Source organism: Burkholderia sp. Bmkn7 (assembly GCF_041103175.1).
Classification (GTDB): domain Bacteria; phylum Pseudomonadota; class Gammaproteobacteria; order Burkholderiales; family Burkholderiaceae; genus Burkholderia; species Burkholderia cepacia.
In genome coordinates, this window is the sequence record NZ_JBGCUH010000003.1 from 56,260 (window position 1) to 111,993 (window position 55,734).

Consider the following 55,734-nt stretch of genomic DNA (forward strand, 5'->3'; position numbering starts at 1 on the left):
CCGGTGCGCCGGTGCGGCACGTGATGCGTCTCGCAGAATTCGTACAGCAGGTCGCGCCCGTGCACGCACGACGTCGCCTTCAGCGACCCGCGCGGATAGTAGAGCCCCGCATGGATCACTTCGCTGTTGCGCGAGCTCGTACCCGTGCCGATCGCATCGGCGGCCTCGAGCACGAGCGTTTCACGCCCGCGCGCGGCCAGTTCGCGCGCAATCGCAAGACCGACGACGCCCGCGCCGATCACGACACAATCCATCTGCTCCATGACGTTTCGCGCCGCTAGCGCGTCGAGGGGAGAGAAGAGAATTGTACGTCCCGGTTCTCCCGCTTGCCGAAGGTCGCGCACCGCGTCGCGGCGACACGGTGCAGGCCGCACGGCGCGGCGCGCGCATGCCGCCGCCGTGCCCGCGCCGCCGGTTCAGAAGCCGATCGGCCGGCGCTTCGCGGCGCCCTCGTCGGCCCGGATGTCGCGCGGCCCGATCGCGTCGCGCCCGTCGAGCCGGGCGGCGCCGAATGCATGCAGCAGCGCGCGGCGCATCGTGCGCGGCGGTGTCGCGGCCAGCACGTCGAGCGCGTCGTCGCCCAGGGTCTCCGGGAAGCGCCGCCCCCACGCATGCGACGTGCGGATCTCGTCGTAGATCGTCTGCGCGATCCGGCGCGCGCCGGCCGCATCGGGCGGCTCGATCTCGTACACGTTCATCCGGTTGAGCAGCGGCTCCGGGATCGCATGCGCATCGTTCGCGGTCGCGATCCAGATCACGTTGCCCGCATCGATCGGCACTTCCGCGAATTCGTCGATGAACGCGCGCGCGGTGTCGTGCTCGAGCAACGCGTACAGCGCGCCCAGCGGATCGTATTGCGCGTCGCTGCCGGCCTTGTCGATCTCGTCGACCGTGATCACCGGGTTCGCGTAGCTGCCGTTCACGAGCGCATCGAACACCTTGCCGGGCTTCGCGTTCTTCCATTGCGACGACGCCCCCGACAGGATCCAGCCGGCCGTCAGCGAACTCATCGGCACGTAGTGGTACGCGGTGCCGAGCAGCTGCGCGAGCGCCTTCGCGAAATGCGTCTTGCCGATGCCCGGGGGCCCGAGCAGCAGGATCGGCATCAGTTCGAGCCGGTCGTCCGTTTCGAGACACAGCGCGATCTGCTTGCGCACGTCGTCGAGCGGCTCGGCGAAATTGGGCAATGCCTCGCCGAGCGCGTCGAACGACGGCATCCGGTTCGGCTTCACGCAAAAGCGCAGATTGCCCGTCTTGAGCATCTTCTCGTAGGTGGCGCGCAGTGCGTCGCTCGCGCTCTCGTTCAGGTCGCTCAGCGCCGTCTCGACCTGCTCGAGGTCGTACACCGTGCTGAAGGACGCCACCGCCAGTTCCTGTTTCACCATCGCCGTCGTCATACCAACCTCGCTGCCGCTTGCTGTCACACGATCATCAGACCCTTACGATTTCAGTGTAGCGATCCCGTATTCCCGCGCAAGCAAGCAGCCACGCGCGTGTGCTGCTAACACCCGCGCGCGCTGCACGCCAGCGCACCGCGGCGTATGATCGTCGGTTCACCCACCCGCCGCACCGGCCCGGCCGACCGCGCCCGCGCGGCGTGTCGGATCTCGCCCCGAAGGTATGCCGATGTCCGTCCCCACTGCTTTCCCGCGCGTCGATGCCGATGCGACCGGCGCCGTCGACGCGGCGCTCACGTCGCGCCGTGCGATCCGCGCGTTCCTGCCGACGCCCGTGCCGCGCGACACGCTCGAGGCGATCCTCGAAGCCGCGAGCCGCGCGCCGTCGGGCACCAACATCCAGCCGTGGCGCGTGTACGTCGCGACGGGCGCCACGCGCGACGCGCTCGCCGCCGCGCTCACCGCGGCCCACGACGATCCCGCGCGCGACGAGAAATACGTCGCCGAGTACGACTACTACCCGCGCGAATGGGTGTCGCCGTATATCGACCGGCGCCGCAAGGTCGGCTGGGACCTGTACCGCCTGTTGAACATCGGCCGCGACGACAAGGCGCGCATGCATGCGCAGCACGCGCGCAACTTCCGCTTCTTCGATGCGCCGGTCGCGCTGTTCTTCACACTCGACCGCGTGATGACACACGGTGCATGGCTCGACTGCGGGATGTTCCTGCAAGGCGTGATGACGGCCGCGCGCGCACGCGGGCTCGATACCTGCCCGCAGGCCGCGTTCGTGCCGTTTCACCGGATCATCGCCGAACACCTCGGCATTCCCGCCAACGAACAGTTGGTCTGCGGCATGTCGCTCGGCCATGCGGACCCCGACGCGATCGAGAACCGCCTCGTCACCGAGCGCGCGAGCGTCGCGGAGTTCGCGCGTTTTTTCGGTTGAAAACGCATGACGCGGCCCTACCTTTCGAACAGGACCGCATCGTGCGACGAACCTGTCGCGACGCGTCCTGTCACATCACGACCGAAATCGATCGGGCGTAAGATGTGCGTCCGTTCCCCGCTATCGCGCGTTCCCGGAGACGTTTCATGCTGAAACACGGCCTGGCCGTCCTGCTCGCGAGCATCGCGCTCGCCGCCCATGCGCAGAGCCCCGCGCCGGCCTCCGTCGCGTGGGAGATCCAGGTGGTACGCGACGGTCAGACCATCGACACGTTCCAGCAGCGCACCACCGTGGGTCAGACCCGCACCGATACCCATCGCTATCCGTCCGCCGTGCCGGTCGGCTGCGGCAATGCCGCGCGCGTCGTGCCGACCGAGCGCTCGCGCTCGGTGACGGTCGCGCCGCTCACCGTCGATGCCGGCGCGAACACCGTGTCGCTCGCGCTCGACGTGCAGGAAACGCTCGACGACGAAAACGCGACGCGCAGCGATCCGTGCATACCCGCGTCACCGCGGCAAATCGTCGCGAGCCACCCGGGCCTGACGGTCGGCGCCGACGCGTGGACCGACTGGACGCTCGTCGAACAGCGTCCGCACCTCGTGTACCGCGTGCGTGCGCACGTCGCGAAGGATTGAGCGTCATGTCCGCCGACGCTCTCTCCCTGCCGTTCGCCGAACCGCACGCCGCGCCCGACGAAATCACCGCGGTGAGCTGGAACCTGCACAAGGGCCGCTCGCCGCTCGGCTTCACCGCGTGGAACGCGATGCGCAACTGGATGCAGTCGACGCACGCCGACGTGTATTTCCTGCAGGAAGCGATGGCGCGCCGCATGCCGCGCCCGATGCTCGCCCCCGGCTTCGGCGCGCCGATGGACGACGCGGTCGACGACGTGTGGCACTGCCAGGCCACCGAGATCGCGCAGGCGCTCGACTGGCAGATCGCGCTCGGGCCGAACGTGTTCAAGCCGTCGTGGCGGCACGGCAATGCGATCCTGTCGCCGCATCCGCTCGACCTCGGCGGCCGCTGGGACATCTCCGCGCACCGCTTCGAGCGGCGCGGGCTGCTGGTCGCGCGGGCGACGCTCGCGGGCGCGCGACCGGTCACGCTGCTGTGCGCGCACCTCGCGCTCACGCGCGCCGCGCGGCTGCGCCAGATGCACTGGATCGCGCACTGGATCGTGCGCAACGCGGGCGACGGCCCGCTGATGCTGGCCGGCGACTTCAACGACTGGCGCAACGATTCGGTCGCGCTGTTCGGCGAGATCGGGTTGTCCGAAGTCGCGACGCTGCTCGGCGAATCGGGCCGCACGTTCCCCGCGTTCTCGCCGGCGCTCGCGCTCGACAAGATGTTCGTGCGCGGGCTGACGCCGCTCGAATGGCGCGCGCCGTCCGGCGAGGCCGCGTGGCTGTCGGACCACCTGCCGTATATCGCGCGCCTGCGCCTCGATCCGCAATAACGGCTATACGGCCGCGAAACGGCCGCAAAACGCTCGCAACAACGACCGCGGCCGCGAGTCGATCACGCCTGCGGTCGCCCCCGGCGAAAGCGCGGCCGCGCGGCGCGCGCTACATTAACGGCTTGCCCGTTCCTCCCGCGCCCGCCGCCGGGCCGCACCGCCATGACCTACCTGCCGATCCTGCTGCAAATCGCCGTCGTCTATCTCGTCGCCGCGATCACCCCCGGCCCGAATTTCTTCATGATTTCGCAACTGTCGCTCGCGGGGCGGCGCAGCCTCGGCGCCGCGTCGGCGCTCGGCGTCGGCACCGCGTCGGTCGCCTGGGCCTCGCTCGCGATGCTCGGCCTCGCGGCCGTGCTGCACCAGGTCGAATGGCTGTACGAGGCGATCCGGATCGGCGGTGCCGTGTACCTCGTGTATTTCGGCTTCAAGCTGCTGCGCTCGGGCGTGCGCCGCGACGCGGCACCGGCCGATGCGCCCGACGAACGCGCGCCAATGGCCGCGCCGCACGCGCGCGACTACCTGCGCGCGTATCGCAGCGGCCTGTTCACGTGCCTGACGAACCCGAAATCGTGCGCGTTCTGGACCAGCGTGTTCGCCGCGATGCTGCCCGCGCACGTGCCGCTGTGGTTCAACGGCGCGGTGCTGGTGACGATCGGCGTGCTGTCGGCCGGCTGGTATTCGTGTGTCGCGTACCTGTTCGCGAGCCCGCGCGCGCAGCGCGGCTACCGGCGCGTGCGGCGCCCGCTCGACGCGCTGTGCGGCGTGGCGCTCGTCGGCCTCGGCGCGAAACTCGCGGCCGAGCGCTGAAAACTGAAAGCAGATTGAAATAATTCGTTGCGCCAAATCCGCGCAGCCGCGGGGGTCAAGCCCGCGATCCGCGCCAACAGGGTAAAATAACGAGTTCCTCAATCGTCTGTCATCGAGAAGGCGCGTGTCCGACGCGCCGGCCGGCCGATCCTCGATCGGGCCGTCGCACTCGGTTTTTTTGCCCGTTTTTGGGCCCGTTACTCGCGTTCGCTACGCGCGTCCGTTTTCAAAGCCATGAGCAAATACGACACCGCCACCGTCCAATCCGTCCATCACTGGACCGACACGCTGTTCAGCTTCACCTGCACACGTGAGGCGAGCCTGCGCTTCAACAACGGCGAATTCACGATGGTCGGCCTCGAAGTCGACGGCAAGCCGCTCGCGCGCGCCTACTCGATCGTCAGCCCGAACTACGAAGAGCATCTCGAATTCTTCAGCATCAAGGTGCAGAACGGCCCGTTGACGTCGCGCCTGCAGCACCTGAAGGTGGGCGACACGGTGCTGATCGGCAAGAAGCCGACGGGCACGCTGGTTGCCGACAACCTGCTGCCGGGCAAGACGCTGTGGATGCTGTCGACGGGCACGGGCCTCGCGCCGTTCATGTCGATCATCCGCGATCCGGACATCTACGAACGCTTCGACAAGGTGATCCTGACGCACACATGCCGCCTGAAGGGCGAGCTCGCGTACATGGACTACATCAAGCACGACCTGCCGGGCCACGAGTACCTCGGCGACATCATCAAGGAAAAGCTCGTCTACTACCCGACGGTCACGCGCGAAGCGTTCGACAACGAAGGCCGGATCACCGACCTGATCGCGACGGGCAAGCTGTTCACGGATCTCGACGTCCCGCCGTTCTCGCCGGAAAACGACCGCGTGATGCTGTGCGGCAGCACCGCGATGCTGAAGGACACGACCGACCTGCTGAAGCAGGCTGGCCTCGTCGAAGGCAAGAACAGCGCGCCGGGCCACTACGTGATCGAACGCGCATTCGTGGACTGATCGGTCCCCAGATTTGCGCGTCATCAAGAACCGGAGCGAAAGCTCCGGTTTTTTTTCGTCCCTACTTGGCGAATTCGTAACAAATTGGGATCATCCCATCTCAAATAGTTACATTTGGATACGTCATCGTCCGGCGCTCGGGTGTCAGTGTTTTTCCTACAACACGTTCATTCCGATTATTCACATTTACCCTTAAATGTCCGCCCGACATGACCTTTTCGGAAATTTTGAGATATTATTCGCCGCGCGTGGTTGCCGTTCGGATGAGAGTGGAAGGGTCGGATGCAAGTGTTACAAGACGTAACTTTTGTTACCTCGGCAGGGTGCGATTCTCTGGCGGCGACCGTCTTCGAAACGGCAGCCGATCCACGCAGCCAGCCGGTGTCTGAACCGCTTTCTGACAGCAGGGAGAGTCATGGATACGTCGCTTAACGCGCCCTCGGGCGCCCACGCCCCGTTCCCGTCGCAACAGCTCGTGCCGGGCTGCGCCGCGACTCCGCCCATTGCCGACGCCGCGCCGAAACGCGGCGCCTCCGCCGCGCGGATCGCAGCGCTGTCTGCCCAATTGCTCGCCGCCGACGAAGCCGCTCGCCGCCACCTGGCCGGTGAGCTGCATGACGGACTCGGCGCCGAACTGACCGCCGCGCGTTTCGCGCTCGCAAACGTTCAAACGTGGCTGCCGGCCGACGCGCCGGACGGTTGCCTGCGCGCGCTGGAGCTGGCGCAGCAGGCGCTCGACGCCGCAACCGACGCGAATCGCCGGCTGATCGACGAGCGCGACACGCCGGCGCTCGACGCGGGCGTGGTCGGCGCGTTGTCGTCGTGGGTCGACACCCATGCGGCACGCACGGGCCTGCGCACCAGCTTCGTGTGCGCAGCCGATGCGCGCCTGACGCAAGTCGCCGGCGCCGGCGCACTCGCGGTGTTCCGCGTCGCGCAGGAAGCGTTGTCGAACGTCGCGAAGCACGCCCGCGCGACGTCGGTCGACGTGCGGATCGTCACCGACGGCACGCATCTGTCACTGATTATCTCCGACGATGGTACCGGTTTCCCCCGCAGCCGCCGCAGCGGCTACGGTCTCGCCGGCATGCGCGCCCGCTGCGAGGCGTTCGGCGGCAGCTTCGAGACGGCCACGCCGGAAGCCGGCCACGGCACGCGCGTCACCGCGCGCTTCGCCTGGGATTCGCTGCTCGCGGTGCCCGTCACGGCCCGCCGCGCGTCGCTTTCGTGAGGTCGTCATGAGCCTGAACATCCTGCTCGTGGACGATCACGCGATCGTCCGGCAAGGGATCCGCCAGTTGCTGATCGACCGTGGCGTCGCGCGCGACGTCACCGAGGCCGAGAACGGCGGCGACGCCATGGCCGCCGTCGACAAGCAGGAATTCGACGCGATCCTGCTCGACATCTCGCTGCCGGACACGAACGGCATCGAAGTGCTCAAGCGCCTCAAGCGCAAGCTGCCGCGCACGCCGGTGCTGATGTTCTCGATGTACCGCGAGGATCAGTACGCGGTGCGCGCGCTGAAGGCCGGTGCCGCCGGCTACCTGTCGAAGACGGTCAACGCCGCGCAGATGATCGGCGCGATCCAGCAGGTCGCGGCCGGCCGCAAGTACGTGAGCCCCGCGATGGCCGAGGCGCTCGCCGAATACGTGTCGTTCGAGAACGAACCGCTGCCGCACGAGAAGCTGTCCGACCGCGAATACCAGACGCTCTGCATGCTCGCGTCGGGCAAGCGGCTCACCGATATCGCAAACACGCTGTCGCTGTCCGTGAAGACGGTGAGCGTGTACCGGTCGCGGCTGCTCGAGAAGATGCGGCTGTCGAACAATGCGGAACTCACGTTCTACGTGATGAGCAACCAGCTCGTCGACATGGCGCCCACGGCCGGCGCCTGATTTCCCCGCCCGGCCCGACTCACCCGACCCGACCCGGCGACGCGGCGCATGCCGCGCCGCCGCCGAGTGCCGTCCGCCGCCCCGCCTTTGGGCGCGCAAGCGCTTGTTTTATCGGACGATTTCGCGGCACACCGCTGCGCCGCAGCGAGTCTTGCGCGCCAAATCGGCTAAAATTGCGGGTTTTCACTCAGTCAGCGCTATCGCGCCCGCGCGCGCTGGCGATTCATCCGCAATGTCTCTCTTCCGCAAGAAAAACGTCGATCGCATGATCGCCGGCGCGCAGACCGCCGGGCTCAAGAAAGCGCTCGGCGCGATCGACCTCACCTTCCTCGGCATCGGCGCGATCATCGGCACCGGCATCTTCGTGCTGACCGGCACCGGCGCCGTGCAGGCCGGCCCCGCGCTGATGCTGTCGTTCGTGATCGCCGCGATCGCATGCGGCCTCGCGGCGCTGTCGTACGCGGAATTCGCGTCGACGATCCCCGTCGCCGGCTCGATCTACACGTACTCGTACGCGACGCTCGGCGAACTCGTCGCGTGGATCATCGGCTGGGACCTGATGCTCGAATACGGCCTCGCGTCGTCGGCCGTGTCGGTCGGCTGGTCGGGTTACCTGCAGTCGCTGCTGCAGGGCTTCGGGCTGACGCTGCCCACCGTGCTGACGGCCGCGCCCGGCGCGGTGCCGGGTGTCGTCACGTGGTTCAACCTGCCCGCGTTCCTCGTGATGATCGTGATCACCACGCTGCTGTCGATCGGCATCCGCGAGTCGACCCGCATCAACAACATCATGGTGTTCATCAAGGTGTCGGTCGTGCTGCTCGTGATCGCGGTCGGCGTGTTCCATGTGACGCCCGCGAACTGGAAGCCGTTCATGCCGCACGGCTGGAACGGCGTGTTCGGCGCGGCGGCCGTGATGTTCTTCGCGTTCATCGGCTTCGACGCGGTGTCGTCGGCGGCCGAGGAAGTGAAGAATCCGAAACGCGATTTGCCGATCGGCATCATCGCGTCGCTCGCGGTGTGCGCGGTACTGTACGTGACGGTCGCCGCGGTCGCGACCGGCATCGTGCCGTCGGCGCAGTACGCGAACATCTCGCACCCGATCTCGTATGCACTGCAGGTCGCCGGCGAGACGTGGGTGGCGGGCTTCATCGATCTCGGCGCCGTGCTCGGCATGCTGACCGTGATCCTCGTGATGAGCTACGGCCAGACGCGCGTGATCTTCGCGATGTCGCGCGACGGGCTGCTGCCGGCAACGCTGTCGCGCGTGCACCCGCGCTTCGCGACGCCGTTCCTGACGACCTGGCTCGTCGGCCTGTTCTTCGGGCTGATCGCCGCGCTCGTGCCGCTCAACGTGCTCGCCGAGCTGATCAACATCGGCACGCTCGCGGCGTTCTCGATGGTGTCGATCGCGGTGCTCGTGCTGCGCCGCACGCACCCCGACCTGCCACGCGCGTTCCGCTGCCCCGGCGTGCCGGTCGTGCCGATCCTCGCGGTCGCATCGTGCCTGTTCCTGATGCTGAACCTGCAGCCCGTCACGTGGGCCGCGTTCGGCATCTGGCTCGTGATCGGCCTCGTGATCTACTTCCTGTACTCGCGTCACCACTCGAAGCTCGCGCACGGTCACCACGACGCGCATTGAGCGCCGCCGTGCCGCACGCGGCACGGTGCGCATCCACGGGGCCGCCATCCGGCCCCGCCCCCTCCTCTCCTCTCCTCTCCCTCGCCCGTCACGCCGCCGCGTTGCATTTCCCGCAACGATTCGCGCGGCAGTTCCCGTTTTCATCGACCGTTTTCCGAATACCGGTATATTCGATTCGGATCGACAAATTAATCGATGAAAAATGTAATTCAATTGAATTGAATATGAATAGAAGAAAATAATCTCGCAAACGACATTGAACTCCTTCATTCGCCAAACTAGTATTCAGGTCGGCCGGCCGCACACACCCGCCCAGCCTGCGTCAGACGGGGAATTTGCCGCAGCATGAGCGCAACGCGATGCAATCGGCTTCATCGAATCGCATTTCCATCAAACAGAAATTCATTGCGTGTTCACGGACGAATTTTCAGCATCTTTTTAATTAACAACATTTAAAGCCGGATAATCCGGTCGCTGGTATTGAATTGCCTCCGAGGGGAGGCATGTCGCTGCACCTGTCCGAAGTTCAACAAGAACCAGAGAGGTCTGTCATGAGCAATACATTGGTCAACGTCACGGCGAAGGTCGAAATCAGCGCGACCAACCAGACGATTGCGGGGCTCAAGGATTATCAAAGCAAGAACTGGGCGATCGGGCTGAACGGGGATACGCTCGCGCCGGATGGTTTCCTCACGTTCTTCACCGAACGCAACCTGCCGTTCAGCTACTACGTCCGCGCGCGTGGCGTCTCGGTCGGCGAGCCGAGCGCATACCAGGCGAACATCGAGACGCTGACGCAGCACATCGCCGCGATTCGCGCGTCGGAGACGAACCAGGTCCAGGCGACGATCCGCGAGCTCGATCTGTACAAGTCGCGGAACTGGGCGATCGGCCTGAACGGCACGACGCTGCAGCCGGACAATTTCCTGCCGTTCTTCGGCACCCGCTCCGTGCCGTTCGAGTATTACGTGCGCAGCGGCGGCGTCGAGCTTGGCTCGCCGAGCGCGTATGACAACAACATCCGCAACCTGACGCAGTACCTGGGCTCGCTCTGACGCATCGCCCCGCCGGGCGAATGCGTCCGCCCGGCAACCTGCCGACGGCCCGGCACGGGCCGTCCCGCCCGCCTTCCCCGCCGCTGCGCGCCTCCCCCTCCCCGTTTTGCGCCTTTCCCCGTCCCTGCACGCTTGTCGCGGCCGGTTCATAATCGCGCCATCGAACGGCGGCCCGCATCGACGGGTGCGCCCGGCAACAGGAAGAAGATGATGGAAAGCGTCGATCTCGATGTATTGAAATCCAGCGCGCGCTGGCTCGAAGAAGGGCGCCGCGTGCTGCTCGTGACGGTCGTGAAGACCTGGGGCTCGTCGCCCCGCCCCGAAGGCGCGATGCTCGCGGTCCGCGAGGACGGGCTCGTGGTCGGCTCGGTGTCCGGCGGGTGTATCGAGGACGACCTGATCGCCCGCGTGCATGCGAGCGGCATCGCGGCCGACGCGCGCCCGGAAGCGCTCAAGTACGGCGTGACGGCCGAGGAAGCACATCGCTTCGGGCTGCCTTGCGGCGGCACGATCCAGCTCGTGCTCGAGCCGCTCACGCGCGACAGCGGGATAACCGCGCTGTGCGCGGAAGTCGAGGCCGGGCGCCTCGTCACGCGCACGATGACGCTCGCGACGGGCCGCGCATCGCTGTCACCCGCGCAGGCCGCCGACGGGCTCGCGTTCGACGGCGAGCGGCTCGTGACGATCCACGGGCCGCGCTACCGGATGCTCGTGATCGGCGCCGGCCAGTTGTCGCGCTATCTGTGCCAGATCGCGGTCGGGCTCGACTACCAGGTGACGGTATGCGATCCGCGCGAGGAATACACCGATGCGTGGGACGTGCCGGGCACGCGCGTCGTGCACACGATGCCCGACGATACGGTGCTCGAGATGAACCTCGATGCGCGTTCGGCCGTGATTGCACTGACGCACGATCCGAAGCTCGACGATCTCGCGCTGATGGAGGCGCTGAAGACGCCCGCGTTCTACGTGGGCGCGCTCGGCTCGCGGCGCAACAACGCGGCACGGCGCGAGCGGCTGCGCGAATTCGACCTGAGCGAAGCGGAACTGGCCCGGCTGCACGGGCCGGCCGGCATCTACATCGGCAGCCGGACGCCGCCGGAAATCGCGATCTCGATCCTCGCCGAGATCACCGCCGCGAAGAACCATGTGTCGCTGCCGACGATCCTGCAGGTCGAAGGCGCGAAGGCCGCGCGGGAGATCGCGGCGAACAGCGGCGCGGCGTGCGGCCTCTGATCGGCGGGCGGTCGCGCGGGATACGCGGCCGCGACGGGCGAAGCAGACGAAGGCGACGAGACTGACGACAGCGCACGCGCCGGCGCCCGGCCGGCGCCCGCCGGTCAGGTCAGGCCGGCGGCAAGCGCCGCGGCGACCGAACCGACCACCAGCACGACGCCGACCGTGCGGCGCTTGTTCAGCTCGGTCCACAGCAGCACGCCGGTCAGCGACAGCAGGATCAGCGAACCCGCGATCGTGTCCATCAGCAGCACCCAGCCGAGATTCATCCCGACGCCGCGATGCAGGTTGTTCAGCGTCGTCAGGAACGTGTTGCCCGTACGCTTCACCGAGACGTAGCCGTTGCCGACCCAGTATTCGGCCTGCAGGTTCTGGTGCGGGCCGAACAGGCCGAACTGCCAGTGCTCCGGCTGCATCACGCGCTTGTCGCCCCACGCAACGGGCTGCGCGGCCTCCTTGCGCATGCGCCCCGGCTTGCCGTCGAAATTCAGCTCGTGCTGCAGCCACTTCGTCATCGCGGCGGGCGTCTTCGGCACCGGATCCGGCAGCGCGATCTGCATCTCCTCGACCTGCGGCTCGCCTGTCGAAATCTTCAGCGGCGGCGCGCGGTGGTTGAGCAGCACGCCCGTCACACCGAACAGCAGCCCGAGCACCGCGCCCCACAGCCCGACCCAGCCGTGCACCTTGCGCAGCCACTTGATGAAGGTCGCGCGGCGCGAGCGCTGGCGGCGCGCGGCCAGTTCGTCGTCGCTCAGCGGGCGGGCCGCCGCCGGGCGCAGCACGGTGACGCCCGCGCGGGCAGTACCCGTCCTGGGCGGATTGATCGTTTCGGGCGCGTTCACGCGAAAGGTTCCATTCGTTCAAAACAACGGGCGGCGCGCAAAACGTGCGCGCCGCCCGGGCAGCATGAAAATGAGAATGGATATCATTACACAAACAAACCGGCGGCTCAATCCATCCGGGTGCGTCGCGGCACGCCCGGCAAGAGCAAGAAGGCGGACAAAGCGCGTGCGTTGCGCCATGATGCCGGCCGATAACCGAAAAATGCCGCCCGAATGACCTTGCAAGACCAGGACAGCATTTCGTAAGAAGTCGCGCGATGCCGGGCGATTCAGCGCAGCGGCGGCAGCGGAAAGCGCGGTGTGGTTTCGTCCGGCGCGGGCTCGGTGCGGTCGAGCGCGTACAGCCACGCGAGCAGATCCGCGACCGCCTGGTAGAGCTGCGGCGGAATCCGGTCGTCGAGATCGACCTGCATCAGCAGCGACACCATCTCCGGTGCCGTATGCACGTACAAGCCCGCATCGTGCGCACGCGCGACGATCATCTCGGCGAGCACGCCGTAGCCCTTCGCGACCACGCGCGGCGCCGCATCGCCGCCCTTCGGATCGTAGACGAGCGCGGCCGCGCGCTTGCGGGCCGTCATGCTCATGGCAGCGCCTCGTCGTCGGTATCCGGCGCATGCGTCGCCGGACCGCCGGCCGAACCGCGCGCATACGCGGCGGCCGCCGCCTGGGCTGCGAACAGGTCGAAGCCGTCCGGGCCGTCGTCGACCGCGCGGATCGACAATCCTCCCACCCTCAGCCCCGACACCTCGAGCCGCTGCCGCAGCGCGGCCTCGTGCCGCGCGAGGCGGTCGGCGCCCGTCTGGTTCGCGCGCAATCGCGCGACCAGTTGCGTGCCGTTCAGCACCAGTTCCGCGTCGACCGTGCCGAGCGACGGCAACGTCAGCGTCAGGCGCGTGCGCCATGCGATGCCGTCGCCCGGGCCATCGTCGCCGCGCGGCGAGCGGCTGCCCGGATCGTCCGGCTCGATCGTCCAGTCGAGCCGCGCGCCGGGCCACGCCTCGCCCGTCCAGCGGAACTGGTCGGTCGCGAGCGCGTCGAGCTGCTGCCTGACGAGCGGCACGGCGGCCGGATGCACGGTCGCCAGCGTCTGCGCCTGGGAGTCGGACGACGCGGTGGCCGGTTGCGCGGGCGTCCCGCGCACATCAGGGCGTTCGCCGAGCAGATCGAACGTATCGGGCGGCAGCGACGCGCCGTGCCGCGCGCCCGCCGGCAAGCCCTGCGCAGGATCGCGTGCCGGTGCGCCGCCCTGGGCCGGTGTACCCGGCTGCGCCGTCGCCCGTGCGGTCGCGGGCAGCGGCGGCCGCTGCGCGAGCAGTTCGTCGAGCACGTCGGTCGAGCCGTGCTGCGCGGCATCCGGGTCGGCCGGCGCGAGCGCGGCCGCAAGGCGTGCCTGCGGCTCGCGCATCAGCGCCGCGAGCGGGCGCTGGCCGGCCAGCCACTGCGCCAGATGGGATTCGTAGAAAAGGCCGCTTTCGCTCACGGCCTGCGCGAGCGCGGCGCGCAGCGTCGCGACCGGCAGCGCCGCGCCCGCTTCGCGCGCCGCCGCAGCGGAAGATGCCGCGGCGGAGGCCGGCGTCGAAGACGCAGCCGGATCGGAGGCGGCCGGCGCGCGGGCCGGCAAGGCCGTATCGGTCAGCAGCACGGTGGGATCGGCCAGCAGCGGCACGCGCCCGGCAATGGCCGGCGTCGAGTCGCCACCGGCCCGCGAGATTGCGTCGAGCACGCGCCCGACATCGGACAGTGCGGTCTGGGTCGAGGCCGGCGGCGCGGCCGGCGGGCTGCCGGCCGAAGGCGTGGGCGCCGGGCCGGTGCCCGGCGTGCCGACCTGCGAGGTCGCGCCGCCGCCGGCGGGCGCCGATACGGTGCCGGTCAGCAGGCTGTCGAGGCGGCTCGCCAGCAGCGCGGCCGCAACGGAGTCGATACCGGTCATGATCGGAGCCTGCTCACCTCAGCCACATCGTTGCGAATCCGGGAACGGCACGCCGGTGCCGCCCGCGGGAACTGCGCGCCTCCCGCAACGGGTTCGTGCGCCCCGCGCCCGTCTCCCCGCCTCCCGGCTTCCCTGGAAACGGGCCCTACCCGCGCGCGCGGTAGAGATCGGTCAATACCTTGGTCGAGCGCCGCGCCTCGAACAGCGCGGACAGCCGCGCGACGTCCGGGCTCGCGAGGTCGCGGATCGCGGCGTCGTCGGCCAGGATGCGGCGGATCAGGTCGAGCTTGCGGCCGAGATCCGATTCGTCGAGCACGACGCCCGGATCGGCTTCCTTCAGCCCGTCGACGAGCGCCATGAATTCGGCCTGCAACCCCGGCAACGCGCTCCAGTCGGCGCTGCGGGCGGCGCCCAGCATCCGGCCCGACACGGCGGCGAGCGCCTCGTAACGTGCGAAGTATTCGGCCTTGCGATTCATCTCGATGCTTCCACTGCCTGTTGCGCGGCCATCCGCGCGACTTCCGGGGCGATCCCCGTCCATGCTTCCTCGAGCGTCGCGAGCAGCCCGTCGACCTCGACCAGCATCGCGTCGCTCGCCTGCGCGTTCGCTTCCAGCAGACGCCGGCCGATATACGCATACAGCGCGTCCAGCCGTTCCGCGATCTCGCCGCCCGCGTCGCGGTTCAGCGATGCCTTCAGCCCGCTCTCGACGATCCGGATCGCCTTGCCGATCGCATCGCCGCGCGCGGACACATTGCCCTGCTGCAAATGCATGCGCGCCAGCGCAACCGCCTGCCGCGCGCCCTGGTACAGCATCGCGATCAAACGGTGCGGAGAGGCGCCCATCACCCCGGTCTCGACGCCGACACGCGCGTATGCACTGGCTCCAGCGTGTCCTGGGGAAAACATGCGCTTCTCCTTGTTATGCGTTGGCTATACGGGAACCGCCGCCGTGCATCGCACGACGCGGCCTTCACCGGAGTTATCGGAAGGGATTTGAAAAGCTTTAGGCAAGCGTGGCCTGCCGCCGGGGCGCCGAAGGCGCCGGCCCGGAGGCCTTCCCTGAACAACTTTCGCCGGATGGCCGCTCCCGGTTGCCCGTCGCCGGGTACCCGTCCCCGGATGCCCGCCGCATCACACCGACATCTGCATGATGTCGTTGTAAGCGCTCACCAGCTTGTTGCGGACCTGGAGCCCGAACTGGAAGCCGATATTGGCTTTCTGCATGTCGACCATCACGTCGTTCAGCGAGACGTTCGGCGCGCCGACCTCGAACGCCTGCGCCTCGCCGAGCGCGTGCTGCTGGTCGCCGCTGATCTTGTCGAGCGACGCCTTCATCGCGCTCGCGAACGTGCCGGCCGTCGCCGCGCCCGAACCGGCCAGCGCTGCCGTCGGGCTCGCGACGCCGCCGGACGCCTGCGCGGCCATCGACTGCATCTGTTGCAACACCGAACCGATTCCGCTGACGTTCGCAGTCATGCTGTCCCCAAAACTGAGAGAAGAGACCCGGCGCACCGGGCGTTCCGCCGGCGCCGCACCACGCGCACCATGCCGGATCGCGAAAAAGGATAGCAGCGCGCCGCGCGTCAAAGCCGAGAAAGTACGGGGGAAACCCCGCTCTTTTCAGTCGATCGGAACCGGGCCCGGGTCACGATAATCGCATCGTGTCATTGTCCGCCCGCTCGTCCGAGCGAGCTCAGTCGTCCCGCTCCGGAGAAACTCGACGCATGGATTCGCAGGCCAACTCGCTGATCAACCCAGACGCCCGCGCGGGCCTCGCCAGCCCGGCGCCCGGCGCCGCCGCGGCCGCCGCGTTGCCGGGCGCGGGTGGCGCAGGCGCGGACTTCGGGCTTGGCGGCTTCGCGGAACGCATTCCCGGCATCTCGCGGATGAAGGGCAACCCGAAGCTGCCGTTCCTGATCGCCGTCGCGTTCGCGGTCGCCGTGATCACCGCGCTCGTGCTGTGGAGCCGCGCGCCCGACTATCGCGTGCTGTACAGCAACCTGTCGGATCGCGACGGCGGCGCGATCATCGCCGCGCTCCAGCAGGCAAACGTTCCCTACAAGTTCGCCGATGCCGGCGGCGCGATCCTCGTGCCGTCGAACCAGGTACATGAAACGCGCCTGAAGCTCGCCGCGATGGGGCTGCCGAAGGGCGGCTCGGTCGGCTTCGAGCTGATGGACAACCAGAAGTTCGGCATCAGCCAGTTCGCCGAGCAGATCAACTACCAGCGCGCGCTCGAAGGCGAGCTGCAGCGCACCATCGAATCGATCAACGCCGTGCGCGGCGCGCGCGTGCATCTCGCGATCCCGAAGCCGTCGGTGTTCGTGCGCGACAAGGAAGCGCCGAGCGCGTCGGTGTTCGTCGACCTCTACCCGGGCCGCGTGCTCGACGAGGGCCAGGTGCAGGCGATCACGCGGATGGTGTCGTCCGGCGTGCCCGACATGCCCGCGAAGAACGTGACGATCGTCGACCAGGACGGCAACCTGCTGACCCAGACCGCCTCGGCATCCGGCCTCGACGCGAGCCAGCTCAAGTACGTGCAGCAGGTCGAGCACAACACGCAGAAGCGCATCGACGCGATCCTCGCGCCGATCTTCGGCACGGGCAACGCGCGCTCGCAGGTCAGCGCGGACCTCGATTTCTCGAAGGTCGAGCAGACGTCGGAAAGCTACGGCCCGAACGGCAATCCGCAGCAATCCGCGATCCGCAGCCAGCAGACCAGCAGCGCGACCGAACTCGCGCAGGGCGGCGCGTCGGGCGTGCCGGGCGCGTTGTCGAACACGCCGCCGCAGCCGGCGTCCGCGCCGATCGTCGCCGGCAACGGCCAGAACGCGCCGCAGACGACGCCCGTGAGCGACCGCAAGGACCAGACGACCAACTACGAGCTCGACAAGACGATCCGTCACCTCGAGCAGCCGATGGGCAGCGTGAAGCGGCTGTCGGTCGCGGTCGTCGTCAACTACCAGCCGGTCGCCGATGCGAAGGGCCATGTGACGATGCAGCCGCTGCCGCCGGCGAAGCTCGCGCAGGTCGAACAGCTCGTGAAGGATGCGATGGGCTACGACGCGAAGCGCGGCGACTCGGTGAACGTCGTGAACAGCGCGTTCTCGACCGCGAGCGACCCGTACGCCGACCTGCCGTGGTGGCGCCAGCCCGACATGATCGCGATGGCGAAGGAAGCCGCGAAGTGGCTCGGCATCGCGGCGGCCGCGGCGGCGCTCTACTTCATGTTCGTGCGCCCGGCGATGCGCCGCGCGTTCCCGCCGCCCGAGCCGGTCGCGGCGGCGCTCGCCGCGCCGGAAGATCCGGTCGCGCTCGACGGCCTGCCGGCGCCGGAGAAGGCCGAAGAACCCGACGCGCTGCTGCTCGGTTTCGAAAGCGAAAAGAACCGTTACGAACGCAACCTCGACTACGCGCGCTCGATCGCCCGCCAGGATCCGAAGATCGTCGCCACCGTCGTGAAGAACTGGGTGTCCGATGAACGCTGAAGGCTTGACCAAGAGCGCGCTGCTGCTGATGTCGATCGGCGAGGAAGAGGCCGCGCAGGTATTCAAGTTCCTCGCGCCGCGCGAGGTCCAGAAGATCGGCGCCGCGATGGCCGCGCTGAAGAACGTCACGCGCGAGCAGGTCGAGGACGTGCTGCAGGAATTCGCGAAGGAAGCGGAGCAGCACACCGCGCTGTCGCTCGATTCGAGCGACTACATCCGCTCGGTGCTGACCAAGGCGCTCGGCGAGGACAAGGCCGGCGTGCTGATCGACCGCATCCTGCAGGGCAGCGACACGAGCGGCATCGAGGGCCTGAAGTGGATGGACTCGGGCGCGGTGGCCGAATTGATCAAGAACGAGCATCCGCAGATCATCGCGACGATCCTCGTGCACCTCGACCGCGACCAGGCATCCGAGATCGCATCGTGCTTCACCGAACGCCTGCGTAACGACGTGATGCTGCGGATCGCGACGCTCGACGGCATCCAGCCGGCCGCGCTGCGCGAACTCGACGACGTGCTGACAGGCCTGCTGTCCGGCAGCGACAACCTGAAGCGCAGCCCGATGGGCGGCATCCGCACCGCGGCCGAGATCCTGAACTTCATGACGAGCGTGCATGAGGAAGGCGTGCTCGAAAGCGTGCGCCAGTACGACGCGGATCTCGCGCAGAAGATCGTCGACCAGATGTTCGTGTTCGAGAACCTGCTCGACCTCGAGGACCGCGCGATCCAGATGGTGCTCAAGGAAGTCGAGTCGGAAACGCTGATCATCGCGCTGAAGGGCGCGCCGCCCGCGCTGCGCCAGAAGTTCCTCGCGAACATGTCGCAGCGCGCGGCCGAACTGCTCGCCGAGGATCTCGACGCGCGCGGCCCGGTACGCGTGTCCGAAGTCGAGACGCAGCAGCGCCGCATCCTGCAGATCGTGCGCAACCTGGCCGAGAGCGGCGCGATCGCGATCGGCGGCAAGGCGGAAGACGCGTATGTCTGATTCGGCGAGCGATCGCGCGGGCACCCTCACCGCCTACCAGCGGTGGGAGATGGCGTCGTTCGACCCGCCGCCGCCCCCGCCGCCGCCCGACGACGCGGCAGCGGCCGCCGCCGCGCTCGCCGAGGACCTGCAGCGCGTGCGCGACGCCGCGCACGCCGAAGGCCATGCGGCCGGCCACGTCGAAGGCCAGGCGCTCGGCTACCAGGCCGGTTTCGAGCAGGGCCGCGCACAGGGGTTCGAAGCCGGCCAGGCCGACGCGCGCGAACAGGCCGCGCAGCTCGCGGCGCTCGCCGCGTCGTTCCGCGAGGCCGTATCGAGCGTCGAGCACGATCTGGCCGCCGACATCGCGCAGCTCGCGCTCGACATCGCGCAACAGGTCGTGCGCCAGCACGTGAAGCACGACCCGGCCGCGCTCGTCGCGGCCGTGCGCGACGTGCTCGCGGCCGAACCCGCGCTGTCCGGCGCGCCGCATCTCGCGGTGAATCCGGCCGACCTGCCCGTCGTCGAAGCCTATCTGCAGGACGATCTCGATGCGCTCGGCTGGAACGTGCGCACCGATGCGTCGATCGAGCGCGGCGGCTGCCGCGCGCACGCCGCGACCGGCGAGGTCGACGCGACGCTGCCCACGCGCTGGCAGCGCGTCGCCGCCGCGATCGGCAAGGTGAGCACGTGGTGACGCGGCCGCCCGAAGCGCTCGCGCACGACGGCCTGACGCCGCTCGAACGCGAGCTCGCGCTCGCGTCGTTCGGCCCCGATGCCGCACACGACACTCATGACGCACACCCGCACGGCGCCGCCGCAGCGGCCGACGCTTCCGGCGCCACGCCGCCCGCCGGGCACGCGCCGCGCGCGCCGCACAACCCGCATCTCGCGCACTGGCGCACGCACCTGAACGGCCTCGCCGCGCGCAGCCACCGCGCGCTGCCGCTGCGCCCGTGCGGCCGCCTGACGCGCGCGGCCGGCCTCGTGCTCGAGGCGATCGGGCTGCGCCTGTCGGTCGGCGCCGAATGCACGATCGAACTGCCGCCCGGCAGCACGCTGCCGCACGCGGAAGCGGAAGTCGTCGGCTTCGCCGGCGACCGCCTGTTCCTGATGCCGACCACCGACGTCGCCGGCGTGCTGCCCGGTGCGCGCGTCTGGCCTCGCGAAACCGCGCCGGTGGCCGATCCGCTCGCGGGCGCGAAGCGTTTGCCGGTCGGCTGGGAGATGCTCGGGCGCGTCGTCGACGCGTCGGGCCGCCCGCTCGACGGCCTCGGCCCGCTCGCGTCGAAGGTCGACGCGCCGCTGTCGGCGCCGTCGATCAACCCGCTCGAGCGCGAACCGATTCACCACGTGCTCGACGTCGGCGTGCGTGCGATCAACGCGCTGCTCACCGTCGGCCGCGGCCAGCGGATGGGCCTGTTCGCCGGCTCCGGCGTCGGCAAGTCGGTGCTGCTCGGCACGATGGCGCGCTACACGAGCGCGGAAGTGATCGTGATCGGGCTGATCGGCGAACGCGGCCGCGAAGTGAAGGAGTTCATCGAACAGATCCTCGGCGAGGACGGGCTCGCACGCTCGGTCGTCGTCGCGGCGCCGGCCGACGTATCGCCGCTGCTGCGGATGCAGGGCGCGGCCTATGCGACGTCGCTCGCCGAGTATTTCCGCGACCAGGGCAAGCACGTGCTGCTGCTGATGGATTCGCTGACGCGCTACGCGATGGCGCAGCGCGAGATCGCGCTCGCGATCGGCGAGCCGCCCGCGACCAAGGGTTACCCGCCGTCGGTGTTCGCGAAGCTGCCGGCGCTCGTCGAGCGCACCGGCAACGGGCCGGAGGGCGGCGGCTCGATCACCGCGTTCTACACGGTGCTGACCGAAGGCGACGACCAGCAGGACCCGATCGCCGATTCGGCGCGCGCGATCCTCGACGGCCACGTCGTGCTGTCGCGTGCGCTTGCCGAGGCCGGCCACTATCCGGCGATCGACATCGAGGCGTCGATCAGCCGCGCGATGACCGCGCTGATCGACGAAACGCATCTCGACCACGTCCGGCAGTTCAAGCAGATGCTGTCGCGCTACCAGCGCAATCGCGACCTGATCGCGGTCGGCGCGTACGCGCCCGGCCGCGACGCGCAGCTCGACCGCGCGATCGCGCTCTATCCGCGCATCGAGGCGTTCCTCCAGCAGGGCTTTCGCGAATGCGCGCCGTTCGCGTCGAGCCTCGCCGGGCTCGATGCACTGTTCGACGCTTACGGAGGCTGATCCAGATGGCTCACGGCTTTCCCCTTCAGTTGCTGCTCGACCGCGCGCAGGACGACCTCGACTCGGCCGCGAAGCAGCTCGGCACCGCGCAGCGCGACCGCACCGCGGCCGCCGAGCAGCTCGACGCGCTGCTGCGCTACCGCGACGAATACCACGCGCGCTTCTCGCAATCCGCCCAGCACGGGATGCCGGCCGGCAACTGGCGCAATTTCCAGGCGTTCATCGACACACTCGACGCCGCGATCGCGCAGCAGCGCAGCGTGCTGGCGGCGGCCGAAGTCCGTATCGACGAAGCACGCCCGAACTGGCAACAGAAGAAACGCACCGTCGGCTCGTATGAAATCCTGCAGGCGCGCGGCGTCGCGCAGGAAGCGAAGCGCGAAGCCCGGCGCGAGCAGCGCGATGCCGACGAACACGCCGCGAAGATCCTGCGCATGCGGGCCGACGCGGCCCGTTCGTCGTAACCGACCACCGCATTCGAACGAGAGAACGTCATGCCTCCCCTGCCCCTGCTCGGCGCGCTGCTCGACACCGCCGGCACCGCAATCCAGGCCGCCCGCGGCTCGGGCTCGTCCGGCACCGCCGCCGGCAACGATGCCACGGCCGCCGTGCCGTTCGCGCAGACGCTGAAGCAAAGCGTCGTCACGCGTCGCGATTCGTCGAATGCCGGCGTGCCGGATGCTTCGACGAAACAGGCTTCGTCGAAGCCGGCCGCCGGCACGAAGCCGTCCGCGACCGATGACGACGACGCAACCGACGATACGACCACGAACGCCGCCGCCAACCCCGACGCCGCCGCGCTCGCGGCCGCCGCGGCCGTGCAGGCGCAACTGCAGGCGCGCATGGACAACGCGGCGCCGGTCGATCCGGCTGCTGCCGCCGCCGCGGCACAAAAGGCGGCCGTGTCCGGCCAGCCCGACGCCACGGCCACGCTGGCGGATCACGCGGCCACGGACGCCGCCGCGGCCGCCCAGCCGGCCGCGACCGCGTCGGGCCGCGATGCGCTGCAGACCGCGCTCGACAGGCTGACGGGCGGCTCCGGCGCGATCGCGATACCCGCGGCCGGCGCGACCGCGTCGGCACCGGCATCGACCGCATCGACCGGCGCCACCGCACCGCTGACCCCGAAGGTCCCGACCTTCGACCGCACCCTCGCCGACGCGAAGGGGGCGCTCGCGACCCAGCAAACGCCGGCGCAGGCCACCGCGCAGGCGCTGCAGGCCAACGCGAACGCGCAGTCGGGCGAGCAGCACGCGCTCGCGGCAGCCGGCGACGCGACGGATCCGGCCGCCAGCGCGACGCTCGCGGCCGGCGCAACGGCGGCGGCCGCGACACAGGCGAACCTGCAGTTGTCGCCGGCCGCGGGCGCGATCGCCGCGGCGAACGCACACGTGCTCGCCCCGCACGTCGGCACCCCGGACTGGACGGACGCGCTGAGCCAGAAGGTCGTGTTCCTGTCGAATGCGCACCAGCAGAGCGCCGAGCTGACGCTCAACCCGCCCGATCTCGGGCCGCTGCAGGTCGTGCTGCGTATCGCGGACAATCACGCGCACGCGCTGTTCGTGTCGCAGCACGCGCAGGTGCGCGACGCGGTCGAAGCCGCGCTGCCGAAGCTGCGCGAAGCGATGGAATCGGGCGGGCTCGGCCTGGGCAGCGCGACCGTCAGCGACGGCGGCTTCGCTTCGCAGCAGCAGAACCCGCAATCGTCCTTCGCCGGCGGGCAGTCGTCGCGGCGCGGGAGCGGCGGATCGTCAGCCGTCGATGCACCGGTCGACGCTGCGCAATCCGCACCGGTCGCCGCGAGCGTGAGCCGCGCCGGCCTCGTCGATACGTTTGCCTGAGCATGACTGCCCGCGTGCGCGCGCCGCTCAGCGGCCGTGCACCGCGGCAGCCGCCTCGCCGCGCAACACACCGCCCTTGCGCGCCGCGACGATGAAGTCCGCCGCGCGTTCGCCGATCATCACCGACGGCGCATTCGTGTTCCCGCCGACCAGCGTCGGCATCACCGAGGCGTCCACCACGCGCAATCCCTCGACGCCGCGCACGCGCAGTTGCGGATCGACGACCGCGTGCGCGTCCGACCCCATCCGGCAGGTGCCGACCGGGTGGTAGATCGTGTCGGCATGCTCGACGATCGTCTTGCGCAGCTCCGCTTCGCTCTGGTCCGCCCGCGTGTACAGCTCGCGCCCGCCCTGCGACGCGAGCGGCGCCTGCGACAGGATCCTGCGCATCGCCTGCGTGCCCCGCACGAGCAGGTCGAGATCGCGCGAATCGCTGAAGAAGCGCGGATCGATCAGCGGTGCGTCACGCGCATCGCCGGTCGCGAGCGTCACCGTGCCGCGGCTGAACGGCCGCAGCGCGCACACGTGCAGCGAATAGCCGAAGCCCCAGTGCATCTTGCGGTTGTGGTCGTCCACGAGCGCCGTGCAGAAATGCAGCTGCAGGTCGGGACGCTCGAGCGACGGATCGCTCTTGATGAAGCCGCCGGCCTCCGCGACGTTGCTCGTCATCATCCCGGTGCGGCTCGAGAAATAGCGCGCGAGCGCGGGCGTCATCTTCGCGATCCCGCGCAGGCACACGCCGACCAGTTCCGACGAATTCACGCGCGTGTTGATGATGAAGTCGATGTGGTCGATCAGGTTCGTGCCGACGTCCGGCGCATCCTGCACGACCGCGATTCCGTGCCGGCGCAGTTGCTCGGCCGGGCCGATTCCCGAGCACATCAGCAGTTGCGGCGAATTGAACGCGCCGGCCGACAGGATCACTTCCGCGCGCGCGTCGAGCGTCTCGACGCGCCCGTTGCGCGCGACCGCGACGCCGGCCGCGCGCTTGCCGTCGAACGTGACGCGCAGCACCGTCGCATCGGTGATCACGTGCAGGTTCGGCCGGTTGCGACCGTAGATATACGCACGCGCGACGCTGCAGCGCGAGCCGTCGCGGTGCGTGACCTGATAGAAGCCGACGCCTTCCTGCGTCGCGCCGTTGAAGTCGTCGTTCAGCGGATAACCGGCCGCATGCGCGGCCTGGATGAATCGTTCGGAGAACGGATTGCGAAAGCGTAGATCCGACACCGACAGCGGGCCGTCCGCGCCGTGCCACGCATCGGCGCCACGTTCGTTGCCTTCCGCGCGCCGGAAATACGGCAGCACGTCCTGCCAGCCCCAGCCCGTCGCGCCGAGCTGCGCCCATTCGTCGTAGTCGCCCGGGTGGCCGCGCGTGTAGATCATCGCGTTGATCGCGCTCGAGCCGCCCATCCCGCGCCCGCGCGGCTGGTAGCCGCGCCGCCCGCCGAGGCCCGGCTGCGGCACCGTCTCGTAGCCGTAGTTCGTGCCGAGCTTGAACGGTACCAGCGCCGCGATGCCGACCGGCATGTTGACGAGCAGGTTGCGCTCCGTATGCGAGCCGGCCTCGATCAGCGCGATCGTCGCATCGGGGCAGGCATCGGCGAGACGGCCTGCCAGGCTCGACCCGCCCGACCCGCCGCCTACGATGATGTAGTCGTATTGCATGTCACGTCTCCGTCGTCTCATGGAAGGCGCCCGGCACCGCCGCGCGACCACGTCTTTGTAGTGTTCGGGCATTGTAGGAATCGCCACCGTGCGCGCGGCGCGCGGATTCAAGAGCGATTCCTCTAAACGCTCGCGTGAACTAAATTTAAGATGTATCGAATCGCTTTGCGCGACGCGCCGGCCACGAGAAGCCGATCCGTCGCGAAACGGGAGAGACGACGATGCAGCGCCAGGTTCTGCAGGCCGCGTGCCGACCGGGTTGTCCGGATGCGATGCGCACAGCCCGCATTTCATTTCAAACGGCTGCCCGCGCGGAGATGCCCCGCGTCATGCGCGCAGTCGATCGAAATCGAACGGCACGCGTCGTCGCCGACCGTTTGGACGGTTTGTCGCCGCGGCGGCCCGATGCGCCGCGGCATGGTTGGACGGCCCCGTCGCGCCGCCCCGCTTCGGTGTGCAGGCGGGCGGTCGCGCCGCGGCGTCGCGCGCCCGGCAACGGTTGCATCGCACTGCATGCCCACGCGCCGCAACACGGTTTCCGGATGCACATACCGTCGCGTGGATGCGACGCCCGCTGCACGCATGAACCGGTTTTCGAGCACACGTCGCATCCGGCCCCGCGCCGCGCGACACGCACCACCCCGATCCGCGTCGCCGCGCTCGCCGAGCGTGCGCGTGCGGCGTGACGGCCGGCCGACCAGCCAGGCCCAACTGGAGGAGACGACATGAAGAACGACCTGCCCGAACTGGCCCCGCAAGCGCTGCCGTCGGTCGATGCACTGACGTCGCTGCTGCGCGACCAGCGCGCGGCCTACCTGCGCGCACCGTACCCGGCTTGGGAAACGCGCGTGCAGCACTTGCGCGCGCTGCGCACGATGCTGATCGACCACGCGGACGCACTCGCCGAGGCGATCAGCGCCGATTTCGGTCATCGCGCGAAGCAGGAAGTGCTGCTGTCGGAAATCTGGATGGCGAAGGAAGAGATCGACGACGCGCTCAAGCACGGCAAGCGCTGGATGAAACCGATCCGCAAGCCGATGAACAAGTGGCTGCGCCCGGCGCGCGCGAAGGTGATTCCGCAGCCTCTCGGCGTGGTCGGCATCGTCGTACCGTGGAACTACCCGGTGCTGCTCGCGGCCGGCCCGCTGATCTGCGCGCTCGCGGCCGGCAACCGCGCGATCATCAAGATGTCCGAACTGACGCCGCGCACGTCGGCGCTGTTCGAGCAGCTCATTGCGAAGACCTTCACGCGCGACCACGTCGCGGTCGTGAACGGCGATGCCGAAGTGGGCGCCGCGTTCAGCGGCTTGCCGTTCGATCATCTGCTGTTCACCGGTTCGACGCACGTCGGCCGCCACGTGATGCGCGCGGCCGCCGACAACCTCACGCCCGTCACGCTCGAACTCGGCGGCAAGTCGCCGGCCATCGTCGGGCCGAACGCGCGCTTCGATGCGGCCGTCGACGCGATCGTCGCGGGCAAGACGCTGAACGCGGGCCAGACCTGCATCGCGCCCGACTACGTGCTGCTGCCGCGCGGGATGGAAGCCGCGTTCATCGAGCGCGCGCGGGCACGGTTCGCGAAGATGTACCCCGACCTGTCGGCCAACGGCGACTACACGACGATCGTGTCGCCGCGCCACTACGCCCGGCTGCAGCAGCTCGCCAGCGACGCGCAGGCGGCCGGCGCGCAGCTGCATCCGCTGTCCGACGCGCAATCCGATCCTGCATCGCGCCGCTTCGTGCCGTGCGCGGTCACGCAGGTGCCGGCCGCGTCGCAGCTGATGCAGGAGGAAATCTTCGGGCCGCTGCTGCCGCTCGTGCCGTACGAGCGGCTCGACGAAGCGATCGCATACGTGAATGCGCGCCCGCGTCCGCTCGCGCTCTACCTGTTCGACGAGGACGGCGGCACGATCGACCGCGTGATGCGCGAAACGATCTCGGGCGGCGTGTCGATCAACGAAACGCTGATGCACATCGCGTGCGGCAGCCTGCCGTTCGGCGGGGTCGGTGCGAGCGGCATGGGCGCGTATCACGGCTACGACGGCTTCGTGACGTTCTCGAAGATGAAGCCGGTACTCACGCAGGCGCGCCTGAACGCGCGCAACCTGCTCGCGCCGCCGTACGGCAAGCGCTTCGCCGCGCTGATCAAGCTGATGATGAAGTTCTGAACGGACGGGATCGAACGGGCCGCGCGCATCGCGCCGCGGCCCGCACCGGCAGGCCGCGCGGCGCCGGTGCCGGTGCCGGTGCCGCGCGCGCCGTCATACGGGCCAGAGCGGCCCTTCCTGCATCGCGCCGATCTGCTCGCGCAACTCGAGCACGCGAGCTTCCCAGTAGCGGTGCGTGTTGAACCACGGGAACGCGGCGGGAAAGGCGGGATCGTCCCAGCGCCGTGCAAGCCATGCCGCGTAGTGGATCAGCCGCAACGTGCGCAGCGCTTCGACGAGATGCAACTCGCGCGGCTCGAATTCGCAGAAATCCTCGTAGCCGGCCAGCAGGTCCGTGAGCGCACGCGACGCGCCTTCGCGATCGCCCGGCAACAGCAGCCACAGATCCTGGATCGCGGGCGCCATCCGGCTGTCGTCGAAGTCGACGAAGTGCGGGCCGGCATCGGTCCACAGCACGTTGCTCGGATGACAGTCGCCGTGCGTGCGCAGCAGGCGGATCTCGCCCGCCCGCTCGAACGCGGCCTCGACGCCTTCGAGCGCGAGCGTCACGGCGGTCTCGTACGCGGGCCGCACATCGTCCGGAATGAAATCGTGCGCGAGCAGGTAGTCGCGCGGCTCATAGCCGAACGTACCGATATCGAGCACGGGACGCGCGACATACGGCTGCGTCGCACCGACCGCATGGATCCGGCCGATGAAGCGGCCGAGCCATTCGAGCGTGTCGCTGCGGTCGAGGTCAGGCGCGCGTCCGCCGCGTCGCTCGAAGATCGAGAAGCGGAAACCGTCGAACGCGTGCAGCGTGCGGCCGTCGAATGCGCGCGCGGGCACCGCCGGGATCTCGCGCGCGGCGAGCTCGGCGACGAACGCGTGCTCTTCGAGGATCGCTTCGTCCGACCAGCGGGCCGGACGGTAGAACTTCGCGACGACCGGCGGGCCGTCTTCGATGCCCACCTGATACACGCGGTTTTCGTAGCTGTTGAGCGCGAGCAGGCGCCCGTCGGTGCGCAGGCCGGCCGGCATCAGCACGCTGTCGAGCGCGTCGAGCACGCACTCGGGCGTGAGTCCGGCGAACGGCGGGCCGGCAGGAGAAGCGGGAGCGGAAGTGACGTCTTTCATGCCCCGCATTGTGCCGCCAGCCGGGCCGAAAGACGAGCGCCCGGTGCGGCGTATGCGCTCAGTGAAGCGCCGCGCCGGCCGGCAGCACGGATTCGCCAGTGTCGATCAGGTCCTCGAGAAAGAACGGCTCGGTGTTGAGTTCCTTCGACTCGCCCGGTACGCCCGCGTACCAGGTCACCATGGCCATGTCGCCCAGGATGCGCTGGACGATGCCGCGTGCGCCCTTCGGCACAGCGATATGGGTAGTGCAGACAATCGACCCGACATGCATGATGGTTCCCCACTCTTGACTCTTGAAACCCGGCTCGGTGACGAGCCGGCAAATGCACGATCCGCGCGCTCTCGTCGGAGCGTTGCGCGTAATCCCATTGTTCACGGTTTATCGAAGCGCGAAAAGAAGAAGAAGCAGGCGAAGTGCCGCGAATTCGTCGAATGTCTCCAATCAACCACTGCGCCGGACAGGCGCTTGCCCGCCCGGTTACCCCCATCATACCCTGTCGAATGTGACTGCCCGCCGAATCCGCGTCGGCACCGCGACGCGCCCGTGACGCATGCCGCGCGCGCATCGCGGGCCCGGTGCCGCATCACCGGGAAGTTTCGCGCGAACGCCGTGGCCGAACGACGCCGCGCCGTCATCGCCTTCCCCGTACCTCGAACGCAACCGGCACGACGACGGTTGCGCACGCACCGCCCGAATTGCCGCGTGCTTCACCGCACGCCGCGCTGCGTCATGCGATGCCGCCGACAGTGGTTGCGTCCGATGCCGGCCTTGCGGTACCTTTGATGCTCATTCGCGTTCCAGCGCATTCCGATCCGATGCATCCGCTCACGTCCGCCCTTGCAAAATCCCGGCCGCAGTTCGACTCGCGGCCGCAGGCGTGCGCGCATCCGTCGGTTCTTCCTCCTCCTGTCGCACCGCCGCTCGTCGGCGCCGCGCCGCCCCCTCCGGCGGCACGCGCCGGCTGACCAGCCGGCTTCCGTTTCGTCTTCCATTCGCCCGCAGGCTTGCATTCGTGCGTCGTGACGCACGGCTCGCTGCTGCGCGCGCGAATGGAACGTTCCGATCCGTTCGACAGGTGGATTCACATGGTTTCGTTCAAACGCGCGCTCGCCGCGCATGGTGCGACGTCGCTCTTCGTGCTGCTGTGGAGCAGCGGCGCGATCTTCGCTGAACTCGGTCTGCGTCACGCATCCGCGTTCGTCTTTCTCACCGCACGTTTCGCCCTCGCATCGCTCGTGCTGCTCGGGCTGGCTTTCGTGCGCAAACGCTGGCTGCCTCCGCGCGGCGAACGGCGCATGGCCGCGCTGACCGGCTTGCTGATGATGGGCGGCTATTCGATCTTCTACCTGCTCGCGCTCGAACGCGGGATCGCGCCGGGCGTGCTCGCCACGATCCTCGGCGTGCAGCCGATCCTCACGCTCGCGCTCGTCGAGCGACGCTGGCAGCCCGTGCGCATCGCGGGGCTCGCGCTGTCGCTCGCCGGCCTCGCGCTCGTCGTGTGCCGCGGCGTGGGCGACGGCGGCCTGTCGCTCGCGGGCATCGCGTGCGCGCTCACCGCGCTCGTCGCGCTGACCGCCGGCTCGCTGCTGCAAAAGCGCGTACGGGCGGCGCCCGCCGACGTGCTGCCGTTGCAGAATGCGATCGGCCTCGCGCTGTGCGTGGCGATCGTGCCGTTCCGGCCGGTGTCGTTCGACATGAGCTGGGCATTCGTGATCCCGCTGCTGTGGCTCGGCATCGTGATTTCGGTGATCGCGCAACTGCTGTTCTACCGGTTGATGCAGCGCGGCGATCTCGTCAACGTGACGAGCCTGTTCTATCTCGTGCCCGTCGTCACCACGCTGATGGATGCCGTGTGGCTCGGCAACCGGCCCGAGCCGCTCGCGCTCGCGGGCATGGGCGCGATCATCGCGGGGCTCGCGCTCGTGTTTCGCGCGCCGGCTACCCGCGTGCAACCCGACCGCGCATGAGCGGGCGTGCCGCCGCGCCCGCGGGTGCGGCGGCACGCACCGGACACATGCGACGAATCCGCAGAAATCGAAAGGCACGGGAAAGTTGTGCGCAAGGCGTTCGTCTGACTTGCGGGAAAAATGCGTGATACGCCGGGCATTCCGCTGATTTTTAATGGTTCGGATAGCGAAAAGCGCTGCCGGTTGCCTATACTCGAATTGACCGGCCCGCTCGCAATCGGGTCGCGACCAACACTAGAAACACCCGGCATGGGGCCGGAGTAAGCGCTGAGGTGCCGACTCCGGCCGAAATCCCACAGGGATGGGGCCGGAGTAAGCGCTGAAGCGCTAACTCCGGCCGACACTGGAGACACGCATGACAACCTACTTCACGATCGGCGACTTCATCCTGTTGATTCCGATGGCGCTGGCCGGAGCGCTATTTCTCGGCGCGGTGCCGTGCGCAACCGAATTCCGCCACAACCTGCTACGCGTACTGGGCGTCATCCTCGGCGTCGGCGTCGCGGTATTGCTCGTCGAAGGCCTGCCTGCGCTGATCTAGCGGCGCACCACCCGTGCGTGCCGTGCATCGCTGCACCGCAGCGATGCGACAGGCGCACGCGAGCCATTGATACGACATGCGATGTTTCGCATGCCGTATCGACCGCCGGTCAGATCGCCTGATCGGTGGACGGCTTTTCCCACAGATTGATGCCGCCTTCCGTCGCGTAACGATCGATCTCCGCGAGTTCCTCCGCCGAGAATTCGAGGTGCTTCAACGCACCGACGTTTTCACGCACCTGCTCCGCACGGCTCGCGCCGATCAGTGCGGACGTCACGCGGCCGTTGCGCAGCACCCATGCGAGCGCCATCTGCGCAAGGCTCTGCCCGCGCCGCTCGGCGATCGCGTTGAGCTTGCGCACGTGCTCGAGGTTGTCCGCGCTCAGGTGATCCTGCTTCAGCGAGCCGCCGCCCGGCTTGTTCACGCGCGCATCGGCCGGCACGCCGTTCAGGTACTTCGACGTGAGCAGCCCCTGCGCGAGCGGCGTGAACGCGATGCTGCCCGTGCCGATCTCGTCGAGCGTGCCGAGCAGCTCGGTTTCGACCCAGCGATTCAGCAGGTTGTACGACGGCTGATGGATCAGCAGCGGCACCTTGTACTGCGCGAGCAGCTCGGCCATCTCGCGCGTCTTCGCCGCCGAATACGACGAAATGCCGATATAGAGCGCCTTGCCCTGCTGCACGGCCGACGCGAGCGCGCCCGCCGTTTCCTCGAGCGGCGTGTGCGCGTCGAAGCGGTGCGAATAGAAGATGTCGACGTAGTCGAGCCCCATCCGCTGCAGGCTCTGGTCGAGGCTCGCGAGCACGTACTTGCGCGACCCGCCGCCGCTGCCGTACGGCCCCGGCCACATGTCCCAGCCGGCCTTCGTCGAGATCAGCAACTCGTCGCGATACGGCCGGAAATCCTCCTTCAGCAGCCGGCCGAAGTTGGTTTCGGCACTGCCGTACGGCGGCCCGTAGTTGTTCGCGAGATCGAAGTGGTTGATGCCGAGGTCGAACGCGGTGCGCAGGATTTCGCGCTGCGTCGAGATCGGCGTCGAGTCGCCGAAGTTGTGCCACAGGCCGAGCGACAGCGCGGGCAGTTTGAGCCCGGATTTGCCACAGGTGCGGTATTGCATGTCGGCATAACGTTCGGAAGCTGCTTCGTAGGCCATGAGTCTGTTCCGTCAGGACATCGGGGAAAGGTCGCGCTTGCCGCGCACACGGCGCGGCGACGGCGAAGGAGTCATACGACGACTATGGTAGCGAAAGCGGCCGGATCGCGCACGGCGGCACGGCGATGGACGCGGCCGCGGTCGTCGCCTACACTGCGGCGTCTCGAATCACCGTTTCAGCGAGGTTGGTATGTCCCGGGTCATCTCGGTTGCACTGCTCGTCGGCGGCGTCGTGCTGCTGTATTTCGGCGGCCAGTCGTTCCATTCGATCAACGACAACGTGTCGCGCTTCTTCACCGGTTCGCCCGCGACGAAGACGATCCTGCTGATCGCGGGCGGCGCCGTCGCATCGTTCATCGGCCTGATCGGCCTCGCGATGCCGGGCAACAAACGCTGATCGCGCAGCCGCGCGATGCACACACGGCCCGCGTCGTGCGACCGGGCCGCGCCAAACGAAACGGGCGGCCAGGCCGCCCGTTGCTTCATCCGCCGGCGATGCACCGCATCGCGTGACCGCGGTGGCGTCACCGCCCGTCCGGTCCGAACCTAGAACTGCACTTCCGGTTTCGACGCCGAGCGCGTGCCGGGTAGCGGCCGGTTGCTCGCGCCGTGATAGGTGTACACGAGCGAGAACTTCACCTGGTCGGAGCGGTTCTGTCCGGCCGAATGCAGCGTGTTGCAGTGGAAGAACACCACGTCGCCCGTCTGCAGCGACGGGCACGTGGCCGCATCGATCATCTTCCGGTTCGCCGGCAGGTCGCTTCGGAAGAACTTCGCATCGTCGAACGCTTCAGGCCCGAATTCGGCCGTATGCGACCCCGGCACGAGCCACAGTGCGCCGTTCTCGTTCGTTTCCGGCCCGAGCGCGAGCCACACCGACACCATGTCCGGGCGCTCGAACGACCAGTAGCGGAAATCGCGATGCCAGCCGGTCAGGCTGCCATACGCGGGATGCTTCGTCATCATGCAGTTGTGATGGGCGCGCGACAGCACCGGTTCTTCGCCGAAATACTCGCGCATCCACACACCGATTTCGGGTGCGATCGCGCGCTCGGCGAACGCCGGATCGCGTGAATACGCATCGAGCAGCCGCCGCACCGTATGCCCGCCCGGCGCATGCTTGGACTCGGGCGCGCCCGGGTAGCGCAGATCCGCCTCGAACTCGATCGGCTCCGCCGCCTCCCGCAACTGGCGCTCCGCGATCTGCCTGAGCGCCGCGCACTGCGCTTCGCCGACGAGGCCACGCGCGACGACAAAGCCGCGCTCGCGCAATTCCGCGACTTGCGCGCGGATCGATTCCGACTGCAATGGAGACGACATGGGATGCCAGACATTTATTGTGTGAATGTGACGATTGTAAATCGGCGCCGGATGCCGCGAACAGCACCATTGTCGTACGCAGGGGCATGCCAATCGCGGATTTGATCCGGCTCAAGGGAACTGTTCGTCGCGGCACCTGCCTCACCGACAGGCGGTATGCGGCACACGCCTTGTGGCACAAGGGTTTATCGCGACTTTTGCCCGTCATGAATCCCCTGTAGCCTGTCGCGGCCTGTCAATTCTGGCGGGCGCGGCGCGCAGCGAGTTTCAGTAAGATCCGTTGCGTCATCCGAGGCCGTTCATACCAGTGCGCTCTCCAGGGCGCCATCCATACAAGCGAAGCATCGTTCACATGCCATTCCGTCTGACTTCCCGTCTCAGCCGCGCTGCGAAGCGCGTCGTGCCGACCGCTCCTGCCCGCTCGCTGCGCCATCACCGCGCACGCACGCAGGCGCTGGCCGAGCGCACGCCCGCACACAGCCGGCTGGACGGTATCCGTGCGTGGTTCCACGCATTTTTCTCGATGATGAGTGCACAGGCGTTCTCGCGCCGTGCCGGCCTGCGCTCCCTGCTGCAGAAACCGTCGTCGCTGCGCGCGCTCGCGCTGCGACGCACGCTCGGGCCGCAGCGCCGCGTCAACCGTCCGCGCCGCCTCGCGGCCAGCAACGGCTGGTTCGGGTTCGGCGCGCGCTGAGCGCACGCCGGCGGGCACCGCGCGCGACGATCGCCGTCGCGCCATTGTCCGCTTGTTCGTTTGTCCGATTGCCCCGACGATCGGAACCCATAAAAAAACCCCGGCTAGCCGGGGTTTTTCATTTCAGGCGAACGACGCTTACGCGACGCGTGCCGTCGGCTCGACGCCGGCCGCTTCGGCCAGTGCGAGCGCCTTGTCGGTCGCTTCCCACGAGAATTCCGGCTCTTCGCGGCCGAAGTGGCCGTAAGCAGCCGTCTTCTCGTAGATCGGGCGCAGCAGGTCGAGCATCTTGATGATGCCCTTCGGACGCAGGTCGAAATGCTCGCGCACGAGCTTCGTGATCACCGCATCCGACACGCGGCCCGTGCCGAACGTGTTGACCATCACCGAGGTCGGCTCGGCGACGCCGATCGCGTACGACACCTGGATCAGCGCGCGCGACGCGAGGCCGGCGGCGACGATGTTCTTCGCGACGTAGCGGCCTGCGTACGCAGCCGAACGGTCGACCTTCGACGGATCCTTGCCCGAGAACGCGCCGCCGCCGTGCGGTGCGGCACCGCCGTACGTGTCGACGATGATCTTGCGGCCGGTCAGGCCGCAATCGCCCTGCGGGCCGCCGATCACGAACCGGCCGGTCGGGTTCACCAGGAACTTGATGTCGCCCTTGATCAGGTCGGCCGGCAGCGTCGGCTTGATGATTTCCTCGATCACGGCTTCGCGCAGCGCGGGCAGTTCGATGTCCGGCGCGTGCTGCGTCGACAGCACGACGGTGTCGATCGAATGCGGCTTGCCGTCGACGTAGCGGACGGTGACCTGCGACTTCGCGTCCGGGCGCAGCCATTGCAGGCGGCCGTCGCGGCGCAGGCTGGCCTGGCGCTCGACGAGACGGTGCGACAGGTAGATCGGCAGCGGCATCAGTTCCGGCGTTTCGTCGCACGCGTAACCGAACATCAGGCCCTGGTCGCCCGCGCCCTGATCGAGGTTGTCGTCGTGTGCACGATCGACGCCCTGGGCGATGTCCGGCGACTGCTTGTCGTACGCGACGAGCACCGCGCAACCCTTGTAGTCGATGCCGTAGTCGGTGTTGTCGTAGCCGATGCGCTTGATCGTGTCGCGCGCGATCTGGATGTAGTCGATGTTGGCCGTCGTGGTGATTTCACCGGCCAGGACGACGAGACCCGTGTTGCACAGCGTTTCCGCCGCGACGCGGGAATACTTGTCTTGCTCGAGGATGGCGTCGAGGATCGCGTCCGAGATTTGGTCCGCGACCTTGTCCGGATGGCCTTCGGAGACGGATTCGGACGTGAAGAGATAATCGTTTGCCACTTTTTCAGGCTCCTGTGTGGTTACGGTTGGTTTCACGTAGCCAGCTTCGTTGGGCCTGAAGCGGCGACGCTTTAGCGGATTACCAGGACCGGGCAGCGCGTATGACGCCAACCGGCTTCGCCCCGCAAGTTGTCAGTTAACTCGGCGAAGCCCGTATTATAGCGGCTTTCCTGAATTGTCACAGAGCGCCGCCCGTGCTGCATCTTCCGCTGTCTTACCTACCTGTTCGCAACGCGCCGGCCAGCCGGTCCCACGGAGGTTTCGCATGCTAGGTCGTCTAGGCACGCACCTCGCCATTGGCTTGCTGAAACTGCTCGCCCTGTTGCCGTACGGCCTGACCGCACGGTTCGGCGATGGTCTCGGCTGGCTGCTCTACAAGATCCCCAGCCGGCGAAAACGCATCGTACACACCAATCTGAAACTCTGCTTCCCGGATTGGAGCGACGCACGCCGCGAGGAAGTGGCAGGCCAGCATTTCCGCCATGCGATCCGCAGCTACGTCGAGCGCAGCGTGCAGTGGTTCGGCTCGGAGAAAAAGCTCGCGAAGCTGATCCAGGTCGACAGCGCGGTCGACCTCGACGATCCGGACCTGCCGCCGACGCTGTTCCTCGGCCTGCACTTCGTCGGCATCGAAGCCGGCTCGATCTGGCTGAACCGTTCGCTCCACCGCCGCTGCGGGTCGCTCTACCAGCCGTTCTCGAACGCCGTGCTCGAGGAAGAGGCGAAGAAGGCGCGCGGGCGTTTCGACGCCGAGATGGTCGGCCGCGCGGACAGCGCGCGCGTCGTGCTGCGCTGGCTGCGCGACCGCAAGCCGGTGATGCTCGGCGCCGACATGGATTACGGGCTGCGCAATTCGACGTTCGTCCCGTTCTTCGGCGTGCCCGCGTGCACGCTGACGGCGGTCGGCCGGCTCGCGAAGACGGGCCGCGCGCAGGTCGTGCCGTTCATCGGCGAAGTGCTGCCGAACTACAAGGGTTATCGCCTGAAGGTATTCAAGCCGTGGGATCACTACCCGACGGGCGACGACGATCTCGACGCGCGGCGGATGAACGAATTCCTCGAGGAACAGATCCCGCTGATGCCCGAGCAATACTATTGGGTCCACAAGCGCTTCAAGACGCGCCCGGCCGGCGAGCCGAGCCTGTACTGACCCCGCCGGAAGGCGTTCGCAGGCGGGCCGTCACGCGCGCGCCCGCGCCCTCGCCACCTTCGGCGCGCCCTTCGCGCGCGCCCGCCACAGGTCGTGGGCCGACTGCTGCGCGAGCCACAGATCGGCCCGCCCCCCGTTTTCCTCGCCGAGCCACGCTTCGAGGCGCAGCGCCATTTCCGGCGAGATGCCGGCATGGCGGTGCAGGATCCGCGACAGTGCGGCACGCGTCACGCCCAACTGCGACGCGGCCTCGGTGACGGTCAGGCCGAGCGCCGGCAGCACGTCGTCGCGCAGCGTGTCGCCCGGATGGGGCGGATTGAAGATGCGGTTCATGGCTTGAATGAGCTCGCTGGAGGTTGACAGGGCGTATGGCGAAACAATACGAATCGCCGGGTGGCCTCATCCAATTGAGCGAGTACGAAAACGCCCGGAACGCCCGCGCAGGACGCCCCTGTCGGCTCCATGTATCATTTGCGGTTGAGATCAGCACGACGAACGAGGCCGCCCGACATGGCGCGGCGTCGCGCGCGCCGCGCTGACCGCCTTGTTCGCCATGGAAATCCGGACCCAGTGAAACTCTCGTTCACCAAGATGCACGGCGCGGGCAACGACTTCGTCGTGCTCGACGGCTATTCGCGCGCATTGCCGCCGCTCACCGAAGCGCAGGTGCGCGCGCTCGCCAACCGCCACTTCGGCATCGGCGCCGATCAGTTGCTGCTCGTCGAAAAACCGACCGTCGACGGCGTCGATTTCAAGTACCGGATCTTCAATTGCGACGGCGGCGAGGTCGAACATTGCGGCAACGGCGCGCGCTGCTTCGTGAAGTTCGTCAGCGACCGCGGCCTGACCGACAAGCGCAGCGTGCGCGTGCAGGTGATGAAGGGCCTGATCACGCTGACGATGCAGGACAACGGCGAAGTCGTCGTCGACATGGGTGCGCCCGTGTTCGCGCCGGCGCAGGTGCCGTTCGATGCGGCGGGCCTCGACGGCCGCACCGAGGGCCGCGACACGTTGTGGCCGCTCGACGTCGGCGGCGCGACGCGCTGGATCTCGACGGTGTCGATGGGCAACCCGCACGCGGTGCAGATCGTCGACGACGCCGAAGCGTATCCGGTGCTCGAGGAAGGCCCGCTGATCGAGCACCACGCGCGCTTCCCGGAGCGCGTGAACGCCGGCTTCATGCAGATCGTGTCGCGCAGCGAAGTGCGGCTGCGCGTGTACGAACGCGCGGCGGGCGAGACGCTCGCGTGCGGCACCGGCGCGTGTGCGGCGGTCGCGGCCGGCATCCGGCGCGGCCTGCTCGATTCGCCCGTGACCGTGCACACGCACGGCGGCACGCTGACGATCAGCTGGGACGGCGCACGCGACGAAGCTGCCGCGCTGATGATGGCCGGGCCCGCCACGACCGTGTTCGAAGGCGAGATCGACCTGCCCGCCTGACCCTGCAACGTCCTTGATAACTGAACGCTCCAGCCACATGAACGATCGCGAAGTCGCCGACTACCTGCTCGCCAATCCCGAATTCTTCGCGCAGCACGCCGAACTGCTCGCGACGATCCGCCTCGCGAACCCGCACGGCAAGGCCGCGATCTCGCTGCAGGAGCGGCAGATGGAGATGTTGCGCGACAAGAACAAGCATCTCGAGCGCCGGCTCGCCGAACTCGTGCGCTACGGCCACGAGAACGACAGCCTGTCCGCGAAGTTCAGCCGCTGGACCGCCCGCGTGATCGCGGAACGCGATCCGTACGCGCTGCCGCGCACGATCGCCGACGGCATCGCCGACGTATTCGACGTGCCGCAGACGGCACTGCGCGTGTGGGACGTCGCCGACACCTATTCGCAGGCCGACTTCGCGCGCCAGGTCGGCGAGGAAGTGCGCCTGTTCACGAACGGCCTGTCGACGCCGTACTGCGGTGCGAACACGGGCTTCGAGGCCGCGCAGTGGCTCGCGCCCGCGGTCGCCGCCCCGGCCGCGAATGCGGCGGAAGGCGCGGAAGCCGCGCCGTCTGCCGGCGACGGCTCGGCCGCATCGGTCGCGCTGCTCGCGCTGCGCGCGCCGCTCGCCGGCACCGATGCGCCCGCGTTCGGCCTGCTCGTACTGGGTTCGCCCGACCCGCGCCGCTTCCACGACGGGATGGCCACCGACTTCCTCGCGCAGATCGCAACGCTCGCGAGCGCCGCGCTCACGCGCCTGCTGCCGCACTGAGCCTGCCGCACGCGATGACAGACGATCCGGTCGCCGCCTACCTGTCGAACCTGAAGCACGTCAGGCAGCTGTCGGAGCACACGCTGCGCGCCTACACGCACGAACTCGACGAACTGAAGAAGCTTGCGGCCGGCCGGCCGCTCGAAGTGCTGACGGCCGCCGACATGCGCGGCGCGGTCGCGCGCGCACATTCGGGCGGGCTGTCCGCACGGTCGATCTCGCATCGGCTGTCCGCGTGGCGCGCGTTCTACCGCTGGCTCGCGCAGCGCATCGACATGCCGGCGAACCCGGTCGCCGCGGTGCGCGCGCCGAAACGCCCGAAAACCCTGCCGAAGGCGCTGTCGGTCGACGACGCATCGGCCCTGATGGACGCACCGCTCGCCGGCACGACCGAAGGCATCCGCGATCACGCGATCCTCGAGCTGTTCTATTCGTCGGGGCTGCGCCTCGCGGAGCTGATCGGGCTCGACGTCATGTACACGCAGGCCGACGGCTACCGCTCGGCCGGCTGGCTCGATCTCGCCGAAGCCGAAGTCACCGTGCGCGGCAAGGGCAACAAGGAGCGCAAGGTGCCAGTCGGCCGCAAGGCAATCGATGCGCTGAACGCATGGCTCGCGGTGCGCGGCGAATTCGTGAAGCACGATCCGCATCCGCTGTTCGTGTCCGTGCGCGGCAACCGGATGTCGCCGGGCGTCGTGCGCGAGCGCGTGAAGCGCGCGGCGCTCGCCGCGGGCATCCCCGCCAACGTCCATCCGCACGTGCTGCGCCACTCGTTCGCGACGCACGTGCTGCAGTCGAGCGGCGACCTGCGCGCGGTGCAGGAACTGCTTGGCCACGCGAGCGTGTCCGCCACGCAGGTCTATACGTCGCTCGACTTCCAGCATCTCGCGAAGATTTACGACAGCGCGCATCCGCGCGCGAAGAAGCGCGACTGACGCGCGCCCCGTGTTACCCGCCGCGCGCGGCGACCGGCCACGGCCGGCTTCGCGCACGGCCCATTTCGATCTCATCATGCAAACCGTCACCCTCAAGCCGTCCAAGGACAAATCGCTGCTGCGCCGCCATCCGTGGATCTACGCCAATGCGATCGACCGCGTCGACGGCAAGCCCGCGCCCGGCGCGACCGTGATCGTGCGCGCGCACGACGGCCGCTTTCTCGCGCGCGGCGCGTACAGCCCGCAGTCGCAGATCCGCGTGCGCGTATGGAGCTTCGACGAGAACGAGCCGATCGACCACGCGTTCTTCAAGCGCCGCGTGCAGCGCGCCGTTGCGCACCGCACGACGATGGTGTCGGGCACGGGCGCGGTGCGGCTCGTGTTCGGCGAAGCCGACGGGCTGCCGGGGCTGATCGTCGACTACTACGTCGCGGACACCGCCGAAGCCGGCGCGGCGCCGCGCGGCCAGCTCGTCTGCCAGTTCATGGCCGCGGGCGTCGAAGCATGGAAGGACGCGATCGTGAAGGCGCTCGTCGGCGCGACCGGCTGCCCGAACGTGTACGAGCGCTCGGACGTGTCGATCCGCGACAAGGAAGGGCTCGAGCAGACGACCGGCGTGCTGGCAGGAGACGCGCCGCCCGCGACGCTGATCGCGAACGAAAACGGCGTGCGTTATCACGTCGACGTGCCGAACGGCCACAAGACGGGCTTCTACGTCGACCAGCGCGACAACCGCGCGCTGGTTGCGCAGTACGCGGCCGATCGCGACGTGCTGAACTGCTTCTGCTACACCGGCGGCTTCTCGCTCGCGGCGCTCAAGGGCGGCGCGAAGCGTGTCGTGTCGATCGACTCGTCGGGCGATGCGCTCGCGCTCGCGCAGCAGAACGTCGTCGCCAACGGTTTCGACGCCGAACGCGCGACCTGGCTCGACGCCGACGCGTTCAAGACGCTGCGCCGCCTCGTCGACGAAGGCGAACGTTTCGACCTGATCGTGCTCGATCCGCCGAAGTTCGCGCCGACCCGCGACAGCGTCGATCGCGCGGCGCGCGCGTACAAGGACATCAACCTGAGCGGCTTCAAGCTGCTGCGTCCGGGCGGCCTGCTGTTCACGTACTCGTGCTCGGGCGCGATCGACATGGACCTGTTCCAGAAGATCGTCGCGGGCGCGGCGGCCGACGCGAAGGTCGACGCGCGCATCCTGAAGCGGCTCGGCGCGGGCGTCGATCACCCGCTGCTCGCGGCATTCCCGGAAGGCGAATATCTGAAGGGCCTGCTGTTGCAAATCGTCTGATCGCCCCGATCTACGCGCGTAACCTTCCGCCGGCCGCGGCCTCGCGCCCGGCGGATTCGCGTTCCCGCCTGTCGTTCGGACGACGGGCGGGGGCTTGACAGGTATGTTTCAATGGATGGTTGTGCGCCCCGGCTGGCAGCGCGAGCGGGCGCAACGCACATCCTGGTTTTGACCCCGATTCACGAACCACAGGCGATTGACATGGCCACTCCCGTCACCATCCTCACCGGCTTCCTCGGCAGCGGCAAGACGACGCTGCTCAAGCGCATCCTGAACGAACAGCACGGCATGAAGATCGCCGTGATCGAAAACGAGTTCGGCGAAGAGAACATCGACAACGAAATCCTCGTGCAGGATTCGAACGAGCAGATCATCCAGATGAGCAACGGCTGCATCTGCTGCACGATCCGCGGCGACCTCGCCCGCGCGCTCGGCGATCTCGCCGCGAAGAAGCGCGAAGGCAAGCTCGACTTCGACCGCATCGTGATCGAAACCACCGGCCTTGCGAACCCGGGCCCCGTCGCGCAAACCTTCTTCATCGACAGCGAAATCGCCGACGACTTCCTGCTCGACGCGGTCATCACGCTGGTCGACGCGAAGCACGCGAACGCGCAGCTCGACGAGCACGAAGTCGTGCAGCGCCAGGTCGGCTTCGCCGACCGGCTGTTCATCACGAAGTCGGACCTGGTCGACGACCAGACCGTGGCCGGCCTGAAGCACCGCCTGATGCACATGAACCCGAAGGCCGCGATCAAGGTCGTGAACTTCGGCGAAGCCGACATCAAGGAAATCTTCGACCTGCGCGGCTTCAACCTGAACGCAAAGCTCGAGATCGACCCCGACTTCCTCGCCGAGGACGATCACGCGCATCACCACCACGATCACGACCATGATCACGATCACGCCAATTGCGACCACGATCACGGTCAATGCGCGCACGATCACGACCACGGCCACCACCATCACCACCACGCGCACCACGACGACAAGATCAAGTCGTTCGTGTATCGCAACGACCGCCCGTTCGACCCGAACAAGCTGGAAGACTTCCTCGGCGGCATCCTGCAGATCTACGGCGAGCGGATGCTGCGCTACAAGGGCGTGCTGTACATGAAGGGCGTCGACCGCAAGGTCGTGTTCCAGGGCGTGCATCAGATGATGGGCAGCGACCTCGCCGCGAAGTGGCTGCCGATCGAGAAGAAGACGAACAAGATGGTGTTCATCGGCGTCGATCTGCCGCAGGACCTGATCACCGACGGCCTCGACGCCTGTCTCGCCTGACGCGCGCGGGCAACCGCCGCACACGCCGCCGCACGGCCGCCCCGCGGGCGGCTGCGGCGGCCGCGGAGCGCCCGTTTCGGGCAGGGTTTCGCCGTCATCGCTTTTTCGCGATTTGCGCGTTATATTTTCTAGATATTGGCGCAGCCGACGGGGATCGACCCGATACGGCGCCCGCTTGCGATTCAGTTACAATACGTGCCCGCTGGAGTACGGCAACAAACAGGCCCGGTTCTTGCTGAACCAGTTTTCCGGGCATCGCAACCGCGCCGGATCGCCAATCCGCCTCCCGGCCGCGGCCGATGCGATGTGCCGCGCAGCACACCGGTTCGCAGCGCGCGCAACTCCGCGCCAGGCCTATCCTGGTATTTGAGAACCGGTTTTCCAGAGGCTTTCGGCCCCGCGGCGGCAAATCGCAAATGATTGCAAGCGCGGTTGCGGGTAATCCCAAAGTGCAGGCAATATCTCTCGATTTGCCGCACATTGAAGAAGCAAGCAGATGACGAAGAAACTCTTGACCGAAGCCGAAATCCTGAAGATGAGCGACAAGGATTACATGAATGAGGATCAGCTCGCCTTCTTCAAAAATCGGCTCGAACAGTTGCAGGCGGACATCCTCAAGAATGCAGGCCAGACGACCGAGAACCTGCGCGAGACGGTGATCGTCCCCGATCCCGCCGATCGCGCGACGATCGAGGAAGAGCACGCGCTCGAGCTGCGCACGCGCGATCGCGAACGCAAGCTCCTCAAGAAGGTTCAGCAGTCGCTCGCCCGCATCGATTCCGGCGATTACGGCTGGTGCGAGGAAACCGGCGAGCCGATCGGCATTCCGCGGCTGCTCGCCCGTCCGACCGCCACGCTGTCGCTCGAGGCGCAGGAGCGCCGCGAGTTGCGCCAGAAGCTGTTCGGCGACTGATCGAGCGGCGTTCCGCTCAAACACGCTGCTTCCCGAAAGCGCGCGGCCTGCCGCGCGCTTTTTGTTTTTCCGGCACCGGCTTGCGGTTGGCCGGTTTTCCGATTTGCCGCCCGCCTCTTGATATCCCCGCGCCCGCCCTAAAATGAAACGGACGCGCGCCGGGCCGCTTCCCGGCGCACTGCGAGTTACGCGGCGGCGCCTCGCGCCGCCCGACTCTTCCCCGTTTTTCTCAAGGAACGCAGATGGAGCAATTTCACGGCACGACCATCGTTTCGGTCCGGCGCGGCGACAAGGTCGCGCTCGGCGGCGACGGCCAGGTAACCCTCGGCAACATCGTCATGAAGGGTGGCGCGCGGAAAGTGCGGCGGATCTACAACAACCAGGTGCTGGTCGGATTCGCGGGCGGCACCGCCGATGCGTTCTCGCTGCTCGACCGCTTCGAGGCGAAGCTCGAAAAGCACCAGGGCAACCTGACCCGCGCGGCCGTCGAGCTCGCGAAGGACTGGCGCACCGACCGGATGCTGCGCCGCCTCGAGGCGATGCTGATCACGGCCGATGCCACCACCACGCTCGTGATCACCGGCAACGGCGACGTGCTCGACCCCGAGGAAGGCATCTGCGCGATCGGTTCGGGCGGCGCGTATGCGCAGGCCGCGGCCCGCGCGCTCGCGGAGAACACCGAGCTGTCGCCGCGCGAGATCGTCGAGAAGTCGCTGAAGATTGCCGGCGACATGTGCATCTACACGAACCACAACCGCATCATCGAAACGATCGAGTAAGGACCGCACTATGAGCACCATGACCCCTGCCGAGATCGTCTCGGAACTCGACAAGCACATCATCGGCCAGGCCAAGGCGAAGAAGGCCGTCGCGGTCGCGCTGCGCAACCGCTGGCGCCGCCAGCAGGTCGCCGATCCGCTGCGCCAGGAAATCACGCCGAAGAACATCCTGATGATCGGGCCGACGGGCGTCGGCAAGACCGAAATCGCACGCCGCCTCGCGAAGCTCGCCGACGCGCCGTTCATCAAGATCGAGGCGACCAAGTTCACCGAGGTCGGCTACGTCGGCCGCGACGTCGACAGCATCGTGCGCGACCTGATCGAGATCTCGGTCAAGCAGACGCGCGAATCCGAGATGCGCAAGGTGCGCAGCAAGGCCACCGACCAGGCGGAAGACCGCATCCTCGACATCCTGCTGCCGCAGCCGCGCGCAGTGGGCTTCGGCGGCAATGCCGACCACGCGAACGACGACAACAACGCGACGCGCCAGACCTTCCGCAAGCGCCTGCGCGAAGGCCAGCTCGACGACAAGGAAGTCGAGCTCGACCTCGAGCAGCCGTCGGCCGGCATGGACATCATGGCGCCGCCGGGGATGGAAGAGATGACCGAGCAGATCCGCTCGATGTTCTCGAACCTCGGCAGCGGCAAGAAGCAGCGTCGCAAGGTGAAGATCAAGGAAGCGCTGAAGCTGCTGACCGACGAGGAAGCGGCGAAGATGCTGAACGACGAGGAAGTGAAGACGAAGGCCGTGCAGAACGTCGAGCAGAACGGCATCGTGTTCCTCGACGAGATCGACAAGATCACGTCGCGCAACAACGAAGGCAGCGGCGGCGAAGTGTCGCGCCAGGGCGTGCAGCGCGACCTGCTGCCGCTCGTCGAAGGCACGACGGTCAACACGAAGTACGGGATGGTGAAGACCGATCACATCCTGTTCATCGCGAGCGGCGCGTTCCACCTCGCGAAGCCGAGCGACCTGATTCCCGAACTGCAGGGCCGCTTCCCGATCCGCGTCGAGCTCGACTCGCTGTCGGTGAACGATTTCGAGGCGATCCTCGTCGCCACCGATGCCAGCCTCGTCAAGCAGTACCAGGCGCTGCTCGCGACCGAAGACGTGCAGCTCGAATTCGCCGACGACGGCATCCGCCGTCTCGCGGAGATCGCGTATGCGGTCAACGAGAAGACCGAGAACATCGGTGCGCGCCGGCTGTACACGGTGATCGAGAAACTGCTCGAGGAAGTGTCGTTCTCGGCCGGCAACCATGCCGGCGAGCGCGTGACGATCGACGCGAAGTATGTCGACCGTGCGCTCGGCGAAGTCTCGCAGGACGAAGACCTGTCGCGCTACGTGCTGTAACGCGCGCGGCGTCCGACGAAAAACGGGCGGCCCCTTGCGGGGTCGCCCGTTTTTTCATGGTCAGGCGATGCGGCGCCCGTGCCTGCCCCTCGAATGCAGCTGATGGCAAGCACGCTGGTGCGTCCCTATAATCCGGACTCCTCCGGCCAAGTACCGACGCATTCGTCACTACCTTCGAATGACCATCTACCCTTCCGTCGCCGGCCGAATCGTGCCGGCCTTGCTCGCGCTCACGCGCGCCGACATCCTGTCGCTCCTGCGCCGGATCAGGCGGGATTCGCTGCGGCGCTACAACGTCGCGTTTGTACTCGCGTGGCTGGGCACGCTGGCGGGCATCGCACTCGCCAGCGTGGCGTTCAGCCTCGGCATCCAGTTCGTCGCGCGTGGCGTATCGGCAACGCCGTGGCCGCTGGCCAACGCCATCGTCATCGGCGGATGCGCGCCGCTGCTCGCCAACGTCTTCTACTCGGCGCTGCTCACGCTACTGCTGAAACGCGAGATCGTCGCCAGCCTGTCGCGCGCCCCGGGCTCGCCCGGCTGACGCGCCGGGCGCCAGTGCCCGCTTACTGCCGCACCGGCTTCTTCGCGAGCTTGCGCTGCAGCGTGCGGCGGTGCATGTTCAGCGCGCGCGCCGTCGCCGAAATATTGTTGTTGTTCTCGGCCAGCACGCGCTGGATGTGCTCCCATTCGAGCCGGTCGACCGACAGCACGACCGGATTCTCGAGCGCTTCGTCGGCCTGCACTTCGGTCGCGTTGGTCTGCAGCGCGGCCAGGATCGACTCGACGTTCGCGGGTTTCGCGAGATAGTTGTCGGCGCCTTCCTTCACCGCCTGCACGGCGGTCGCGATGCTCGCGTAGCCGGTCAGCACCAGGATCCGCGCATCGGGCTGCAGGTCGCACAGCGGCGCAATCAGGCTCAGCCCCGAATCCTCGCCGAGATGCAGGTCGACGGTGATGAACTGGAACTTGCCGCCCGCGGCAAGCCGCAGCGCCGCCTCCTTGTCGTGCGCCTGCTGGACCGCATAACCGCGGCGCTCGAGGCCGCGCGCGAGCGTTCCCGCGAACACCTCGTTGTCGTCGATCACCAGGAAATTGTTCTCGCTCATGTGGTTTCTCCGTCTACGTGTTGGTTGAGGCGGCCGGCGCCGCGACGCGCACCGCCGGCAGGCGCAGCACGGCCCGCGTGCCGCGCGCGACGGATGTGCCGGCCGCGCGGCTGTCCGGCGTGCCGGTTGTCCGTTCGGACGCGCGCTGGCCCGCGCGCTGTCCCGGGCCGGCCGCGGCGTGACCATTCGCCGCCCCGCCGGCCCGCCCGTTGCCGCCCGCCGCACGCGGCACGACATCGGACAGTTCGATCTCGCCGCCGAGCCGCGCGGCCGCGCTGAACGCGAGATACAGGCCGACCCCGTGCCCGCCCTGCGTGCTGTCGACCGGCATCGCGCCGAGCGACTCGCGCAGCGCGGCCGGAATGCCGGGCCCGTCGTCGCACACCTCGAATTCGATCTCGTCGGCCGTGCCGGCGTGCGCGACCTTCGCGGCCAGCGTCACGCGCTGCGGGCTCGCGCGCGCGGCGTTGTCGAGCAGGATCGTCAGGATCTGGCCGGCCGCGACCGTGTCGTCGAGCGCGACGCCCGCCGGGCGCGCACCGAGCAGTTCGAACTGCACGTGCGGATGCCGCAGGCGCCAGTGCTCGACGAACGTGTCGAGCCAGTCGTCCACCGGCTGGCGGCTCGCGGGTGCGCTCGCGCGGCTGCGCAGGCGCGCGAGCGCCGACGTGCAGAGCGTCATCTGCTCCTCGAGCACCTTCAGGTCGGCTTCGTAGCGGGCCAGCCCCGGATCGGCGCGCGCCGCGTCGCGCAGTTCCTCGGCGAGCATCGCGATCGTCGACAGCGGCGTACCCATCTCGTGCGCGACGGTGGCGGCCTGCACGCCGAGCGCGACCGCCCGCTCGTCGCGCAGCAGGTGCGCCTGCGCTTCGCCGAGCGCCGCGTCGCGCTGGCGCAGCGCATTCGACATGCGCGCGACGAACCACGCGATCAGCCCGACGCTGACCATGAAGTTCGCCCACATCCCGGTACGGTAGTAGTCGAACAGGTTGGCCGGGTTATCCATGTTGAGCGGCACCGAGTCGAAGCCGAGCGCCGCATAGCACGCGACCGCGAACGCCGCGAGCCAGATCATCAGGTGCCACGGCAGCACGGCCGCCGCGATCGCGAGCGAAGGCAGGTACAGCGACACGAACGGGTTGGTCGTGCCGCCCGACAGGAACAGCAGCGCGGACAGCGCGCCGAGGTCGACCCACAGCTGGCCGAGCAGCTCGAAATTGGTCTCGGGCCGCGCGCGCAGCACGCGCACCCAGGTCAGCGCGTTGAAAACGATTTCGAGCGCGATGACCATCAGCATCGCCGGCAACGGCAGATGCACGCCGAAATAGGTCTGCACGACGCCGATCGTCACGAGCTGGCCGATGATCGCGAGATTGCGGAGCCAGAACAGGTGACTGAGGTTGACGCGCCCGGTGGTGGTGATTCGTTGCATCCGGGCAGTTTACCCGTTTAGCGGGCAGCGCCTCTAGCGGGGCCGGATCGGAACGTGGTGCGGAATGCGCTGCGTGCACGGCCGGTGCCGTCAGCCGGCCGCGCCGGCCATCCGCTGCGCGATCTCGTCGGCCAGGCATTCGGGGCACCGGCAGCGCGCGCCGGTTGCCGGCGGCGTACCGCCGGGCAAGACCGGCATCGACGCGCACCAGCATTCGAACGGCTGCGAGCGGGCGCCGCAGTCGAAGCTGCGCCCGCAGTGCGGGCAGCGCGCGCGGCGCGGGGCGGAACGGGCGTCGGCGGCGGGATCGGTCATGGCGGAAGCGCGGAAGCGGGCGTGAAACCGCCCTACGCGACAAGCATAGCGCGGCGAACGGATTTTGCACGCCGTCCATCCGGCCGATGACCGTCGTCAACGCTCGCGAGCCGCCTCGGCGCCGCTACCTGCGCACCGTTGCGCACACCCCCGCCCGAATGGCCGCCCGCATCGTGCCGCGCCATAGCCGGCGGGCCGCCGCGCGTGGTACCCGAGCCGCGCCGCGCGTGTTCCGGCCCGTCCAAAAACCCGATGCTGCGCTGCGCCACTCCTGTACAATTCGCCGTGTTTCAACCGTTCCCAGCCAGAGCCGCCGCCATGTCCGAGCCCATCGACCTCTCGCAGATCGCCCCCACGCTGAAAGCAGAAATCCTCGCCGAGGCGCTGCCGTATATCCGCCGTTACCACGGGAAAACCGTGGTCATCAAATACGGCGGCAACGCGATGACGGAAGAGCGGCTCAAGCAAGGTTTCGCGCGCGACGTGATCCTGCTGAAACTGGTCGGCATCAACCCGGTGATCGTCCACGGCGGCGGTCCGCAGATCGATCACGCGCTGAAGAAGATCGGCAAGGCCGGCACCTTCATCCAGGGCATGCGCGTCACCGACGAAGAGACGATGGAAGTCGTCGAATGGGTGCTGGGCGGCGAAGTGCAGCAGGACATCGTGATGCTGATCAACCACTTCGGCGGCCACGCGGTGGGCCTGACGGGCAAGGACGGCGGCCTGATCCACGCACGCAAGCTGCTGATGCCGGATCGCGACAACCCGGGCCAGTACATCGACATCGGCCAGGTCGGCGAAGTCGAGGCGATCAACCCGGCGGTCGTGAAGGCGCTGCAGGACGACGCGTTCATCCCGGTGATCTCGCCGATCGGCTTCGGCGAGGACGGCCTGTCGTACAACATCAATGCCGACCTCGTCGCGGGCAAGCTCGCCACGGTGCTGAACGCCGAGAAGCTGCTGATGATGACCAACATCCCTGGCGTAATGGACAAGGACGGCAACCTGCTGACCGACCTGTCCGCGCGCGAGATCGACGCGCTGTTCGAGGACGGCACGATCTCGGGCGGCATGCTGCCGAAGATCTCGTCGGCGCTCGACGCGGCAAAGAGCGGCGTGAAATCGGTGCACATCGTCGACGGCCGGATCGAACATTCGGTGCTGCTGGAAATCCTGACCGAGCAGCCGTTCGGTACGATGATCCGCTCGCATTGAGCGCGCGCCGCAAACCATCCAGCCCCGACCTGCCGGCGTCGCTGCGACGCCGGCGCATCTCCCGCAGCCGGCCGCACGCCGGCTCGCCCGTCTGGCTGTTCGATCTCGACAACACGCTGCACCACGCATCGCACGCGATCTTTCCGGAGATCAACCGCGCGATGACGCAGTACATCATCGACGCGCTGCAGGTCGAGCGCACCGAAGCCGACCGCCTGCGCACCGGCTACACGCAGCGCTACGGCGCCGCGCTTCTCGGCCTCGCGCGCCATCACCCGATCGATCCGCACGACTTCCTGCGCGTGGTCCACACGTTCGCCGATCTTCCCGCGATGGTGCGCGCCGAGCGCGGCCTCGCGCACATCATCGCCGCGCTGCCGGGCCGCAAGTTCGTGCTGACCAATGCGCCCGAGAACTATGCGCGCGCGGTGCTGCGCGAATTGCGCATCGAGCGGCTGTTCGAACGCGTGATCGCGATCGAGCACATGCGCGACCGCCGCACGTGGCGCGCGAAGCCCGATCACACGATGCTGCGCCGGACGCTGCGCACCGTGCATGCCCGTGCGTCCGATGCGATCCTCGTCGAGGATACGCTCGGCCACCTGAAGCGCTACAAGCGCCTCGGCATCGGCACGGTGTGGATCACCGGCCACCTGCCCGGCCACCTGCCAGGCACCGGACGCCCACTTTATGTCGACCAGCGCATTCGTTCGCTAAAATCGCTGCGACTGGGCACTCGATCGGGGCGACAGAAATGCAGCCGACTCACCCGCAGGACCAAGCCGTAACGGACGATCAGGCATCACCCACCCGCACCCGTACACGTCCGAAACCGGGCGAGCGTCGCGTGCACATCCTGCAGACGCTTGCGACGATGCTCGAGGCGCCGAAGCGCGAGAAGATCACGACGGCCTCGCTGGCGGCCCGGCTCGACGTGTCGGAAGCCGCGCTGTACCGCCATTTCCCCAGCAAGGCGAAGATGTACGAAGGGCTGATCGAGTTCATCGAGCAGTCGCTGTTCGGCCTCGTCAACCAGATCGTCGAGAAGGAGCCGAACGGCGTGCTGCAGGCCCGCACGATCGCGCTGACGATGCTCAGTTTCGCCGCGAAGAACCCCGGCATGACGCGCGTGCTGACGGGCGAAGCGCTGGTCGGCGAGGACGAACGGCTCACCGAACGCGTGAACCAGCTGCTCGACCGCATCGAAGCAACCGTCAAGCAGTGCCTGCGGGTCGCGCGCACGGAGGCGAACGCGCCCGACGGCGCGGCGCCGTTCGCGCTGCCGGCCGACTACGACCCGGCCGCTCGGGCGAGCCTGCTCGTCAGCTATGTGATCGGCCGGTGGCACCGCTTCGCGAAAGGCGGGTTCCAGAAGCCGCCCGGCGAGCAGGCCGACGCGCATTTGCGGTTGATCCTGCAGTGACCGGCGCCGGACGCGCGCGTCCGGCGCGCTCGCGATGCGGCCGACGCTGCGTCGCAATTCGAACTCGTCCAATATCGCATTTCGCCTGATCGGGTTAATTTTCTCCTGTTTTCAATACAACGGGAGTGATCCGGTGAATCGCGAGTTTCCGCATTGTCAGACGTCCTCCGGCCGACAGCGCGCCGTGGCCCCGCCGCGCGCGCCGCTGCTTGCGCGTGCCGCACTGCTTGCCGGCGCGATCATCCCGTGGCCGTCATCGGCCCAGGTCACCGACGGCGGCGCACAACTCGCCGACGGCGTCACGCTGGAAACCGCTCCCGGCGACTATTCGACGAGCAACTTCGCCAGCCCGGTGTTTTCCGCAGTCAACGGCGGCGTGCTGACCACCACCGGCAAGACGCGGCTGTTCGCGACCGGCACCTATTCGTCGGGGGCTTCCGCTTTCGGCGACGGGTCGCGCATCGCGCTGCGCGACACCGAAATCCGCACCCGCGGGTTCATCGGGACGGGCATCGACGTTCGCGCAGGCAGCAGCGCGACAGCCGAAAACATCTCGATCGACACCGACGGAAGAAGTGCACACGGCGTCTATGTCGACGTCAGCGGCAGCCGCGTCGACGTCACCGGCAGCGCGATCGTCACGCGCGGCCGCGAAGCGCACGGCATCGCGGCGAACAACGCACCCGGTGCGATCGTGAACGCCACCGATACGATCGTCCGCACCAGCGGCGACTTCGCATACGGCACGTTCGTCAGCTACGGCGACATCCATGCAACGCTTGCTCGCACCGACATCCGGACGAGCGGAGACTACGCGTCCGGGCTGTTCATGCCCGGCGCGTCCTCGGTCACGTTCAGCGACGCGCGCGTGGCCACCGACGGCGACCAGGCGCTCGGCATCGACACGCGCAGCGGCCGTGTCGAACTCGCGCGCACGCACGTGCACACGCAAGGCATCAATGCGCACGGGCTGTATGCCTCGCAGGAAGGCAGCGAGACGCCGGTCGTGCTTGCAACGGACACCGACGTGACGACAGCCGGCGACCGTTCGGTCGGTGCCGTCGCGCGGCTCGGCGGCAAGGTCGCCATGACGCGCGGCGGGATCGCGACGGGCGGCGAACGCGCGTATGGCGTGCTCGCCAGCGGCGCCGGCTCGGTCGCGTCGCTCACGGATGCCACGGTGACGACGAGCGGCGTGGACGGCACCGCGCTGCGGGCAAGCGCCGGCGGCACGATCGGCCTGTCACGCACCGACGTGCGCACGACCGGCGACGGCGCGTGGGCCGCCGGCATTCACGGCGGCACGCTGACCGTCGATGGCGGCTCGCTCGTCAGCGATCGGCACGGCGCGATCGACGTTTCGGACGCACACGTCTCGCTGCAAAACGGCGCGCGCGTCGCCGGCGGCAACGGCACGCTGCTGTTCGTCGACGCACGCTCGGGGGCGCCGGTGCGGCTGACGCTCGATACGGACGCGCGGGCCGCCGGCGACATCGTGAACCGACCGGCGGACAACGGCGCCCCGCCGTCGCCCGCCGTGACCGATGTCGCGCTGTCCCATGGCGCCGCGTGGACGGGCGCGACCGATGCGGTACGCGCGCTGTCGCTCGACACGAACAGCCGGTGGACCGTCACCGCGGATTCGTCGGTCGGCTCCGTCGCGCTGAACGGCTCGACCATCGCATTCGCGCCTTCCGATGCGGGCGCGCCGCGCACGCTCGTCGTCTCGGGCGACTATGCGGCGCGCGACGGCAGGCTCGTCGTCAACACGACGCTGAACGACGACGCATCGCCGTCCGACCGGATCGTGATCGACGGCGGGCACGCGTCCGGCCATACCGGCATCGTCGTCCGGCGTGCCGGCGGCAACGGCGCGCAGACCACCGTCGGCATCCCGATCGTCGAGACCCGCAACGGCGGCACGACGGACCCCGCCGCATTCACGCTCGACACCGGATCGGACGGTTATCGCCGCAGCTTCGGCACGGTGTCCGCCGGCGGCTACGACTACATGCTCGCGCGCAGCGGGAACGGCGGAAAGGAACACGACTGGTATCTCGTTTCCGCCGCACGGCCCGAGCCGCCGGTGCCGCCTGGCCCGGTCGATCCCGAGCCGCCTGTCCAACCCGAAATTCAGCCGCCGCCTCCGCGCGCCGTCGCACCCGAGCCCGACGCGTATCTGGCCAATGCCAACGCCGCCGCGACGATGGCGATCCACACGCTGCATCAACGGGAAGATCGCACGCTGCGCACCGGCGATACCGCATCACGCCCGCTCGATGGCGTTGTCTGGCTGCGCGCAGAGGGGCAGATCACATCGATATCGGGCGGCAACCGCAGCGTGTCCGGAAACGGCCGCCTGATTCACGCGGGCGCCGACCTGTTCCGTTTCGACGACGGTCGCGGCGGCCACTTCCGGGTCGGCGCGATGGGCATGTACGGCAGCCAGACGAGCTGGTCGACTCGCCCGCTGTGGAATGCCATCGAGCAGCGCGTCGCCGATGCCACCGCACGCGGCAGCGTGTCCGGTTACAACATCGGCCTGTACGGCACCTGGTACGGCAACCGCGACATCCTGACCGGCCCGTACGTCGATGCATGGGCGCTGGTCGGCGCCTATGCGAACAGCGTCGGCGGCAGTCTCGCGGCCGACTCGTACCGATCGCGCACCGTGACGGGTTCGCTGGAAGGCGGTTATTCGTTCCGTTTCTACGAGCGCGGCGACACGCGTTTCCATGTCGAGCCCGAAGCGCAGCTCGTCGTGTCGGACTATCGCGCGGACGCCCATCGCGTTGTCGGCGGCCGTCTCGACGGGCAGAGCTCGACCGACGTGCTGACCCGCGTCGGCGTACGCGTGCATGGCGTGACGATCACGCCGTCCGGACGTGAACTTCGGCCGTTCATCGACGCGAACTGGTGGCACGGCCCCGGGTCGCGCACGCTCACGCTCGACGGCAATGCGTTCTCGTTCGACGTGCCGCGCGATCGGGCGGCATTCCGGATCGGCGCGACCGGGCAGTGGTCGAAACGCTTCGCGGTATCGGCCGGCCTCGGGCTGGAGTCGAACCTGTCCGACTATGCGGTCGTCAAGGGCGAGCTGGCGGCGAAGTACCGGTGGTGACACCATGCGCCGGCGGCGTGCCGCGGCCGCCCCGACATCCGCTTGCCGCAAATTCCGCTATACTTTGCCGACTGTCGCCCTACGGGCGGCAGGTCGGAAGCGCGCCGATTTGCTGACTCGATTGCGGGCGCGCGAACCGGCCGGAACGTTGATGCGTCTTCGTCCCGGCGGTTCACTACAAATGCGGCTAAAGAGGTCGTCAGCCGCGCACCTTCGACTCCGCGCCCCGCCGACACCATTTAGCCGCCCAGTCATAAGGCATAAGGCGGAACGAATGGAATCGATCGGCATCGTCGCTCCACAGACCATGCACTTCGCCGAACCGCTGCGCTTGCAAAGCGGCAGCGCGCTCGGCAACTATCAGCTCGTCGTCGAGACGTACGGCGAGCTCAACGCCGCGCGCTCGAACGCGGTGCTAGTCTGCCACGCGCTCAATGCGTCGCATCACGTCGCCGGCGTCTACGCGGACGATCCGCGCAGCACCGGCTGGTGGGACAACATGGTCGGCCCCGGCAAGCCGCTCGACACCAACCGCTTCTTCGTGATCGGCGTGAACAACCTCGGCTCGTGCTTCGGCTCGACCGGCCCGATGAGCATCGATCCGTCGACCGGCAAACCGTACGGCGCGCGCTTTCCGGTGGTCACCGTCGAGGACTGGGTGCACGCGCAGGCGCGCGTCGCCGACGCGTTCGGCATCGAGCGCTTCGCCGCGGTGATGGGCGGCAGCCTCGGCGGCATGCAGGCCCTCGCGTGGAGCCTGATGTATCCGGAGCGCGTCGCGCACTGCATCGACATCGCGTCGACGCCGAAGCTGTCCGCGCAGAACATCGCGTTCAACGAGGTCGCGCGCTCGGCGATCCTGTCCGATCCCGACTTCCACGGCGGCGACTACTACGCGCACGGCGTGAAGCCGAAGCGCGGCCTGCGCGTCGCGCGGATGATCGGCCACATCACGTACCTGTCCGACGACGACATGGCCGAGAAATTCGGTCGGGCGCTGCGCCGCGCGGACGGCGCGCTCGACGCGTACAACTTCAGCTTCGACGTCGAATTCGAGGTCGAGTCGTACCTGCGCTACCAGGGCGACAAGTTCGCCGACTACTTCGACGCGAACACCTACCTGCTGATCACGCGCGCGCTCGACTACTTCGACCCGGCGAAGGCGTTCGACGGCAACCTGACGGCCGCGCTCGCGCACACGCAGGCGAAATACCTGATCGCGAGCTTCTCGACCGACTGGCGCTTCGCGCCGGCGCGTTCGCGCGAGATCGTGAAGGCGCTGCTCGACAACAAGCGCACGGTCAGCTACGCGGAAATCGACGCGCCGCACGGCCACGACGCGTTCCTGCTCGACGACGCGCGCTATCACAACCTGCTCCGCGCGTACTACGAACGAATCGCCATCGAGGTGGGTGTATGAACCAGCAAGCGCTGAATTCCCTGTCCGCGCGCGCGGACTTCCGCACGATCGCCCGCTGGGTCGAGCCGCGCTCGACCGTGCTCGACCTCGGCTGCGGCGACGGCTCGCTGCTCGCGCTGCTGATGGAGGAACTGGACGTCACCGGTTACGGCATCGAACTGAACGACGCCGGCGTGCTCGCGAGCGCGAAGAACGGCATCAACGTGATCCAGCAGAATCTCGAGGACGGCCTGCGCCTGTTCGAGGACCACAGCTTCGACATCGCGATCCTGTCGCAAACCCTGCAGACGATCCACCAGACCGCCGCGATCCTGCGCGAAACGGCGCGCGTCGGCCGCGAGTGCATCGTGTCGTTCCCGAACTTCGGCTACTGGTCGCACCGGCTGTCGGTGCTGCACGGCCGGATGCCCGTGTCGAAATCGCTGCCCTACCAGTGGCACAACACGCCGAACGTCCGGGTGCTGACGATCAAGGATTTCGAGGCGCTCGCGCCGGAAGTCGGCGTCACGATCCTCGACCGCGTCGTGCTGCACGAAGGCCAGCCGATTCGATGGGGAGCGAACTGGCGTGGTAGTCTTGCTGTCTACCGCGTCAAGCGCAGCTGAGCCGGGGGGCCGTTGACGGAAGATCCGGCCCGCACGAGCGTGCGGCCGCCCCTCTCGCGTCGCTCGCACCGCCGCCTGCGCTGCCGCCGCCATCAGTCAACGCTATCCAGTTTCTGTCCATGTCGAAAACGCCACACGAGGCGCCCGCACTCACCGCTCACGAGGATCACCCCGGCTGGCGAGCCTATCTGAACACGCACATGCTGATCTGCGTGTTCCTGGGCTTCACGTCGGGCCTGCCCCTGTTCACGCTCGTCTATCTCGTGCAGGCATGGCTGCGCTCGGAAGGCGTGAACCTGAAGGAAATCGGCCTGTTCGCGCTGATCCAGTTCCCGTATACGTGGAAGTTCCTGTGGGCGCCGCTGATGGACCGCTACATCCCGCGCCTGCCCGGCTGGCGGCCGGGCCGCCGGCGCGGCTGGATGCTGCTCACGCAGGTGCTGGTCGCGGGCGCGATCG

Annotated in this window: 56 protein-coding genes (2 of these 56 cut by a window edge); 38 read left to right on the forward strand and 18 right to left on the reverse strand. The window is 68.2% G+C overall.

Going from position 1 to position 55,734, the window contains the following annotated elements:
• Positions 1–263, reverse strand: partial view of an NAD(P)/FAD-dependent oxidoreductase gene (locus tag AB3K92_RS21650; protein WP_124589746.1) — the 5' portion only. 847 nt of this gene lie to the left of the window's left edge; only the first 263 of its 1,110 coding nucleotides appear in the window; its start codon is at positions 261–263; its stop codon lies beyond the left edge, outside the window.
• A 153-nt stretch (positions 264–416) separates the two neighbouring features.
• The gene (locus AB3K92_RS21655) at positions 417–1,397 is read right to left on the reverse strand and encodes an AAA family ATPase (protein ID WP_048026605.1); all 981 of its coding nucleotides are present in this window, start codon (positions 1,395–1,397) and stop codon (positions 417–419) included.
• 229 nt (positions 1,398–1,626) lie between these two features.
• Between AB3K92_RS21655 and AB3K92_RS21660 the strand changes: the two genes are divergently transcribed.
• The 10 genes from AB3K92_RS21660 (at position 1,627) to AB3K92_RS21705 (ending at position 11,442) form a co-directional block, all read left to right on the forward strand.
• Positions 1,627–2,346, forward strand: coding sequence for a nitroreductase (locus AB3K92_RS21660; protein ID WP_124589745.1), 720 nt, complete (start codon positions 1,627–1,629; stop codon positions 2,344–2,346).
• Positions 2,347–2,492: 146 nt separating this feature from the next.
• The gene (locus AB3K92_RS21665; RefSeq protein ID WP_021163081.1) at positions 2,493–2,981 is read left to right on the forward strand and encodes a hypothetical protein; all 489 of its coding nucleotides are present in this window, start codon (positions 2,493–2,495) and stop codon (positions 2,979–2,981) included.
• 5 nt (positions 2,982–2,986) lie between these two features.
• Entirely contained in the window at positions 2,987–3,802 is an 816-nt protein-coding gene (locus AB3K92_RS21670; RefSeq protein ID WP_021163082.1) for an endonuclease/exonuclease/phosphatase family protein, read from the forward strand.
• Positions 3,803–3,964: 162 nt separating this feature from the next.
• Entirely contained in the window at positions 3,965–4,612 is a 648-nt protein-coding gene (locus AB3K92_RS21675; protein WP_059586874.1) for a LysE family translocator, read from the forward strand.
• A gap of 234 nt (positions 4,613–4,846) precedes the next feature.
• Positions 4,847–5,617 (forward strand): ferredoxin--NADP reductase, encoded by a 771-nt coding sequence (locus AB3K92_RS21680; protein WP_027788896.1) that lies wholly within the window; start codon positions 4,847–4,849, stop codon positions 5,615–5,617.
• A gap of 415 nt (positions 5,618–6,032) precedes the next feature.
• On the forward strand, positions 6,033–6,848 hold the full coding sequence (rqpS, locus tag AB3K92_RS21685; protein WP_369465821.1) for a quorum system sensor histidine kinase RqpS: 816 nt from the start codon (positions 6,033–6,035) through the stop codon (positions 6,846–6,848).
• Between the two features lie 7 nt (positions 6,849–6,855).
• Positions 6,856–7,512: a response regulator transcription factor RqpR gene (gene rqpR, locus AB3K92_RS21690; RefSeq protein ID WP_021157028.1), complete on the forward strand. Its 657-nt coding sequence runs from the start codon at positions 6,856–6,858 to the stop codon at positions 7,510–7,512.
• A gap of 232 nt (positions 7,513–7,744) precedes the next feature.
• Positions 7,745–9,151, forward strand: coding sequence for an amino acid permease (locus AB3K92_RS21695; RefSeq protein ID WP_059586873.1), 1,407 nt, complete (start codon positions 7,745–7,747; stop codon positions 9,149–9,151).
• 551 nt (positions 9,152–9,702) lie between these two features.
• Positions 9,703–10,206: a hypothetical protein gene (locus AB3K92_RS21700; RefSeq protein ID WP_369465822.1), complete on the forward strand. Its 504-nt coding sequence runs from the start codon at positions 9,703–9,705 to the stop codon at positions 10,204–10,206.
• Between the two features lie 210 nt (positions 10,207–10,416).
• Positions 10,417–11,442: an XdhC family protein gene (locus AB3K92_RS21705; protein WP_027788892.1), complete on the forward strand. Its 1,026-nt coding sequence runs from the start codon at positions 10,417–10,419 to the stop codon at positions 11,440–11,442.
• A gap of 104 nt (positions 11,443–11,546) precedes the next feature.
• Here AB3K92_RS21705 and AB3K92_RS21710 read toward each other — a convergent pair whose 3' ends face one another.
• From AB3K92_RS21710 to fliE, 6 genes are all read right to left on the reverse strand, one after another.
• Positions 11,547–12,284 (reverse strand): PepSY-associated TM helix domain-containing protein, encoded by a 738-nt coding sequence (locus AB3K92_RS21710; protein WP_111998592.1) that lies wholly within the window; start codon positions 12,282–12,284, stop codon positions 11,547–11,549.
• A gap of 269 nt (positions 12,285–12,553) precedes the next feature.
• Positions 12,554–12,871, reverse strand: coding sequence for an EscU/YscU/HrcU family type III secretion system export apparatus switch protein (locus AB3K92_RS21715; RefSeq protein ID WP_369465823.1), 318 nt, complete (start codon positions 12,869–12,871; stop codon positions 12,554–12,556).
• Positions 12,868–14,217 carry a flagellar hook-length control protein FliK gene (locus AB3K92_RS21720; protein ID WP_369465824.1) on the reverse strand — a complete coding sequence of 450 codons (1,350 nt, stop codon included), beginning with the start codon at positions 14,215–14,217 and terminating at the stop codon, positions 12,868–12,870. The genes AB3K92_RS21715 and AB3K92_RS21720 overlap by 4 nt, the downstream gene beginning before the upstream one ends.
• A gap of 145 nt (positions 14,218–14,362) precedes the next feature.
• Complete coding sequence (locus tag AB3K92_RS21725; protein ID WP_021164035.1) at positions 14,363–14,695, reverse strand: flagellar protein FliT; 333 nt, start codon at positions 14,693–14,695, stop codon at positions 14,363–14,365.
• Positions 14,692–15,126, reverse strand: coding sequence for a flagellar export chaperone FliS (fliS, locus tag AB3K92_RS21730; protein ID WP_021164034.1), 435 nt, complete (start codon positions 15,124–15,126; stop codon positions 14,692–14,694). The genes AB3K92_RS21725 and fliS overlap by 4 nt, the downstream gene beginning before the upstream one ends.
• A gap of 225 nt (positions 15,127–15,351) precedes the next feature.
• Positions 15,352–15,696, reverse strand: a complete 345-nt coding sequence (gene fliE, locus AB3K92_RS21735) for a flagellar hook-basal body complex protein FliE (protein WP_021164033.1) — start codon at positions 15,694–15,696, stop codon at positions 15,352–15,354.
• A 248-nt stretch (positions 15,697–15,944) separates the two neighbouring features.
• Here fliE and fliF point away from each other — a divergent pair, with 248 nt between their 5' ends.
• Genes fliF through AB3K92_RS21765 form a run of 6 tightly spaced genes read left to right on the forward strand, consistent with a single transcriptional unit; the run spans position 15,945 to position 22,772 of the window.
• Entirely contained in the window at positions 15,945–17,708 is a 1,764-nt protein-coding gene (fliF, locus tag AB3K92_RS21740) for a flagellar basal-body MS-ring/collar protein FliF (RefSeq protein ID WP_048026708.1), read from the forward strand.
• On the forward strand, positions 17,698–18,693 hold the full coding sequence (gene fliG / locus AB3K92_RS21745; RefSeq protein WP_027788887.1) for a flagellar motor switch protein FliG: 996 nt from the start codon (positions 17,698–17,700) through the stop codon (positions 18,691–18,693). The genes fliF and fliG overlap by 11 nt, the downstream gene beginning before the upstream one ends.
• Positions 18,686–19,369 carry a flagellar assembly protein FliH gene (gene fliH / locus AB3K92_RS21750; protein WP_059483944.1) on the forward strand — a complete coding sequence of 228 codons (684 nt, stop codon included), beginning with the start codon at positions 18,686–18,688 and terminating at the stop codon, positions 19,367–19,369. Before fliG ends, fliH begins: the two co-directional genes overlap by 8 nt.
• Positions 19,363–20,931, forward strand: coding sequence for a flagellar protein export ATPase FliI (gene fliI, locus AB3K92_RS21755; protein ID WP_027788886.1), 1,569 nt, complete (start codon positions 19,363–19,365; stop codon positions 20,929–20,931). Before fliH ends, fliI begins: the two co-directional genes overlap by 7 nt.
• 5 nt (positions 20,932–20,936) lie before the next feature.
• Positions 20,937–21,395, forward strand: a complete 459-nt coding sequence (fliJ, locus tag AB3K92_RS21760; protein ID WP_021163734.1) for a flagellar export protein FliJ — start codon at positions 20,937–20,939, stop codon at positions 21,393–21,395.
• Positions 21,396–21,425: 30 nt separating this feature from the next.
• Positions 21,426–22,772, forward strand: a complete 1,347-nt coding sequence (locus AB3K92_RS21765) for a flagellar hook-length control protein FliK (RefSeq protein ID WP_369465825.1) — start codon at positions 21,426–21,428, stop codon at positions 22,770–22,772.
• A 27-nt stretch (positions 22,773–22,799) separates the two neighbouring features.
• Here AB3K92_RS21765 and AB3K92_RS21770 read toward each other — a convergent pair whose 3' ends face one another.
• Positions 22,800–24,440: a GMC family oxidoreductase gene (locus AB3K92_RS21770; protein ID WP_060317199.1), complete on the reverse strand. Its 1,641-nt coding sequence runs from the start codon at positions 24,438–24,440 to the stop codon at positions 22,800–22,802.
• Positions 24,441–25,165: 725 nt separating this feature from the next.
• Between AB3K92_RS21770 and AB3K92_RS21775 the strand changes: the two genes are divergently transcribed.
• Entirely contained in the window at positions 25,166–26,608 is a 1,443-nt protein-coding gene (locus tag AB3K92_RS21775) for a coniferyl aldehyde dehydrogenase (protein ID WP_021163513.1), read from the forward strand.
• 93 nt (positions 26,609–26,701) lie between these two features.
• Here AB3K92_RS21775 and AB3K92_RS21780 read toward each other — a convergent pair whose 3' ends face one another.
• Both AB3K92_RS21780 and AB3K92_RS21785 read right to left on the reverse strand, forming a co-directional pair.
• The gene (locus tag AB3K92_RS21780) at positions 26,702–27,733 is read right to left on the reverse strand and encodes a serine/threonine protein kinase (protein ID WP_369465826.1); all 1,032 of its coding nucleotides are present in this window, start codon (positions 27,731–27,733) and stop codon (positions 26,702–26,704) included.
• 49 nt (positions 27,734–27,782) lie between these two features.
• Complete coding sequence (locus AB3K92_RS21785) at positions 27,783–27,995, reverse strand: hypothetical protein (protein ID WP_004198969.1); 213 nt, start codon at positions 27,993–27,995, stop codon at positions 27,783–27,785.
• An 815-nt stretch (positions 27,996–28,810) separates the two neighbouring features.
• Here AB3K92_RS21785 and AB3K92_RS21790 point away from each other — a divergent pair.
• Both AB3K92_RS21790 and AB3K92_RS21795 read left to right on the forward strand, forming a co-directional pair.
• Positions 28,811–29,692, forward strand: a complete 882-nt coding sequence (locus AB3K92_RS21790; protein WP_060222464.1) for a DMT family transporter — start codon at positions 28,811–28,813, stop codon at positions 29,690–29,692.
• Positions 29,693–30,047: 355 nt separating this feature from the next.
• On the forward strand, positions 30,048–30,233 hold the full coding sequence (locus tag AB3K92_RS21795) for a hypothetical protein (RefSeq protein ID WP_011353526.1): 186 nt from the start codon (positions 30,048–30,050) through the stop codon (positions 30,231–30,233).
• Between the two features lie 109 nt (positions 30,234–30,342).
• On the opposite strand, the gene mgrA is transcribed toward AB3K92_RS21795, so the two are convergent.
• Complete coding sequence (gene mgrA, locus AB3K92_RS21800; protein ID WP_021163510.1) at positions 30,343–31,386, reverse strand: L-glyceraldehyde 3-phosphate reductase; 1,044 nt, start codon at positions 31,384–31,386, stop codon at positions 30,343–30,345.
• A 190-nt stretch (positions 31,387–31,576) separates the two neighbouring features.
• Between mgrA and AB3K92_RS21805 the strand changes: the two genes are divergently transcribed.
• Positions 31,577–31,783: a DUF3185 family protein gene (locus AB3K92_RS21805; protein ID WP_021163509.1), complete on the forward strand. Its 207-nt coding sequence runs from the start codon at positions 31,577–31,579 to the stop codon at positions 31,781–31,783.
• A 149-nt stretch (positions 31,784–31,932) separates the two neighbouring features.
• Here AB3K92_RS21805 and AB3K92_RS21810 read toward each other — a convergent pair whose 3' ends face one another.
• Entirely contained in the window at positions 31,933–32,706 is a 774-nt protein-coding gene (locus AB3K92_RS21810) for a phytanoyl-CoA dioxygenase family protein (RefSeq protein ID WP_048025612.1), read from the reverse strand.
• A 352-nt stretch (positions 32,707–33,058) separates the two neighbouring features.
• On the opposite strand from AB3K92_RS21810, the gene AB3K92_RS21815 reads away from it, so the two are divergent.
• A complete protein-coding gene (locus AB3K92_RS21815) occupies positions 33,059–33,400 on the forward strand; it encodes a hypothetical protein (RefSeq protein WP_021163507.1) in 342 nt (113 codons plus the stop codon).
• A 138-nt stretch (positions 33,401–33,538) separates the two neighbouring features.
• Here AB3K92_RS21815 and metK read toward each other — a convergent pair whose 3' ends face one another.
• Positions 33,539–34,726: a methionine adenosyltransferase gene (metK, locus tag AB3K92_RS21820; RefSeq protein ID WP_011353531.1), complete on the reverse strand. Its 1,188-nt coding sequence runs from the start codon at positions 34,724–34,726 to the stop codon at positions 33,539–33,541.
• A gap of 265 nt (positions 34,727–34,991) precedes the next feature.
• On the opposite strand from metK, the gene lpxL reads away from it, so the two are divergent.
• Positions 34,992–35,876, forward strand: coding sequence for a lauroyl acyltransferase LpxL (gene lpxL, locus AB3K92_RS21825; RefSeq protein WP_021163506.1), 885 nt, complete (start codon positions 34,992–34,994; stop codon positions 35,874–35,876).
• Between the two features lie 30 nt (positions 35,877–35,906).
• Here the strand turns inward: lpxL and AB3K92_RS21830 are convergent, their stop codons facing one another.
• Entirely contained in the window at positions 35,907–36,209 is a 303-nt protein-coding gene (locus AB3K92_RS21830; protein WP_369465827.1) for a HigA family addiction module antitoxin, read from the reverse strand.
• Positions 36,210–36,446: 237 nt separating this feature from the next.
• Between AB3K92_RS21830 and dapF the strand changes: the two genes are divergently transcribed.
• The 9 genes from dapF (at position 36,447) to AB3K92_RS21875 (ending at position 45,176) form a co-directional block, all read left to right on the forward strand.
• Entirely contained in the window at positions 36,447–37,316 is an 870-nt protein-coding gene (dapF, locus tag AB3K92_RS21835) for a diaminopimelate epimerase (RefSeq protein ID WP_027788876.1), read from the forward strand.
• Between the two features lie 37 nt (positions 37,317–37,353).
• Complete coding sequence (locus AB3K92_RS21840) at positions 37,354–38,082, forward strand: DUF484 family protein (RefSeq protein ID WP_059554751.1); 729 nt, start codon at positions 37,354–37,356, stop codon at positions 38,080–38,082.
• Positions 38,083–38,096: 14 nt separating this feature from the next.
• Positions 38,097–39,017 (forward strand): tyrosine recombinase XerC, encoded by a 921-nt coding sequence (xerC, locus tag AB3K92_RS21845; RefSeq protein WP_042972630.1) that lies wholly within the window; start codon positions 38,097–38,099, stop codon positions 39,015–39,017.
• 76 nt (positions 39,018–39,093) lie between these two features.
• The gene (locus AB3K92_RS21850) at positions 39,094–40,308 is read left to right on the forward strand and encodes a class I SAM-dependent rRNA methyltransferase (protein ID WP_042972632.1); all 1,215 of its coding nucleotides are present in this window, start codon (positions 39,094–39,096) and stop codon (positions 40,306–40,308) included.
• 201 nt (positions 40,309–40,509) lie between these two features.
• A complete protein-coding gene (locus AB3K92_RS21855; RefSeq protein WP_021156274.1) occupies positions 40,510–41,589 on the forward strand; it encodes a GTP-binding protein in 1,080 nt (359 codons plus the stop codon).
• Positions 41,590–42,085: 496 nt separating this feature from the next.
• A complete protein-coding gene (dksA, locus tag AB3K92_RS21860) occupies positions 42,086–42,502 on the forward strand; it encodes an RNA polymerase-binding protein DksA (protein WP_006477498.1) in 417 nt (138 codons plus the stop codon).
• A 242-nt stretch (positions 42,503–42,744) separates the two neighbouring features.
• Complete coding sequence (gene hslV, locus AB3K92_RS21865; protein ID WP_021156275.1) at positions 42,745–43,281, forward strand: ATP-dependent protease subunit HslV; 537 nt, start codon at positions 42,745–42,747, stop codon at positions 43,279–43,281.
• A gap of 10 nt (positions 43,282–43,291) precedes the next feature.
• The gene (hslU, locus tag AB3K92_RS21870; protein WP_042972634.1) at positions 43,292–44,635 is read left to right on the forward strand and encodes an ATP-dependent protease ATPase subunit HslU; all 1,344 of its coding nucleotides are present in this window, start codon (positions 43,292–43,294) and stop codon (positions 44,633–44,635) included.
• Between the two features lie 178 nt (positions 44,636–44,813).
• Positions 44,814–45,176, forward strand: coding sequence for a hypothetical protein (locus tag AB3K92_RS21875; protein ID WP_301863420.1), 363 nt, complete (start codon positions 44,814–44,816; stop codon positions 45,174–45,176).
• A 22-nt stretch (positions 45,177–45,198) separates the two neighbouring features.
• Here the strand turns inward: AB3K92_RS21875 and AB3K92_RS21880 are convergent, their stop codons facing one another.
• The 3 genes from AB3K92_RS21880 to AB3K92_RS21890 all read right to left on the reverse strand — a co-directional run bounded on the left by AB3K92_RS21880 (position 45,199) and on the right by AB3K92_RS21890 (position 47,488).
• Positions 45,199–45,741 (reverse strand): response regulator transcription factor, encoded by a 543-nt coding sequence (locus AB3K92_RS21880; protein ID WP_021156278.1) that lies wholly within the window; start codon positions 45,739–45,741, stop codon positions 45,199–45,201.
• Between the two features lie 13 nt (positions 45,742–45,754).
• Positions 45,755–47,173 carry an ATP-binding protein gene (locus tag AB3K92_RS21885; protein ID WP_369465828.1) on the reverse strand — a complete coding sequence of 473 codons (1,419 nt, stop codon included), beginning with the start codon at positions 47,171–47,173 and terminating at the stop codon, positions 45,755–45,757.
• Between the two features lie 90 nt (positions 47,174–47,263).
• Positions 47,264–47,488, reverse strand: coding sequence for a cysteine-rich CWC family protein (locus AB3K92_RS21890; RefSeq protein ID WP_021156280.1), 225 nt, complete (start codon positions 47,486–47,488; stop codon positions 47,264–47,266).
• A 318-nt stretch (positions 47,489–47,806) separates the two neighbouring features.
• Here AB3K92_RS21890 and argB point away from each other — a divergent pair, with 318 nt between their 5' ends.
• The 7 genes from argB to AB3K92_RS21925 form a co-directional block, all read left to right on the forward strand.
• Positions 47,807–48,706, forward strand: coding sequence for an acetylglutamate kinase (gene argB / locus AB3K92_RS21895; protein ID WP_006490510.1), 900 nt, complete (start codon positions 47,807–47,809; stop codon positions 48,704–48,706).
• The gene (locus tag AB3K92_RS21900) at positions 48,703–49,494 is read left to right on the forward strand and encodes a pyrimidine 5'-nucleotidase (RefSeq protein ID WP_021156281.1); all 792 of its coding nucleotides are present in this window, start codon (positions 48,703–48,705) and stop codon (positions 49,492–49,494) included. The genes argB and AB3K92_RS21900 overlap by 4 nt, the downstream gene beginning before the upstream one ends.
• Positions 49,461–50,129: a nucleoid occlusion factor SlmA gene (slmA, locus tag AB3K92_RS21905; RefSeq protein ID WP_048244654.1), complete on the forward strand. Its 669-nt coding sequence runs from the start codon at positions 49,461–49,463 to the stop codon at positions 50,127–50,129. Before AB3K92_RS21900 ends, slmA begins: the two co-directional genes overlap by 34 nt.
• A 184-nt stretch (positions 50,130–50,313) precedes the next feature.
• Complete coding sequence (locus tag AB3K92_RS21910) at positions 50,314–53,250, forward strand: autotransporter outer membrane beta-barrel domain-containing protein (protein ID WP_369465829.1); 2,937 nt, start codon at positions 50,314–50,316, stop codon at positions 53,248–53,250.
• Between the two features lie 274 nt (positions 53,251–53,524).
• Positions 53,525–54,670 (forward strand): homoserine O-acetyltransferase, encoded by a 1,146-nt coding sequence (locus AB3K92_RS21915; RefSeq protein ID WP_048025622.1) that lies wholly within the window; start codon positions 53,525–53,527, stop codon positions 54,668–54,670.
• Positions 54,667–55,275 carry a methionine biosynthesis protein MetW gene (gene metW / locus AB3K92_RS21920; protein WP_021156285.1) on the forward strand — a complete coding sequence of 203 codons (609 nt, stop codon included), beginning with the start codon at positions 54,667–54,669 and terminating at the stop codon, positions 55,273–55,275. The genes AB3K92_RS21915 and metW overlap by 4 nt, the downstream gene beginning before the upstream one ends.
• A gap of 119 nt (positions 55,276–55,394) precedes the next feature.
• On the forward strand, positions 55,395–55,734 hold the beginning of the coding sequence (locus AB3K92_RS21925) for an AmpG family muropeptide MFS transporter (protein WP_021156286.1). It continues 1,082 nt past the right edge of the window; only the first 340 of its 1,422 coding nucleotides appear in the window; its start codon is at positions 55,395–55,397; its stop codon lies beyond the right edge, outside the window.

Bases quoted from the DNA above. Each gene is read 5' to 3' on its own strand.
- fliG (WP_027788887.1), top strand. From the start codon at position 17,698: ATGAACGCTGAAGGCTTGACCAAGAGCGCGCTGCTGCTGATGTCGATC.
- xerC (WP_042972630.1), top strand. From the start codon at position 38,097: ATGACAGACGATCCGGTCGCCGCCTACCTGTCGAACCTGAAGCACGTC.
- AB3K92_RS21670 (WP_021163082.1), top strand. From the start codon at position 2,987: ATGTCCGCCGACGCTCTCTCCCTGCCGTTCGCCGAACCGCACGCCGCG.
- AB3K92_RS21675 (WP_059586874.1), top strand. From the start codon at position 3,965: ATGACCTACCTGCCGATCCTGCTGCAAATCGCCGTCGTCTATCTCGTC.
- AB3K92_RS21830 (WP_369465827.1), bottom strand. From the start codon at position 36,209: ATGAACCGCATCTTCAATCCGCCCCATCCGGGCGACACGCTGCGCGAC.
- AB3K92_RS21890 (WP_021156280.1), bottom strand. From the start codon at position 47,488: ATGACCGATCCCGCCGCCGACGCCCGTTCCGCCCCGCGCCGCGCGCGC.
- fliH (WP_059483944.1), top strand. From the start codon at position 18,686: ATGTCTGATTCGGCGAGCGATCGCGCGGGCACCCTCACCGCCTACCAG.
- AB3K92_RS21715 (WP_369465823.1), bottom strand. From the start codon at position 12,871: ATGAGCATGACGGCCCGCAAGCGCGCGGCCGCGCTCGTCTACGATCCG.
- AB3K92_RS21665 (WP_021163081.1), top strand. From the start codon at position 2,493: ATGCTGAAACACGGCCTGGCCGTCCTGCTCGCGAGCATCGCGCTCGCC.
- AB3K92_RS21780 (WP_369465826.1), bottom strand. From the start codon at position 27,733: ATGCGGGGCATGAAAGACGTCACTTCCGCTCCCGCTTCTCCTGCCGGC.
- AB3K92_RS21720 (WP_369465824.1), bottom strand. From the start codon at position 14,217: ATGACCGGTATCGACTCCGTTGCGGCCGCGCTGCTGGCGAGCCGCCTC.
- AB3K92_RS21705 (WP_027788892.1), top strand. From the start codon at position 10,417: ATGGAAAGCGTCGATCTCGATGTATTGAAATCCAGCGCGCGCTGGCTC.
- AB3K92_RS21770 (WP_060317199.1), bottom strand. From the start codon at position 24,440: ATGCAATACGACTACATCATCGTAGGCGGCGGGTCGGGCGGGTCGAGC.
- mgrA (WP_021163510.1), bottom strand. From the start codon at position 31,386: ATGGCCTACGAAGCAGCTTCCGAACGTTATGCCGACATGCAATACCGC.
- rqpS (WP_369465821.1), top strand. From the start codon at position 6,033: ATGGATACGTCGCTTAACGCGCCCTCGGGCGCCCACGCCCCGTTCCCG.
- AB3K92_RS21775 (WP_021163513.1), top strand. From the start codon at position 25,166: ATGAAGAACGACCTGCCCGAACTGGCCCCGCAAGCGCTGCCGTCGGTC.
- lpxL (WP_021163506.1), top strand. From the start codon at position 34,992: ATGCTAGGTCGTCTAGGCACGCACCTCGCCATTGGCTTGCTGAAACTG.
- fliE (WP_021164033.1), bottom strand. From the start codon at position 15,696: ATGACTGCGAACGTCAGCGGAATCGGTTCGGTGTTGCAACAGATGCAG.
- AB3K92_RS21885 (WP_369465828.1), bottom strand. From the start codon at position 47,173: ATGCAACGAATCACCACCACCGGGCGCGTCAACCTCAGTCACCTGTTC.
- AB3K92_RS21875 (WP_301863420.1), top strand. From the start codon at position 44,814: ATGACCATCTACCCTTCCGTCGCCGGCCGAATCGTGCCGGCCTTGCTC.
- AB3K92_RS21680 (WP_027788896.1), top strand. From the start codon at position 4,847: ATGAGCAAATACGACACCGCCACCGTCCAATCCGTCCATCACTGGACC.
- AB3K92_RS21840 (WP_059554751.1), top strand. From the start codon at position 37,354: ATGAACGATCGCGAAGTCGCCGACTACCTGCTCGCCAATCCCGAATTC.
- AB3K92_RS21805 (WP_021163509.1), top strand. From the start codon at position 31,577: ATGTCCCGGGTCATCTCGGTTGCACTGCTCGTCGGCGGCGTCGTGCTG.
- AB3K92_RS21765 (WP_369465825.1), top strand. From the start codon at position 21,426: ATGCCTCCCCTGCCCCTGCTCGGCGCGCTGCTCGACACCGCCGGCACC.
- AB3K92_RS21795 (WP_011353526.1), top strand. From the start codon at position 30,048: ATGACAACCTACTTCACGATCGGCGACTTCATCCTGTTGATTCCGATG.
- hslU (WP_042972634.1), top strand. From the start codon at position 43,292: ATGAGCACCATGACCCCTGCCGAGATCGTCTCGGAACTCGACAAGCAC.
- AB3K92_RS21695 (WP_059586873.1), top strand. From the start codon at position 7,745: ATGTCTCTCTTCCGCAAGAAAAACGTCGATCGCATGATCGCCGGCGCG.
- AB3K92_RS21785 (WP_004198969.1), bottom strand. From the start codon at position 27,995: ATGCATGTCGGGTCGATTGTCTGCACTACCCATATCGCTGTGCCGAAG.
- hslV (WP_021156275.1), top strand. From the start codon at position 42,745: ATGGAGCAATTTCACGGCACGACCATCGTTTCGGTCCGGCGCGGCGAC.
- AB3K92_RS21850 (WP_042972632.1), top strand. From the start codon at position 39,094: ATGCAAACCGTCACCCTCAAGCCGTCCAAGGACAAATCGCTGCTGCGC.
- fliJ (WP_021163734.1), top strand. From the start codon at position 20,937: ATGGCTCACGGCTTTCCCCTTCAGTTGCTGCTCGACCGCGCGCAGGAC.
- AB3K92_RS21855 (WP_021156274.1), top strand. From the start codon at position 40,510: ATGGCCACTCCCGTCACCATCCTCACCGGCTTCCTCGGCAGCGGCAAG.
- fliS (WP_021164034.1), bottom strand. From the start codon at position 15,126: ATGTTTTCCCCAGGACACGCTGGAGCCAGTGCATACGCGCGTGTCGGC.
- AB3K92_RS21880 (WP_021156278.1), bottom strand. From the start codon at position 45,741: ATGAGCGAGAACAATTTCCTGGTGATCGACGACAACGAGGTGTTCGCG.
- AB3K92_RS21790 (WP_060222464.1), top strand. From the start codon at position 28,811: ATGGTTTCGTTCAAACGCGCGCTCGCCGCGCATGGTGCGACGTCGCTC.
- AB3K92_RS21810 (WP_048025612.1), bottom strand. From the start codon at position 32,706: ATGTCGTCTCCATTGCAGTCGGAATCGATCCGCGCGCAAGTCGCGGAA.
- rqpR (WP_021157028.1), top strand. From the start codon at position 6,856: ATGAGCCTGAACATCCTGCTCGTGGACGATCACGCGATCGTCCGGCAA.
- AB3K92_RS21660 (WP_124589745.1), top strand. From the start codon at position 1,627: ATGTCCGTCCCCACTGCTTTCCCGCGCGTCGATGCCGATGCGACCGGC.
- AB3K92_RS21815 (WP_021163507.1), top strand. From the start codon at position 33,059: ATGCCATTCCGTCTGACTTCCCGTCTCAGCCGCGCTGCGAAGCGCGTC.
- fliF (WP_048026708.1), top strand. From the start codon at position 15,945: ATGGATTCGCAGGCCAACTCGCTGATCAACCCAGACGCCCGCGCGGGC.
- AB3K92_RS21655 (WP_048026605.1), bottom strand. From the start codon at position 1,397: ATGACGACGGCGATGGTGAAACAGGAACTGGCGGTGGCGTCCTTCAGC.
- AB3K92_RS21915 (WP_048025622.1), top strand. From the start codon at position 53,525: ATGGAATCGATCGGCATCGTCGCTCCACAGACCATGCACTTCGCCGAA.
- AB3K92_RS21725 (WP_021164035.1), bottom strand. From the start codon at position 14,695: ATGAATCGCAAGGCCGAATACTTCGCACGTTACGAGGCGCTCGCCGCC.
- slmA (WP_048244654.1), top strand. From the start codon at position 49,461: ATGCAGCCGACTCACCCGCAGGACCAAGCCGTAACGGACGATCAGGCA.
- AB3K92_RS21700 (WP_369465822.1), top strand. From the start codon at position 9,703: ATGAGCAATACATTGGTCAACGTCACGGCGAAGGTCGAAATCAGCGCG.
- dksA (WP_006477498.1), top strand. From the start codon at position 42,086: ATGACGAAGAAACTCTTGACCGAAGCCGAAATCCTGAAGATGAGCGAC.
- argB (WP_006490510.1), top strand. From the start codon at position 47,807: ATGTCCGAGCCCATCGACCTCTCGCAGATCGCCCCCACGCTGAAAGCA.
- metW (WP_021156285.1), top strand. From the start codon at position 54,667: ATGAACCAGCAAGCGCTGAATTCCCTGTCCGCGCGCGCGGACTTCCGC.